The sequence below is a fragment of the Kitasatospora sp. NPDC001132 genome (genome assembly GCF_053598415.1).
The window spans coordinates 169,144-226,814 of the sequence record NZ_JBSFKF010000011.1; the positions used below are offsets into that span (position 1 = coordinate 169,144).

Sequence of the window (57,671 nt, forward strand, 5' to 3'; positions counted from 1 at the left end):
CGCTGGAGGCCGCGCCGCACGGCATCCGCGTCAACGCCGTCGCTCCCGGCCTGGTCGAGACCCCGATGATCGCGGCCATGGACCCGGACACCGAGCCCATGAAGTCGATCGTCGCCGCGCACCCCATGGGCCGCATCGCCCGCGCCGAGGAGATCGCCGACGCCGTCCTCTGGCTCAGCTCCACGCGATCGAGCTTCGTCACCGGCGCGGTCGTCCCGGTCGACGGCGGCTACACCGTCCCGTAGCCGCACGCTCCCTCCCTCCCTCCCTCCCCAGCGGCGGGCGGACCCCGGCCCCAGCAGCCCGCTGCTCCCGCCCGCCGACCGGGCAACCGACCCCAGCACCCGCAGCGACCGAAGGAGAACGAGATGACCACCGCGACACGGGAACCCGCGACACAAGGGTCCGGGACCGTCACGATCGGCGGGGACCTCACCGTCCGTCGCATCGGCTACGGCGCGATGCGGCTGACCGGCCCGAGGGTCTGGGGCGACTACCCCGACCGCGCCCGCGCCGTGGGCGTCCTGCGCGCCGCCGTCGAGCGGGGCGTGAACCTCATCGACACCGCCGACGTCTACGGACCCCACACCAACGAGGAACTGATCCGGGAGGCCCTCCACCCCTACCCGGACGACCTGGTGATCGCCACCAAGGGCGGCTTCGTGCGCGGCGGACCCGACTACGCCGACCTGGGCGCGGTCGGCAACCGCAACTACCTGCGGCAGGCCGCCCACATGAGCGCACGGAGGCTCGGCCAGGACCACATCGACCTCTACTACCTCCACACGCCGGCCATGACCGACGTCCCCTTCGAGGACATCGTCGCTACCCTCGCGGACATGCGGCGCAGCGGCCTCATCCGCCACATCGGCCTGTCCAACGTCAGCGCCGGCCAACTCCGCACGGCCCTGGCCGTCACCGACATCGCGGCCGTCACCGTGCAGTACAACGTGGCGGTGCGGGAGAACGCGGCCGTACGGCGGTCGGCGGAAGAGGCCGGGATCGTGTTCTCGCCCTGGCACCCGGGCGGGCTTCCCGGGGAAGGCGAAGGCGACCTCTTCCACGCGGTGATCGCCCCGATCGCCGCCGCCCACCACGCCACCCCGCGCCAGATCGCCCTCGCCTGGCAACTGCACCGCGGACCCAGGACACTGCCCATCCCCGGCACCACCAGCATCCGGCACCTGCAGGAGAACACCGACGCCGGACACATCCAGCTTGACGCCGAAGAGGTCGAAGCCATCACGACGCTCGTCCCCGAAGAACACTGAGGAGCGGCAGCCCTGAGGACGCGCTTCAGAGCCGGCCAGGCGCCCCGGACCTCCTACGTCCACTTCCCGACGAAGAACGCGCTGGTGGAGGAGTACCGCCGGCAGTTCGAGTCGGAGCATCCGATCGCCGCCGAAACAGCCCTGGAGCGCGCTGACCTGACTTCGGCTCAGCGGATGCCGGCGATCTTCGGCGCTCCTGAGGGGGAGCCGTCCGCGCCCGCGCGGGCGCGGCTTCCGAACGGGCCAGATCGGCTCGGCCTCCATGGTGTCGCTCGCCCCCGGCACCAACGACGCGCAGAAGACCACGGGCGTCAGCGTCATCATCCTCGCCCTGATCGCCAACGGCACCCTGCCGGGCCAGGGGCGAAGGCCCCCGACTGGGTGATCGTGCCTCCGTTCAGCCTGATCCCGCGAACAGTGAAGCGAAGATCGCCCACCTCGGCAGCGCATGCCTGACCCCGAACGGAAACCCGACGGGGCTCGAGGACACTGTTTGGCGCTGCCTCGGCCGTCGGCGGGCGTGGGCTCCTCATCAGGAGCGGACCGGTCGGTGGACGATCCGCAGGCGCGGTGAGGGCAGCAAGAAGGCGGCGCAGCCGATCTGGAACAGAATGCCGATCAGCGCCCACCCGCTGACGAGCAGCACGAACATCGGCGGTCCGCACCACAGGACGGTGACGACGGGCTGATGGAGTTCGCTCTCCCTCTTCGGCGCGGAGAGGAGGAGCAGCAGCAGCGACGGCACGCCGAACCACCCGAACAGGAACAGCCCCAGGTCGATGAAGCCGGTCAGGAACTCCGGTCCGGAGAGCTCACCGGTATGTGCCAGCCAGAGCGCGCAACCACCGGCCGCAGCACTCCATACACAGCCGAGGGCGAACAGATAGCGGACGGCGGCCCGCATGAACCACGCCAGGGCGCTCTCGGTTCTCAGCACGGCACCCATGGCCGCTCCACCCCTTCGGCAGCTCCAACAGGAGCATCATCCTCGCAGGATATTTGAACGCGTTCAATAGCTTCCCTGGGTGGCCTCTGTTCGAGCGACGGGGTTGGCTCATGAGCCACCCCAGCCATCTGAACCGGCATCAACCCGGACAGATCCTCTGAACGACGCCGCCCTGGGGGGCGCCTGCGGGCTGACCATGCCGTTTTCCCGTAGGTCGCGCCAGAATTCGGCCGGGATCTGCTCGTCGAGAGCGGCGAGGTCCTCCGCGACCCGGCTCGGTTTGGTGGCGCCGGGGATGGCAGCGGCAGAGACAGGGTGAGCGAGGGAGAACTGCAGGGCCGCTGCCTTGACGCCCACCCCGTGTCGCGCGCAGATACCGTGGGGCCGCGCGCAGGCCGTCTCGGGGTGCGGCCCGTCGAGCGCATGGAGGTGTGACGATGAGCGGAGCGAACCGGACCCCGTCGTCCGGGTCGGGAAGGCCCGCGGTCGCGGTACTCGGCACGGGCACCTCGGGAAGGCCATGGCAGCGGCCTCAACAGCACGTACGTCCAGAGCAAGGGCCCGAAGATGATCGACGACGACCTCGACACGAGGGTTGGGGTCTCGTGGGGGAGGGCTTCGATGTTGTCGGCCTCCAGGACGACCTGGATGGGGTCGTATCCGGAGGCGTCAGCTGTGACCTCGGCCGCGGCGACGGCGGCGGCGGTGGGGTCGACGGCGGAGAAGAGCTCGGCCGGACCGAACGGGTCCTGCTCCAGGAGGCGGTCTGCGGCGGCGACCTGGACGGGCGAGGCATCCACACGGTACAGGAGGACGGCCTGCTGGGCTCGCTCGGTCAGGTCGCCGAGTTCGGCGCTCTCCACGGCGGCGAGCTCGGTCGCGGTCTCGGCGAGGACGGCCTTGGTGAGGTCGGGGTCGTCGAGTTCGTGGAGGGCCCGGCCGACGCGGTTCGCGGACTCGATCAGGCGGCTGTAGGAGACGACCATCGTGCCGCCGCTGGGGAGGTTCGGCTCGGCGATCGCGCCCGCGACCTCGCCGAAGGCTTGGCGTTCTTGCTCGCGGCGCCAGCCCTCAGTGTTGGGCTCCAGGGAGCCGGCGGCGCTGGCCGGGTGGGTGTAGGTGCGCCACAAGGCGTCGGACAGCTGGGTGAGCGCTCGGGCCAGGCCCAGAAGCGCGGAGGTGCCGACCTCGGCGGGGAGGGCGGCGATGCGGGTGGCGAGGTCGCCTTCGCCCGTTCCCCAGGTGCCGATCAGCTCGTGTCGTGCGGGGTCGATGCTGTAGCGGGTCATGGAACCGTACCTTCACTCTCTACCGCGGCACTGCCTGGCTGAGCGTCATTTTGGCGCAGGTATGAGCGGGGTGATCGCGTTGGCCGAAGGATGGGCCCGTCTCGGCGCTGGGTGGGTGCGGGCAGCGCCGTCCAGGGTTGTCCCCCCGCGCGCTCGTGGTCTGCAGGGCCTCCCGGTCGGGATGCCCGCCCAGTGGTTGCCTCCTCAGCATGAGGCCGTGACGGCTCCGCTGTGCCCGCAGGAACCGGCAATGGGTTTGTGCCGCGTTGCATGTCGTCGACACATGCACGGTGACGCCGTGACAGCCCTGTCTCGTCGCCCGCCGCCGAGGTCGGTTCATGGACGAGGAACATCCGGCGGGGATCGTCCCTCCTGTGGCCCTTGTCGGCGGATGGCTCGCCGTACCTGGCGGCCCGGGCCACGAAGCCGTCCCCGAGGCCGGTCGGAGTAATTCCACGTGTGTCGCAGACCAAATGCTCTGCACTCGAACAAATGTCAATAAGGTGGCCCCCAGGGCGCTGCCGGTGTGGCCGAAAGCGCTGTCGAACCCCAAGGGAAAGGGTGACGGGAAATGTCAGAAGACATCAAGATCGGGAACTGGCTTCTCAGTCAGGACGCGGACGGAAACCTCGTGATCAGAAACGGGTCGGCGGTATTCTCCTTCACCAAGGATGGAAGGATCGCTGGAAAGCACGGGGACTTCGTCGAGGAGGACACGATCATCTACCTCAAGAATGAAGTCCGGGGGAACGGCTACCTCAACGCCACGAGTCACGGCGACGGTGACCACCCCTCGGGCTTCAACGGGTGGGCGTTCTGGATGAGCGGCCCCGACGACGAGAGCAAGCTGCGCATCCTGAAGAAGCCGCAGTAGCCGAGGCGCCGGTGAGGTGCGGCGCGGGAGCTCCCGAACGCACACGGGTGTCCCCGCGCTGCGCCCCGGACATTGGTGCGGGCGGCGTCTGGGAGGTGAGGCTCTCGTTGGGGGGCGCGATTCTGGGGTTTTGAGTCAATTGGCCGGACCGGCTCGTACGGGTGGGGGCGGCCTCGTCATCCCGTTGTCGAATGGTGCTGTTGGTGGGTCGGCGCCGCGGCGGCGAAATGCTATTGACCCGAAACGCTCCGGGTTCAGGCCTTGCAGCACGTCGCCGCAGGTCATCGGCCCGACAAGCGGAAGCCTTTGAGTTTCGGATCAATAATCACGCTCGGCCGTGATAAGTGTCGCTAGGGAGTCTATGGCATGAATATTCTTTCTCCGCCTCTCACGCAGGCTGCCAATTTCACCAGCGCGGTCTCCGGTGGCGTCGATCCCCGGACGGGCCTATTCAATATTCAGATCGCTCTGGGTAATATCGTCGGAAACCGCAACCTCGGCCCGTCGCTGCCGTTGAGCCTGAGCTACTCGCCGTTGACCCGGACCGACGTGGGGTTCGGGCGGGGCGTCTCGCTGGGGCTGACCGCCTACGACAGCTCCGAGCGACTGCTGACCTTGTCGACGGGTGAGCAGTACAAGGTGGACGACCCTGAGACCGGCACGGACGTCTTCCTGCGGCAGAAGAAGCTCGATACGCTCCGCGTCACCAAGGACAAGGACAAGGGCTGGTACCGGATCGTTCACAAGTCCCGTGACGTGGAGATTTTGACGGGGCCTGGGATCGGACCCGACCTCAAGGTGCCGACCGCTCTCCTGACGCCGGCCGGCCACCGCCTGGACCTGACGTGGGACCTGAGCGTCCCGCAACCGCGCCTGCAGAAGATCGAGGACGAGTACCACGACACATTGCTGACCGTGGAGTACACCGACTCCGTGACCACGCTGACATTCCTGCCCGATGATCCGGCCGAGGGTTACAAGGTCGAGCTGGAGTTCATGAACGGCCTACTCGACAGCGTGCATCACTTCGGGACGGGCCAGGACGAAGCACTGGTGTGGACGTTCGAGACCGAGCCCATGGGGCAGCAGGGGGAGTGGGGATCGTGGATCACCAAGGTGACCTGCCCCGGCGGGATGACCGAGACCGCCACCTACCGCAACGACGGAACCGGCCACCAGTTCCCGGAGTCCGCCCACCTGCCGGCGCTGCCGTACGTGACGCAGCTCGTTCAGGATCCGAAGGGCGGGCAGCCGCAGATCACGGTGAAGTACGACTACACCGACAAGAACTTCGTCGGCGGGAACTCCCAAGTGAGCTGGGATCCGGATCGGGACAACCTCTTCGACGACTTCCTGAGCGACTACACGTACGGGTCGACGGAGTCCCGCAGTTGCGACAACCAGGTCACGACGATCACCCGTACCTACACTCAATACCACCTGCTGACCGAGGAGAAGACGGAACGGAACGGTTTCTCCCATCGGGTGGTGACCGAGTACTACGCGCAAACAGGCCAGAAATTCGACAAGCAGCCGGCCCAGTTCCAGCTTCCGAGGAAGCGGACGGTCACCTGGACCGGCCCTGGGGGAACCCGGCCCCCCGAGGTCACGACGACCGAGTTCGACGACTGGGCCAACCCGACATCGCGCACCGAGCCCGACCGCGCTGTCACCGACTGGGCGTACGAGCCGCAGGGCGGAGACGGATTCTTCCGCCTGCTCACGACCGTCACCCGCCGGCCGGCGCCGGACACCGGGTTCGAAGCGCCCACCTTGACCACGGCGTATGAGTACAAGGCGTACTCGCCCACGGCGGATCCGCGGGTGGGCACCGCGATGCTGAAGACGCAGGAGACACAGGCCGCCGATGGCAAGCTCCTCAAGCGGGAGACCTACAACTACGACACCGCCATTGCGGAGTTCGGTCGGCTCGTCAAGCAGGTCGTCACCGAGAACCCGGGTGACAGCAATGGTGGCTCGCCGTCCACCCACACCTTCGCGTTCTCGGTCGATTCCTCAGGGGCCCTGGTCCAGAAGCACACGCTGACGTCCCACGACAACCTCTCAGTGACCCGAACACAACGGCGCTCCCGGTTCACCGGACGCCTGTGGTCGTCCACCGACGCCCAGGACACGACCGTGACCATGGCCTACGACAAGCTGGGCCGCGTGGTGAGCCGCACCGCGAACCCGGGCACCGAATACGAGGCGACAGACTCCTGGGAGTACACGGCCGGCAGTGGTGACGTCCCGTTCACCGTGACGTCCACCGACGCGATGCGCAATCAGGTCCGCGAGACCCTCGACGGTGCCGGGCGGCCGATCAAGCGCGAACGCAAGGACGCGGACGGCGACGGAGTCTGGCACATGGTCCAGGAGACCGCCTATGACGAGCAGGGGCGCACCTCGAAGGTCTCGGTCCTGGACCAGGCGAAAAGCGGCCCGATCGAGCTGACCCGGACCCTCTCCTACGACGACTGGGGCCAGCTGGAGAAGACCTCCTACAACAGCGGCGCGATCGAGGTGACCCGGGCCGACCCGGTCCGACTGACGACCACAACCCAGTTGCTGGGAGGCAGCACCCCGGTGACAGGAACCGAAGTGACCACCCACAACCTCCGGGGCGAGGCCGTGCGCGTGGAGCGCTTCGACCTGCAAGGCAACTCCGCCGGCCGTCGCACACTCGAACGCGATGGCTGGGGGAGGCTGCGCAAGGAGACCGATGAGCTCGGGCGCGCGACGAGCTACGAATATGACGCACGGGGACGGCTGACCCTCACCACATTGCCGGACCCGGACCACACGCAAATCTCGCGTACCTACGAGCCGTCCTCGCCCGACATGCTGATCACACAGATCGGCGTCGAGAAGGTCGTCTACGGCACACAGTCCTTCGACGGCCTGGGACGGCTTACCACCGCCACCTCCGGCGGACGCACCTGGTCGTACGGCTACAACAGACCCGGGGACCCCCACCCGTCCTCGGCCACGGGCCCCGACGGGCAGGATCTCGGCTACCAGTACGTTCCCGAGCTCGGCAACGCTCTCACGGAGGTCAAGGCTCACGGCCCGGCGGGCGAAGCCACCCAGCAGTTCACCCGACACAAGACCACGGGCTGGCTGACGGGTGCCCAAGAGGGGGCCGCCGCCATCGCCCGCAGCTACTCCTCCGTGGGACGGCTGACCAGCGACACCGGCCAGACCTCGGGGCAGGACAAGGTCACGATGCAGTGGACCTACACCGTCGGCGGCCTGGAGCAGAGCTACACCTGGGTCGACCCGAAGGCCACCCAGACGATCGAGCGCGACACGTGGGGCCGTATCAAGACGGTCACCGATCCGGCCATGAGGGTCGCGGTCGACTACGACGGTGCCGGCCGCATTGCCGGTTGGACGGCGGACGATGGCCAGGGGCACACTCTGGTCACGACGCTGGCTCTGGACGACTTCGGCCGGGAGGTCCGGCGTACCGTCACCGACAGTCGGAAGGTGGTCTGGACGCTCACCCAGGCCTGGCTCGGCAACGGCCTCCTCAAGCAGCGGACCCTCGCCCGGGACGGCACGAAACTGCGCGAGGAGACGTTCGCGTACACCAGCCGCAACCAGCTCGCCGAGTACACCTGTGACGGCATCGCGTTGCCGCGGGACGAGCACGGCAACGCGATCACCCAGCAGGTGTTCACCTACGACTTGTACGGCAACGTCACCACCTGCCGGAGCACCTTGCTCGCCGGCTCCAGCGTCACCGCGAACTACCGCTTCGCCAAGGACGACCCATGCCAACTCACCGGCATCGACTACCAGGACTCGGTCTATCCCGCCCGAACACTCCAGTACGACGCGTCCGGCAGGCTCGTCGTCGATGCGGCCGGAAGCAAACTCGGTTATGACGCGCTGGGCCGCCTGACCGCCGCCGAGCCGGGCAGCGGCTACGGGTACGACCCGCTGGACCGGCTACTTACTCAGCAAGCCGAAGGGACCACCCGGCGGCTGACCTACCGGAAGCAGACACTCGCCTCCGTCACCGAGGGCGGACAACGCACCCGCCTCCTCGGGCTGGGCCAGACTTGTGTAGCCCAGCACCGCGAAGGGGGCACGCCTGAGACCCGTTTGCTCGTGGTCGACGGCAAGCAGACCGTGCTGGCGGCGGCCACGGCCCAGCAGCACGAGGAGTACGCCTACACTGCCTACGGTTACCGCCCGGTAGGCGCAGCGAGCAGTGTCCTCGGCTATGACGGGCAGTGGGCCGATCCGGCGTTGGGCTGGCTGCACCTGGGCGACGGCTACCGGGCGTACGACCCCGCGCTGATGCGCTTCACCACGCCCGACAGCGCGAGCCCCTTCGGCGCAGGCGGCGTCAACCCCTACGCGTACTGCCTGGGCGACCCGATCAACCGCACCGATCCGACCGGACACCTGAGCTGGCAGGCCTGGCTGGGCATCGGCCTCGGCGTCGCGGCGCTGGCGCTGACGGTCGTGACGGCCGGCGCGTCGATCGCGGCAGCCGGCAGTGTCATGGCGGCGGTCAGTGCGACATCGACCACGGCATTGGTCGTCGGTGCCGCTGGCGTCGTCTCCGATGTGACCGCGATCACCAGTGGTGCTCTCGAAGAAGCCTCGCCGAAGGCATCCTCGATCCTGGGATGGGTCTCGCTCGGCACCGGCCTCGGGGAAGCGGGCGCGGGCGCGGCCCGGGCCGTCTCCCGACTGGCCAGGCGCACCCCCGAGATCGCCGAGGCTGGTGTACGAGGCACGGTCTCCTCGGTGGAAGCCGCACGTGGCACGGCCTCGTCAGTGGACACCGGGCGTGGTGTGGTTGCCTCGGAGGGCCCCATGCGGGGCTCGGGGATGTCGCGAGAGGCCAACGCCCCCGACGCCGCACCGTCCCGCTTCGAAGCCACGCGTTACGGCAACGGGCGCACAGTGTGGTCCAGCCCCGACCCGGTGGGGCCCGTGGGTGTGAGGAACGTTGTCGGAACAGCGGTGGAAGAACGCAAGAACGTCGTCGTCCTGTCCGGCACCCATGGCAGTCCGGATGGGATCAGAACGGCCGAGCACTTTGACCGAGACATTTTCGAACAGGACGAGTTCGTGAAGACGCACTATCAGGGGCCGTCTCTTCGCGTAAAGGTCTACGACCTCGGCAGCGCCGAAATGACGGATCACAAACTGAGGCGGATCCTGACTCGTCCCAACACCGCGTTCGTTTGGGCGTTCTGCCACAGCAGCCACGACAGGCAGCTCCTGGCATTCGCCAAAATGTCGCGCCCGCCCAAGATCTACCACGTGTGAATCCCGCGACCAAGGAGACAGCTATGACGTGGACGTCCGTATCGAAGCTCACGATCGTGACTTGCAGCGGCAAGTCGGAGGGGGAGATCGAAGTGGGTCACCCGATCGGAGTGGTGGTGTCGGTCCAGGCCCGCGACGGAAACAACAAGGAGATCACGGTTGATTCCGCTGTGTTGATCGAGCGTACGAAGCTCATTGACTACGTCACCGAGTCGGAGCTCCACCGGGACGGGGAAAGTGGATGGTGCTACTGGGCTGACCCCGGTATTTGCGAACGCTCCGGATTGGGTCGATCCGCAGGCTTCCAGGCTGCGGAAGGCGCCGGAGCCCAAGTGGTCGAGTTCGGGGTGACCTGCGGTACCTATCCTCCAGAGCCACCCACCAAGTCGATCGGTATCGAGATCAGGACCGACTCCGGGGCGGTCATCAAGAGCTCGCTCAATTCGCACATCAACAGCAAGGTCGAGATCACCGCGAAGTAGTGCTCTGCGGTACCTTCCCTGCCCTCTGGGCCGGGGTGGTTCCCGATGTCCGGTGAGTCCGCAACGCGCGCGTGAACTTGCGACTGACCGCGTCAATCGAACTAGTCGCATGCCACACCTTCGGATGACCTGGCCTCTGTCACCGTTTCGACGGCGTCTCCTGTGGGGGAGGGCGGACTGCAGCTGACCAGCAGGCATGTGGCGGGCCCGGAAGCTTGCCATCCCAAAACGATGGATCAGTTTCCCGGGTTCGACGGGTCGGCCGTGCAGGGCGTACTCGAGGGCGGTGAGGACCAGGTCTGCGTCGGCGCGTTCGGAGGTGTGCCAGCCCGCGATCCGGCGGGAGAAGGCGTCGCGGATCGTGGCCAGCCACCACGGTCCCTCGCCGGTGGGGATCAGTGAGATGTCGGCGACCCACAGCCGGTTCGGCGCGATGGCGGTGAAGTCGGGCCGGAGCAGGTCCGGGGCGAGATCCGCCGCCGGGTCACGGCGGGTGAAGGAGCGGGGCCGTCGCGGGCTGACGCCCTGCAGGCCGGCCTGGCGCATCAGGCGTTCGACCCGCTTGCGGCCGACCCGGGTGCCCTCGCGCCGCAGGACGGCGTGGACGCGCGGGGAGCCGTAGGTCTCGCCGGAGTCCGCGTGGATGCGGCGGATGTGCTCGGTGAGTTCGGCGTCGTGGCGCTTGCGCGTACACGGTGCGTGGACGTCGCGGCGCCAGCGGTAGTAGGTGGAGGCGGGGATGTGCAGTTCCCGGAGGACGGGCTCGGCCCCGAAGTGGTCCTGGTGCTCGTCGATGAGCTTCAGTACCGTCGCCGGGTCGGGTCGAGCTCCTGGGCGAAAAAAGCCGATGCGGCCTTGAGGATCTCGCAGGATCGGCGGAGTTCGGCATTCTCCTTGCGCAGAGCGGCCAGCTCCTCCTTCTCCGTGGTGGTCGGCCGGTCGTCGCGCTCACCGCGGTCCGCCTCGTCCTGGCGGATCCAGTTCCGCAGGGCCTCGTGGTGGACCCCGAGGTCGCGGGCCATCTGGCGGATCACCGGCTTCGGGTCGGCGGTGCGGTACATCTCCACCGCACGCCGCCGCAACTCGGGCGGGTAATTCATCTGAGCAGCCATCACAATGGCTCCCTTCTCATGGCCTATCAGGCCATATCCCGCAACCTTCCGCACCTCGGGGGAACCTCAGATCGCCATCGGCCCCGCTTGCCCGACCGCCGCCAACCACTACTCAGGACGCACCTTCACCGCCACGGGCAGCTGGAGCATGTACTACCCGGCAGCGGACACCACCGTGCCGGCCAAGCCCCCGCTCGGCCCGATCACCGTGTACGTGCCGGCCACCCCGTTCGCCGTCTAGGCTTCGCTGCGCACCATCGACCCGGTGCTGCGGCTGGGCGTGCCGGTCGCCGCGCTGCTGGTCGCGCTGGCGGCCTGGCTGGCGACCAGCCGGGCGCTGCGCCCGGTGGAGGCGATCCGCGCCGATCTGGGCGAGATCGGCGAGCACCGGCTGGACCGCCGGGTCCCGGTGCCGCACTCCCGCGACGAGATCTCCGGGATGGCCCGGAGCACCAACGCCACCCTGGACCGGCTGGAGCGCTCGGCCATCCGGCAGCAGCGCTTCGTCGCGGACGCCTCGCACGAGCTGCGCAGCCCGATCGCGGCGCTGCGCACCAACCTGGAGGTCTCGCTGGCCCACCCCGAGCGCACCGACTCGCCGGCCGCCACCCGGGAGGCACTCACCTCGGTCGAGCGGCTCCAAGGCACCGACCTGCCTGACGCTGTGCCCGGCCCTCCGGCGATTCGAGCATGCATGTTTCACGGCTGGGTGGCAGCGTGGAGGGGTCATGATCCGGATGCGCGGGGACGGCCTGGATGCACGGAGTGGACAGCCACGCCCATGGGGGCACGACACCGGGCGGACCGGGGGAACACCGGTCCGCCCGTGGGCGGCTGCGCTCGCGGCTGTGGGTGCGCAGTGTCGCCGGGCAGGTGTTCCTGTGGATGCTGGTCATGGTGGTGCTGCTGGTCGGCGCCGCGCTGACGGCCCTCATCCTGCAGGCCCGAAGCTATGCCACGAGTGATGCTGCGAGCCGCACACGCGCCGCGGCGATCACCTTGGCGCAGGCCCCCACGGTGGCGGCTGCTCTCGACAGTGCTGATCCGACCGCGGTGCTGCAGCCGCTGGCCGTGAACGTGCAGAAGAGCGGCGGCTTCGACTACATCGTGATTTTCGGCACCAATGGGATCCGCTATGCCTCCACGGACCATCCCGAGCTGATCGGACAGCACGTCTACGGCTCCTACCAGGGGGCCCTGAAGGGGCCGGTCACCACGACCGAAACCACACCGCTAGGACATGACATGGACACCGTCGCGCCGGTTTCCAGGCCGGATGGCTCGGTCGCCGGCCTGGTCTCGGTGGGCCACTCCGTCAAGAACGCAACCAGCGCGGCGGCCCGACAGCTGCCGGTCCTGTTCGGCGGCGCGGTCGCCGCGGTCGCCGTGGGTACGGGCGGGGCGGTGCTGGTGCGGCGGCGGTTGCGCCGTCAGACGCACGGTCTGGGCCCGGCCGAGATGACGCGGATGTACGAGCACCACGACGCGGTGCTGCACGCGGTCCGCGAGGGCGTGCTGATCGTCGGCGGGGACGGGCGGGCGCTGCTGGCGAACGACGAGGCCCGGCGGCTGCTGGAGCTGCCGCCCGAGGTGGAGGGGCGGCCGGTCACCGAGCTCGGGCTCGATCCCGGGCTGGCCGAGCTGCTGGCGTCCGGGCGGGCCGCCACCGACGAGGTCCACCCGGCCGAGGACCGGCTGCTCGCCGTCAACAACCGCCCCACCGCGCCGTACGGCGGCGGGCCCGGCAGCGTCGCGACCATCCGGGACACCACCGAGCTGCGGGCGCTGGCCGGGCAGGCCGAGGCGGCCCGGGCCCGGCTGAAGCTGCTCTACGACGCGGGTGTACGGGTCGGCACCACTCTGGACGTGGTGCGCACCGCGCAGGAGCTGGCGGATGCGGTGATTCCCCGGTTCGCGGACTTCGCCACGGTCGAGCTGGCCGAGGCGGTGCTGCGCGGTGACGAGCCGCTGCCGGGCACGGGCTTGGCGGGAGGTCCGCGGATTCGCCGCGTGGCTGCCGGCGGCATCCGGGAGGACTGGCCGTTCTACCCGGTGGGCTCGCAGATCAGCCCGCTGCCGGGCACCTCGCAGGCCACCGCCCTGGAGAGCGGGCACGCTACGCTGGTGGCCGACCTGCACCAGGCGCAGGCCTGGCGGGCGCGTGACCCGCAGACCGCCGACCGGATCCTCGCGTACGGGGTCCACTCGCTGATCTCCGTGCCGCTGCAGGCGCGCGGCCTGGCCCTGGGCACGGTCACCTTCTGGCGCGCGGACCGGTCCGAGCCGTTCGGGCAGGAGGACGTCGCCTTCGCCGAGGAACTGGTCGCCCGCGCGGCGATGTGCATCGACAACGCCCGCCGCTACACCCGTGAGTACCGGATGGCCGAGACGCTGCAGCGCAGCCTGCTGCCCCGGGGACTGCCTGAGCAGAGCGCCCTGGAGGCGGCCTACCGCTACCGGCCGGCGCAGCGGGGGGTCGGCGGGGACTGGTTCGATGTCATCCCGCTGCCCGGCTTCCGCGTGGCGCTGGTGGTCGGCGACGTCGTCGGCCACGGCCTGCACGCCGCCGCCACCATGGGCCGACTGCGCACGGCCGTGCTCAACTTCTCCGCCCTCGACCTGCCCCCGGACGAGCTGATCGCCCGCCTCGACGAACTGGTCACTCACCTCGACCAGGGTGAGGCGCGCGATCGGGGCGAGGTGGCTGTGGGAGAGGGTGACATCGAGGGCCAAGGCGAGGGCGAGCGGGCGGTCACGGGCGCGACCTGCCTGTACGCGGTCTACGACCCGGTCTCCGGGCGCTGCACGATGGCACGGGCGGGTCACCCGCCGCCCGTGCTGGTACACACCGACGGAAGGGTGGAGTTCGTCGACCTGCCCGCCGGCCCGCCGCTCGGCGTGGGCGGCCTGCCCTTCGAAGCCACCGAACTCCAGCTGGCACCGGGTACCGCACTGGTCCTCTACACCGACGGCCTCGTCACCAGCCGCGAGCGCGACCTGGACAGCGGGCTCACCGCGCTGCGTGCCTGCCTGGCCAGCGCCCAGACCCACGGATCCCTGGACTCCGCCTGCCAGGCCGTGTTCGACGCACTGGTCCCGACACGCCCGGGCGACGACATCGCCCTCCTCATCGCACGCACACGCCTCTTCGAGCCCGACCAGGTGGCGACCTGGGACGTACCCGACGACTTCGCCGCCGTCTCCCGCATCCGCAACGAGTGCGCCGACCAGCTGAGCGCCTGGGGCCTGGAGGACCTGACCTTCACCACCGAACTGATCCTCAGCGAGCTGATCACCAACGCCATCCGCTACGGCGTCCAGCCGGTCCGCGTTCGCATGCTGCGCGACACCAGCCTGGTCTGCGAGGTCTCCGACGCCGGCAGCACCGCCCCGCACCTGCGCTACGCCGCCACGACGGACGAGGGCGGGCGGGGGCTGTTCCTGGTGGCACAGATGGCCGAGCGGTGGGGGACCCGGTACACGGCCCGGGGCAAGGTCATCTGGTCGGAGCAACCGCTGACCGCACCCGAGTTTCAGTTCGAGGCGATGCTGTAGCCCGGCCCCATGGACAGAGCGTGTCAAGGGACGGTAGGAGAGCTCCCCGCTGGCGGAAAGTTGATCGGCTCTGATCAACATTTCGGGGTCGCGCAGCGTGACTGAACGTCAGATCGATCTTTGAACCTGTGTACTCTGTGATCAGACGTTGAAGCTGCTTCTCCCGCATATGGCTGCCCTGGTGGTCGAGGATGTTCGCGAGATCGGGGGTGAAGATCACCGCCCGAATAGCTTCTGACCATGCCCTGGTCCCACTCGGCGTCGGTGAGCTTCGCCGAACAGCGGGTACAGGCCGGGCCGCTCGCCCCCGGCCTGCTCGCAGGCGCGGCGGCCGCGGCCTCGGACAGTACGGACGGGAAGTACGGCGAGTGGGTCAGTTGAGGGTTTTGTAGAAGAAGGTGCTGGAGGCGAGGGTGCCGTCGGGGTCCGCGGCATAGCCGGGGACGAGCCCGTACGGGGTCCAGCCGGCCGAGTGGTAGAGCTGTTCGGCGGGGCTGTCGGTGCGGGTGTCGAGCAGCAGAAGGGTGGCGGAGGCTGCTGCGGCGGCGTGTTCGGCGGTGTGGAGGAGGCGGCGGGCGAGGCCCTGGCCGCGGGCGTCGCGGTGGATCATCAGTTTGACGATCTCGGCGCGGTGGCGGCCGTTGTCCTTGTCGCCGAGGACCAGGCTGACGGTGCCGACGATCCGGCCGCCGGGGTCGCGGGCGATCCAGCTCAGGCGGTGTCCGGCGGCCAGCACGTCCTGGTACTGGAGCCACCAGCGGGTGGCCTCGGTGCGGTCGAGGCCGTCGAGGAAGCCGATCGACGCGCCGTCGGCGACGGCGTCGAGCAGCAGGTCGGCGAGCCCGTCCTGGTCGGCCGTCAGGTCGGCGGCAGTGAGGCGGACGATCTCGGTCATGGCGGGTACCCCCTGGGGTGCGGCGGTCGAGGTGGTCGTGGTGGTCACGGCGGTCCGGGCGGTCCCGGGGATCGAGGCGGTCACGGCCGTCACGGCAGGACGACGGCGAGGGCGTAGCGGACCGGGCGCGGGTCCGGGCAGTGGAAGCGGGACGGGCCCCAGAGCCGAAAGCGCAGGCAGTCGCCGGTGGCCAGCTGGTGGGTCTCGCCGCGGACGGTGAGTTCCAGGGTGCCGTCCAGGATCCACAGGTGCTGTTCGATACCGGGGACGGGCGGCGCGTCATAGTCGATGGCGTCGCCGGGGTGCAGGGTGCCTTCGATCAGTTCGCCGCGCAGTCCTGCATGCGGCGGGGAGACGGAGCGGCGCACGAAGCCGGATGCGGGGTCGCGCCAGACCGGCTGGTCGGCGGCGCGGAGCAGCTGGGGCGGTTCGGCCTCGACCTCGGCGAGCAGGCGGGACATGGTGCGGCCGTATGTGGAGCAGAGCCGGCCGAGCTGGGCGGCGGTGGGGCTGATCTCGGCGCGTTCCAGGCGGGAGAGGGTGGAGCGGCTGACGCCGCTGCGGCTGGCGAGGTCGTCGAGGGACCAGCCGTGTTCGGCGCGGAGCGCGGCCAGGCGGGTGGCGAGTCGCAGGTCCTCGGGGGACAGTTCCGAATCTCTCACATCCGGGAGAATATCCCAGATCCAGGATGCGAGGGCCGGTGGGGTCGCAGCGGTGCGGGCCGCGCTGTGCGAGGGTCGGGACGGTTGGCCTCTCCCCGGGGCCAGGTCATGGATAGGGAGAGGCCACCCGGGCCGCCTTCGTACGTGGGGGCCGGAGGCAGTGCGATGCCGTCATCGAGCCAGGCCCTTCCCGCCCGCCCATGAAGACAGCAACCGCACCACGAACGCCGGAGACCGCGTTCCACTGACGCAACAAAGGACCCTCTGGCACAAGCCGGACACTCATCGGCGCTTAGGAAACCGCACGATGCCGACCAGCGGAAGCGTCACCAGCATGACACCGGAAACCGCACCAGGATGACGCCAGGCCGCCCCCTACCGCCTCTGACCAGGCATCGGCCCACAGAACGACGCGACAAACCGTTGCAACTCACCACGACAACGAAATGCAACTTCGCACCGCGCCTCGGGGAGGGGGAGGGAGGAGTGCCGCTCACCGGTCCCGGCGGTTCGCGGAGAAGACCACCAGCGCCACGGCGACCAGCATCCACACCGCGAGGACGAGGCAGGCGCCCCCCGCCTTCCATGGCCACTCCACAGCGGCGGGCTGGCCGTGCCCGGGTGCGGCGCCTGGGGACCGCGGGCATCCGGATGCCGGCTCAGAATGCACCGGTTCGTCCGAAAACCGGTTGGGTTGGTCCCCGAACCACCCCTAGAGTGGCGCGATGGCGACTCAAGTGATCATACTCAACGGCGGTTCCAGTTCGGGGAAGACCGGTCTGGCCCGCTGCCTCCAAGCCGTCCTGCCGGACCCGTGGCTGACGTTCGGGGTCGACACGCTGATACAGGGCATGCCCCCGTCCGTCCTGGCTTCGGAGGCGGGGATCGACATCGGCGCGGACGGCTCGGTGTCGGTGGGGGACGGTTTCCGGGAGCTGGAGGACGCCTGGATGGCGGGGATCGCGGCCATGGTCCGCGCCGGGGCGCGGGTGATCGTGGACGAGGTCTTCCTCGGCGGCCCTGCCTCCCAGCAGCGGTGGCAGCGGGCCCTGACGGGCATCGAGGTGCTCTGGGTCGGGGTGCGGTGCGAGGCGGAGGTCGCGGCGTGGCGCGAGGTCACCCGAGGCGATCGGGTCACGGGGATGGCCGAGGCCCAGGCCGAGGCCGTCCACCAGGGGGTGCGCTACGACCTGGAGGTGAACACGGCCGGCACCGAGTCCGTGGAGTGTGCGCGGTCGATCGCAGCGCGGCTCGGCTGACCCGCACGGTCCGCGAGGTAGCTCGATTGCTCGCCGTGTTCGAACGAGCACGGTCGACGAGCGTAGACGCTGCGGGAAGGGCGACGGTTGCGGGGCGGTCCGGGCGGCCGGGCCCCGCTGAGGAGCCCGCCGTACCGCGTGGTGCCCCTCCTCACGTGGTGCGCGTCGGCGGGGCCGGAGCGCCCGGGGCGGGGCGGGTGCCGCCACCGGTACGGGACGGCGCTACCGCGCGCCGATTCGGTGGGCGCGCAGGGTGGCGGCGCCGGTTTCGGCGAGCCCGTCGGCAAGGGTGCGCAGTCCGGGGTGGATGACGCGCAGCGCCTCGATGTCGGCGTGCCAGCGGTGTCCGGCGGCCCACTGTCGGCGGACCTCGGCGAACTCCGGGTTCAGCGCGGCCGCCTCCTCGTGGGTGACCCACTCGTAGCGCACCGGGGTGCCGGTCGCGGCACTGATCGCGGCGGCGGCCTCGACCGGGGTGAGGTCGTCGCCGGCCAGCTCCAGGTCCGCCGCCGTCTTGGCCGGTGTCCGGACGCTCGGGTAGTCCAGACTCTCCCCCAAAAGCACCAGCGTCGACCGCAGCCGGGACGACTCCGCCCCGTCCCCGGCCGCGGCGCGCAGCGCCTCAAGGACTTCCCGCAGGGCCCTCAGGACCCAGGCGGGGAGGACGTAGAGGACGACGGGGGCGCGGAGTCCTGCGCGGCAGTGGTGAGGTCAGCGGCGATCTCGCCGATGGCCTCGCCCGCCGTCTCCAGGGTCAGGGCCGGAAGCGGGTACTCGTGCGGGTGCAGTTCCAGGCCTGCCGGGCTCTTTGTCGTCACGGGGCGAATATCACGTTTCCATGGTGTCCGGCGGGGGTTTCCGGCGAAAGCCGCGTCCCCGTCGGGACTCTGCGGTATCCGGCGGGGGCGGGTGCGTTCAGCGCCACTGGTAGGAACCGCGCCCTGGCAGCCACGCTGCGTCGCCTCGCCGTACCGGTGTCACCCTTCACCCCCGGCGCCAGCCGGGGACTGCCACACGGCACCGAGGTACGGTGCCGGGCAGTCGGCTGCCATCATGCGCTTCAGGAATCGGGCGTCCGGCTCGGTCCACCCTGAACCGTGCCGAACTGTCTTGCTCCGGTGCTACGTTCAAGATGTCCGTCCCGCGTCCGCAGGAGCCTCCGGGGGCCGTCCATGACCGATCCCGACCGCGACGGCGAGCAGTCCACCAGGGCCCTGCTTGCCGAATACGCCTCCGGAACGCGCGAGTTCGACGGCCGGACGTTCACTGGGCTGCGGCTCGCCCAGGAGAACCTCAGCGAGGCTGTCTTCGTCAACTGCGCGTTCGACGACTGCATCCTTGCCATGGGTACCTTCGACCGCTGCGAGTTCCGGGGCTGCCGCCTGAGTCAGCCATCAATGCCAGCTTTATCCAAGCTCGGTTCTTGCACTGCGACGTCGACCATGTGGCCTTCGGCACCGCCGACTTCTTCCATGCCACCTTCCGCGGCGGGACGTTCGGCGGAAACTTCCGCGAGGCGTTTTTTCACCAGGGCGGATGAGGTTCTCGACAAGGGCACGGTCTTCGGCTCACCAGGTCACCGGCAAGGTGTGCAGGCCCACGAGGTTCTCGTTGTCCTTGAACGACAGCTCCGTCGTCGGCACCGCGAGCCGCAGCGCGGGGATTCGGCGGAAGAGGGTGCCGAGGGCCACCTGCAGTTCGACGTGGGCCAGTGCGCTGCCCAGGCAGTGGTGCGGCCCATGGCCGAGCGCCAGGTTCGGCGACGGCGGCCGGCCGAGGTCGAGCCGGTCCGGGTCCGGGAAGACCGACGGGTCCCGGTTGGCGGCGTCCAGTTGGATCAACACCCCTTCACCCGCCCGGACCGGGGTGGCGCCGATGACGATGTCCTCGGTCGCGACGCGAGCCATGCCGTTGTGAGCGACCGTCGTGTAGCGCAGCAGTTCCACCACGGCCTCGACGACGTCGTCCGTGGAACGGAAGGCGGCCAGTTGCTCAGGATGCGCGAACAGCGCCGCCACAGCGGTGGCGATCGTGTACGCGGACGTGCCGTGGCCCGCGTGGAACAGCAACTGCGTGGTCGCCACGGCGTCCTGGTGGCTCAGCTCCCCGGACCGAATCCGCTCGACCATCACCCGGCCCACCACGCCCCCTGCCGGAGAGCGCAGTTGTGCCTCCACCAAGCGGTGGAAATAGCCCTCCAGTGCGTCCAGCGCCCGGGATGCCTCGTCCGGCTGCGCGGTGCGCGACGCCACGGTGCGGCACAGTGCGTGCAGTAGTTGGCGGTCCTCCTCGGCGTCCACCCCGAGGACCTCGCAGATGACGCCGATCGCGACCGGCGTCGCGAAGGCGGCCACCAGGTCGGCCGGACGAGGGCCCGCGAGCATGGCGTCGATGGCGTCATCGACGATGCCCTGCACCCGGGGGCGCAGCGCCTCCATCTTCCTGGGGGTGAACTCCCTCATCAGCATCGCCCGCTGGGCCCGGTGCACCTCGTCCTCCCGGAGCGGGTACGGCAGCACGCGCTCCAGTTTGGCCGCGGAGGACGCCGAGGTGTGCGGAAACCCGGGGAGCCGGGCGTCCCCGCTGAGCCGGGTGTCGCCGAGCGCCTGCACGGCATCCTCGTACCGGGTCACCAGCCAGGGCATGCTGCCGTCCCGGATACCGATCCGTGGCAGGACGGCGGACCGCTGCGCGTGCAGATAGGCAGCGGGCGGGTCCAGCGGACACCGTCGGTCGCGGGAGACCGGGTAGCCGGGGAGCTCGCCGGGTTCGGTCATCGGGGCCTCACCTCGTTCGGTTGAGAGGAGAACCGGGCGGATATCGCCGCGGGTATCGGTGCCGCGTACAGCTCGCGCAGGGTGATCGGGATGCCCAGCTCCTCGCGCAACCTGCGGAGGACTCCCAGCAGTTGCAGCGAGTGGCCGCCCAGCGTGAAGAAGTCCTGGTCGGGCCCGGGCTCGGCCGTGCCCAGGGCCGCGCCGAAGATTCGCGCGACGGACCGTTCCACGGCACTGCCCGTGGGGACGGCCTGGGGCGGCGGGTCGGATCGGCGTTTGTGTGACCGGCTCCGGGGTGCGGCGCCGGGGAGCAGCACGGAGAGAGCAGCACGCGGGTCGGCGGTCACCGAGCGGAGCACCTGCCGATAGGCCGCCAACACGTCCTGGACGTCCTGCTCGCGCAGGGCCCCGCAGCTGTACTCGCCCCACATCTCCAGGCCGCCGTCCGCGCTCTCCACGACTCTGACGGTCAGCTCGAACTTGCCCGGCTCGCGGTCGGCAGGAAGCTCCCGTACCGCACAGCCGGGCAGTTCCAGGGTGCCGAGCGAACCTGCTGGGTGGTGGGCGAAGTTCACCTGCACGACCGGGGACCGGTCCGGGCTCCTGGGTGGGGCCAGCGCCGCGACCACCTCGTCGAACGGCAGATCGCAATGGCTGTGGGCAGTGGCGACCGTGGCGGCCACCCGCGTCAGCAGGCGGTCGAACCCGGGATCGTCGTTGAGGTCGAGATGCAGCGCGACCGGGTTAACGAAGAATCCCAGAACCTGCTGGACCTGCGGCTGGTCGCGGTTGGCGACGGCCAGGCCGACCACCGGCCGCGGTTGGTCCGCGCGGTGCGCCAGCGCCACGGCGAAGGCCGACAGCAGCACGGTGAACACGGTCTGCCGCTGAGCTCTGGCCAGGGCCCGGACCGCCGCGCCGAGCTCGGGGCCCAGTACCTGCCGGATCCGACCGCCATTGAGCGACGGAGGCGGCGTCCCCGGCGCGGGGTGCGCGTCCTCGGCCCGCAGATCGAGGACCGGGGGTGCGCCTGCCAGTTCGGTGCGCCACCAGTCCCGCAGCTCGGCCCGCCGCACGGAGGTCAGCTGCTCGCGCTGCCAGGCACCCCAGTCGGCGTACTGGACCGACAGTGGCGCCAGGTGGCCCCGGCCGGAGGAACCGGCCAGGACTGCCCGGTACAGCGCGCCCAGCTCCGTCAGCAGGACGTGGTGGGACCAGCCGTCGGCGGCGAGCAGGTGCGCGGAGAGCACCAGCAGGTGGTCGCCGGGCTCCAGCGGCAGTACCGCGATCCGCAGCAGTGGTCCTTCGGCGAGGTCGAACGGTCGGCGCAGGAACTCGGCGGCGCACCGCCGGGCCGTGGCCTCGTCGCGCGCCCCGGCGCGGTAGAGGGTCCGGACGGTGATCCGTCCGGCGGGGCGCACGCACTGCAGCGGGCCGTGCGCCGTGTCCGGGAACACGGTGCGCAGCGCCTCGTGCCGGGCCACCAGGGCGTCCACGGCCCGCTGCAGTGCGCCGACGTCCAGGGCACCGGTCACCCGGAACCACCGCTCGGTGCTGTGTGCACGGCCGGTGGGGTCGAGTGCGTGCAGGAACTGCAGACCCCGCTGGGCGAAGGACAGGGCGAAGAGGTCACCGTCGACGTCGGCCATCGACTACCTCTCACCCGCCGCGCGCCTGGGCAGCCGGCCGATCTGCGGTGCCGGGGCCGGCAGCTGCGGGACGGCCGCCGCCAGGGCGGCGGCGGTGCGCCGGGCGAGGACGGTGCCGAGCGTGATCTGCCGGCCCAGCTCCGCGCTCGCCTCGGTCGCGAAGCGCATCGCCTGGAGCGAGTGCATGCCCAGCTCCAGCAGATCGTCGTGCACCCCGACCTGTTCCACCCCCAACGTCTTGGCGGCAAGTCGGGCCAGCACGCGCTCCGTCTCGTTGCCGGGCCGGGCCGCGGCGGCCGTCCGGGCGAGGACGGCCATCCGGGAAAGAGCAGGCTGCGGCAGCCGTGCCCGGTCGACCTTGCCCGCGTGGGTGAGTGGCCAGGCGTCGAGCACCTCGACGGCGGCGGGCACCAAGTGGGCCGGCAGCCGTTCGGCGAGCGCCCGGCGCAGCCCGGTGCCGGTGGGGGAGCCGCCGGCGCGGGCGACCGCGTAGCCGAGCAGCCGTCGGCCACCGAGCTCGTCCCGGTCGCCCAGCACCAGCGCGTCCGAGACGTCGGGCAGGGCCCGCAGGACGGCTCGGACCTCTTCGGGTTCCACTCGGAAGCCCCGGATCTTCAGCTGGTCGTCGCGTCGCCCGCAGAACTCCACCACTCCGTCGGGCAACAGCCGGCCCAGGTCCCCGCTGCGGTAGAGCCGCCCACCGGGCGTCGGGGCGAACGGGTCCGGCACGAACCGCTCGGCGGTCAGAGCGGGATCGCCGAGATAGCCTCGGGCGACGCCCGCGCCACCGATGCAGATCTCGCCCACCACGCCCAGCGGAAGCGGGCGCAATGCCTCGTCGACGATCACCACGTGGGTGCCGGGAAGGACGCTTCCGATCGGGACGTGCGAAGCGGCCGGGTCGGCCCACTCGGCGGCCGACTGGGCGGTGGCGATGACGGTGGTCTCGGTGGGCCCGTAGACGTTGATCACCGTGGCACCGGGTATTCGTCGGGCCGCCCGGATCGCCTCGGCCGAGATCACGTCACCGCCCACCAGGACTCGCTCCGGGCCGGCCAGGGCCTCGGGCCGTTGGCGCACCAGTTCGTGGAAGACCGCCGTGGGCAGGATGGCGTGGGTCACCGTCCCGTCGGCCAGGCACTCCGCCAGCTCGGGAACGGTCCAGCCCGGCGGCAGGAAGCGGACGGCAGCTCCGTTGAGCAGCGCCCCCCAGATCTCCAGCACCGACATGTCGAAGGCAGGGGAGGCGGCTGCCAGCATCCGGGCACCCGGCCGCAGGCCGGTGATCTCCGCCCGGTACAGCCGCGCGGCGACCGAACGGTGCTCCACCTGAACGCCCTTGGGCTCCCCGGTGGAGCCGGAGGTGTAGAGGACGTAGGCCAGGTCGTCCGGGTGCCCTTCGGACAGCGCCGTGGTCGGAAGGTCCGGCCACGGGCTGGCGGCCGGGTCGGCGAACAGCACCGGTAGGCCTGCCGGCACCGGCACCCGGTCCGCCAGGTCAGCCGTGGTGACCAGCGCCCGGGCCCGGCCGTGCCGTACCAGCGCGGCCAGCCGGGGCGACGGGTGGGCAGGGTCCAGCGGGAGGTAGGCGGCGCGCGCCGTCAGGACGGCGAGCTGGGCGATCACCACCTCCGCGGAGTGCGGGGCGCAGACGGCCACCGTGTCGCCCGGCTCGACACCGGCCGACAGGAGGGCGCGGGCCAGCGCGTCGGCGGCGCTCTTGAGCTCCCGGTAGGTGAGGGACCGCTGACCCGAGAGCACGGCGGGCGCCTCGGGGGTGTCTGCGGCCCAGCGCGCCACCATCGCGGGGAGCGGGCCGTCGGCGGTCGCGCGCTCCGGCCCGCGGCCGATGGCCCGCACGTCGGCGCGGGCAGCCGGGTCCAGCAGCTGAAGAGCGCTCAGCGGGCTGTCCGGCCGTTCGGCGACGGCCTCCAGCAGATGCCGGTACGAGGCGAGCATCCCGTCGATCAGCACCGGTTCCACCAGCCCCGCGTCGAACTCCCAGGCGAGCGTGACGCCGTCCAGCAGGGCGCGCGGAGCGGGCCCCACCTGTCCGGCGGACGCCGGCACGTGCAGCGCCCCGCCGGGCAGCCGCGAGACCTGACCGAGGGCGCGGTAGCGGGGCACCGCGATGACCGAAACGGCGAACTTGGCCGAGCCGTTGCTGAGCCCCTCGATCAGCGTGACGTCCAGCGGGTTGCCGGTAACCGTCCCCAACGTCGAGTCGTGGCATGAGAATTGTGCCTGGATGAGCGGGTTGGCGCCGGTGCTGTGCCGCCTCGCCCCCGACTCCTGGAGGATCAGCTCGAAGGGGAGCTCCTGGTTGTCGTACGCCTGGTGGACCATCCGCCGCACCCGGCCGAGGAACGCCTCGAAGGTGGGATCTCCGTGCATCCGGCCGCGGAACACCAGCGTGTTGACGCACATGCCGAGCAACCGCTCCGACTCCTGCCAACGGCGGTTGGCCACCGCGGATCCGACCAGCACGTCCTGGGAGCCGCTGTAGCCGCCGAGCAGCAGGAAGTAGACCGCGAGCAGCACGGTGAACAGGGAGGTGCCGTTGCGTTCGGCCAGCGCCTCCAGCCGGCGGGCGAGGTCGCGGGGGATCTCGACGCGCGGTGCCGGCCCGCGGAAGGACCGCGATGCCCCCGCGCCGCCGCACGGGAGGCGCAGGACCGTCTCGGCCCCGGCCAGCGACCGGCGCCAGAACCCGCGTTGCTCGGCAGCCTCCTCGCTGTCCAACCACTCCTGCTGCCACTGGGCGAGGTCGTAGTAGCTCACGCCTGGCAGGGCACGCTCCGCCGCGGTTCCCGCGACATGGTCCGCGTAACTCTGCAGCAGTTCGCCGACGAAGACGTTGAAGGACCAGCCGTCGTGCACGATGTGGTGCTCCACCACCACGAAGACGTGCTCGATGGGCGAGAGCCGCACCAGCAGCCAACGGAACGGCGGGTCGTTCGCCAGATCGAAGGGCTCGGCCACGGCGTCGTGCACCGCCGCGCCGAGCAGTTCGGCATGCCGGGCCGAGTCCCGGTCCGCGAGGTCCAGCACCTCCACCGAGACCTTCCAAGGCTCCACCACCTCGCAGCGCAGCCGACCGTGCGGCGCGGGGAAGCGGCTGCGCAGCACCTCGTGCCGGCGCACCAGATCGGTGAGGGCCGCGTCGAACGCGGCACCGTCCAGCGGTCCGGCGAGCCTGATCGCCGCCTGGGAATGGTAGGCCTGCGCCGACGGGGCGAACTGGTGCATGAGCCAGACCCGCTGCTGGGCGAGAGACGGCTCCGGACCGGCCGAGGCGGCACCCGGCTGCGGACCGCGCCGAGCGGTGCCGGCCCGGGCCTTCGCCAGTGCGGCGATCTGCGCCACGGTGCCTCCGTTCAGCACCTTGCCGATCGGCACCTCCGCCCCCAGGGTGGCGCGGATCCGGGCCACCAGCTGGGCGGCGAGCAGCGAGTGGGCTCCGGCGGCGAAGAGGTTGTCATGAATCCCGATCCGCTCCAGGCCCAGCAGTTCGGCCGCTGCCTCGGCAACGATCTCCTCGGTCCGGTCACGCGGTGCGGACCACTCCTCCGGTCCCGGCCCGCTCGGGCGGGGCAGCCGGGAGCGGTCCACCTTCCCGCTGGTCAGCAGCGGCAAGGCGGACAGGACTTCGATCCGGTCGGGCACCAGACGACCCGGCAGCTCCGCGGCCAGCGCGGCGCGCAGTGCCGGGCCCGACACGGTGACTCCGGGCGCGGCCACCACGTATCCGAGCAGGTGCCGTTCCGTCAGGCCGTCGACCACTGCGACCGCGTCCCGCACCCCGGGCAGTGCGGCCAGCGCCTTCTCCACCTGACCCAGTTCGATCCGCGCTCCGCGCACCTTGACCTGGTCGTCGACCCGGCCGACGAACTCAAGCTCGCCGTCGGGCAGCCGCCGGCCGAGATCACCGGAGCGGTACATCCGCGCGCCCGGTCGGAGTCCGAAGGGGTCGGGCAAGAAGTGCCGCTCGGTCAGCTCGGGTTGATTCAGGTATCCGCGTCCCACCCCGTCGCCCGCGATGCAGATCTCGCCGACCTCGCCGTCCGCGACCTCATGCAGGGCGTCGTCGAGGAGGTGCACGCGGTATCCGGCGATGGGGCGGCCGATGGGCACTACGGTCGGTCCTGCGGTGTCCGGCCATCCGTCGGCCGGCACGGTGTGCATGGTGGTGCACACCGTGGTCTCGGTCGGTCCGTAGCCGTTGATGAACCGGTGCCCGGCCGACCACTGCCGAGCCGTCTCCGGCAGGCACATGTCACCGATGCTCGCCACCGTGGCGAGGTCCGGGAACCGGCCGGGCTCAAGGGTTCGCAGCACCGGAGCGGGCAGCACGGCGATGGTGACCCGCCGCTCCCGCAGCAGGTCGGCGAGCGGTTGCCCGCCCGAGGTGTGGCGGGAGTCGGCGATCTCCAGCCGGGCGCCGTTGGCGAGGGCGAGCAGGATGTCGAACAGGGCGGCGTCGTAGGCCGGGTGGAAGAACTGCAACACCCTGGCATCCGGGCCGAGGTCTCCACCGAGGTAGGCCTGTTGGGCGTGGATGAGGTTGGTCACCCCCCGCTGCTCGATCATGACCAGCTTGGGTTCGCCGGTGGAGCCCGAGGTGCAGATGACGTACGCCAGGTCGTCCGGGCCGTGGACCGTGCGGGCCACGGGTGGGTCCGAAGGGAAGTGGGCGGGTGCGGGATCGTCCAGGTCGATGAAGGGGATGCCCGGGACGGCGGCGCTCGCGCCCTGACCGGCCACCAGGACGGCCCCGGCGGCGCGCACCGCCCCGGCCCGCCACGCGGCGGGGTCCTCCGGGTTGAGCGGCAGATAGGCGGCCCCCGACCGCCAGATCGCCAGGACGGTCTCCACGAACCGTGGCCCCCGGCCCGCGACGACGGCGACCAGGTCGCCGGGCTGGATGCCGAGGGCACGCAGCGCGGCCTCCCGGGCTGCGACACGGTGGCGCAGCTCGGCGTAGGTGAGCTCGGTCCCCGCGTGCGCGATGGCGACGCGGGAGCCGCACGCGCGCGCCCGGCGGTCGATCAGCTCCCAGGCGCCGGCCCAGGGGGCGGGCGTCGGCGAGCCGGGTGCGGGCGTCGCAGGAGCACTCTCCGGTTCCGGCTGCGTCGGGAGGATCGCCCAGGGCGCCTCCAGACGCAGCCCCGCGAGCAACCGCTCGTAGCCGGTCCCCGGGGGTAGGTCGAAGGGTGACGTACGGCCGTCGGACATGGAGCTCCCTCCATCGGATCTCGCGGAATCTCGCGCTGGGGGCAGGGCTCCGTGTGAACCCTGCACCGCTTCGAACATGTCCACCGAATCAGGTCGGCCAACATAGTTGTCTCGCCCGGCGCCGGTTCTCCCGCCGTGCACCCGTCATTGACCGCCTGCGCACGGTCGGCCCGGTCAGGGCGCTGGGACCGTGGCGGAGCGGATGGGCCAGCTCAGCCCGGACAGCGGTCGGAGGCACCTCACCACGGTTTGCCCCGGCTTCGCACCGGGGTGTCACGGCCGTGCACGAGAGCGCCCGCTGCTCATCGCGGTTCGGCGATGAGCGCGGGCCGCGTGGGCGGATGGTCGCGGAGGTGGCGGTCTCCTGGAGAGGAGTGGCCGTGGCCGGGCTGAGCCGCAGGCGGGCGAGGACGGCTGCGGTCACGACGAGCACCTCGGTCCAGGCGAAGGACTCGCCGACGCACTTGGGCGGCCGGCGCCGAAGGGGATGAATAGGGCTGGGTGGGCGCGGTTCCCAGGGCGGCTCCAGCGTTCGGGGTCGAATCGCATGGGTCGGGGTGGAACCGCGGGGAGCGGTGCAGGGCGGTCGGGCTGAAGAGGATCTCCGCCCCCGGGGGCAGGAGTGTGCCGCCGTAGTGCAGCGGCGCCACCGCCCGGCGCATCAGGATCCAGTTGGGGGTGTGCGGCCGGAGGGTCTCGCTGATCGCGTGCCCCGTGCGTTCCAGGCGCGGCAGGTCCTCCGGGGTCACGGAGCCGTCGGCGGCGACGGCGCGCACCGCCCCGCTCAGCTCGTCCTGCAGGTCCTGGCGCTGCGCGAGTTCGTGGCGCGCCAGCCAGGCCAGGCTCTGCTGGTCGGCCAGGTCGGCGTGGGGGTTCGTCAGGGAGGGGAAGGGACACCACAACTCGTTCGGCGTGCTGGGCGGTTGCTCGTCGCGGAGATCGGTCATCACTGTGTCGGCCTTGGTCTGGTTGCGGGCACGGCCGGCTTTCCCGGAACCGCGACGCTCATGGCGTTACCGGGCCGGCCTGCGCGAGGAGGCCGAAGCTAGTCCGAGCCGGGCGGGATCGGTGGACTGTGCGCGCATCCGTGGTTGTCTCCCAGCGCACCGCCGGTCGCCCCTCGCCCCGCCGTCGCCGCAGGGCCGACCGACGCGGCCGCCGGCCGCAGGACGAGAGGCGAGGCGGCCACAGCCACCGGTGCGAGTAAGCGGGCGAGCGAAGACCTGATGATCAGCATCGCGCCGGAAGCAACGGCCCAGGCCCGGCTCCCCCGCCGCGAGACCACCCGAACGCTCGCGCAACGGGCTTGGCTACGCGACGGCCGGGTCGCCGGACTGCACCGTCCTGCTGGGGACCGCCAAGGGTCGCAGGTTCGGATCCTGTCGTCCCGGCAGTGATGTCGGAAGGCCGTTGGCCGGGTTGACGCCCAGGTCAACGGGCTTTTGTGTGATGTGGCGTCAGATACGGAAAGGTGCTCGTTCGCATGCGGTTGGGGACCAGGTGGGGACCAGGCGCACCCCGGTGCAGTTCGTGGATCCACGCGGGGGCGGGCGTGGCGCGTGGGTGGGTAGACCCGTTCCAGTTCGGCACTGACCAGCTCGGCCGGGCCGAGCTGCGGTCTTGTGCTCGCCGAGTCGGAGGTGGCAACTGCCGGTCCGGCCGAGGATCTCGTCCCAGTTTTCCCTTGTCGCTGCACTCGCCGTGTCCCACACAGGTCGTGTCTCACGGAGGACCATCGCCGTTGGCGCCGCGAGTTCCCTCTGGCCGCGCCAGCGTGTTGCGTGACGATGCGTCAAGGTCGCTACCGGAGTTGGCGAAGTCACAGGGCGGCTGGAGGTCACCGTCCGCGCCTCGATTCGACAGGGGGACGGTGCCCGACCCGACCACCCGTCGACAGCGAGGAGAGCCCACCAGCGGCCGGTAGGGTTTACCCCCCGTCCGGCCGGTGGGTTCACGCTGCCGACCCGGCGCCGCCCGGTGCGACATCGTGGGGCCATGACCGATCGACATTCGAAAGCCGCCGGCCGCCCCTGCCCGGTCGGCAGGATGAAACGCAATCGCCGTATCAGCGCTGTCGCGGCGCTGGCGCTCGCCGCCCTCGTCACCGGAACCGGCGCCGGGTTCGCCGCCACGACCACACCGTCGGGCACACCGGTGGCCACGCACGCGCTCGGCACCGAACCGGCCACGGCCACCGCGCCCACGCGGTCCTTCCACGGCACGCTCCCCGCGCCGACCGGCCCCTACGCCGCCGGCGAGGACGTCATCCACCTCACCGACGCGAGCCGTCCCGACCCCTGGGTGCCGTCATCCGGCCCCCGCCAACTGACCGTCACGATGATCTACCCGGCCGTCCCCGGGACCGGGACTCCGGCCCCTTACATGACCCTCGGAGAGGCAGCCGGAGTCCTCCAGCGCCAGAAGACGCCGGCGAGCTCCGGCATCACCCCGCAGAACCTCGCCGGCGTCACCACCCACGCCTTCGACGGCGCGCGGCCGCACAGCGGCAAGCATCCGCTGGTGGTCCTCTCACCCGCGTACGAGAACCCGCGCATGACGCTCACCTCGCTCGCGACCGACCTGGCCAGTCGCGGCTACGTCGTCGCGCTCGTCGGCCACACCTACGAGGACAGCGGCGAGACGCTGGCGAACGGCCAGACGCCGCCGTGCGCGATCTGCGACGGCCCGGCGGGGCTCGACTTCGACTCCGTCGCCGCCGGCCGCGCGCTGGACGTGTCCTTCGTGATCGACCAGTTGACGCACGGCAATACCTCGTGGCGCCTGGCACACCTCATCGACAAGCACGAGATCGGCATGGCCGGACACTCCCTCGGCGGAGCGGCGGCCGCCGCCACGATGATCGCCGACCCGCGAGTACGGGCCGCAGTGAACATGGACGGCACCTTCCACCCGGTCCCGATGCCCGGCCGGATCAACCGGCCGTTCCTCATGCTGGGTACGGCCGACAACCATCCGGTCGTTGGCGACAACTGGGGGCAGGCCTGGGCCGCCCTCGGCGGCTACAAGAAGTGGCTGACGGTCGCCGGCGCCGACCACTTCAGCTTCAGCGACCTGGACCTCCTCCTGGAGCAGGCCGGGTTCCCGACGCCGCCCCTCTCCCCGGAACGCGGGGTGGAGATCACCCGCGAGTACGTGACAGCGTTCTTCGGCCAGACGCTGAAGGGGATCCACAGTCCGCTACTGGACGGCCCCTCGCCGAACAATCCGGAAGTACTCTTCCAGCACTAGCCAGGCGCCGGCAGCGCGGCCTGCTCGAATCGGGCCCCCGGCGTTGTCGCGGCCACCCGCGGCCGCCCGGGGGCCTCATCGCTGACGGCCGTCCCTCTCGTCGTCCGGCCACTTGCGGGTGTCGCGGGGCTCGACATAGGGCTCCTCGGCCGACGACATGCCCCCCTGGATGGCGCGTTCGCGGGCCAGCTCGGCGTCAAACTCCAGGCCGAGCAGAATCGCCAGGTTCGACAGCCACAACCACACGAGGAAGATGATCACCCCGGCGAGGGTGCCGTAGGTCTTGTTGTAGGAGCCGAAGTTGGCCACGTACAGGGCGAAGCCGCCCGAGAGCAGCATCCACAGCAGCACGGCCAGCACACTGCCGGGCGAGATCCAGCGAAAGCCCCGCCCGCGCACGTTCGGCGCCGCCCAGTACAGCACGGCGATCATCAACACCACCAGGACGACCAGCACCGGCCACTTCGCGATCGCCCACACGGTGAGCGCCGTGTCGCCCAGGCCCAGGACGTCGCCGACCCGCTTCGCCAGCGGACCGGTGAACACCACGATCACGGCGCTTGCCGCCAGCAGCACCATCATCAACAGGGTCAGGCCCAATCTGAGCGGCGTGACCTTCCACGCGGGCCGGCCCTCACGGATGTCGTAGACGGCGTTCGCCGCACGCGTGAACGCCGCCACGTACCCGGAGGCGGACCACAGCGCGCCCGCCAGGCCCACCACGGCCAGAACGCCGCCGGTGCTACGGCTGCCCTGCAACTGAGTGACGGCCGAGTGCAGGATCTCCCGCGCGGACCCGGGGGTGAGCCTTTGCAGGTTGTCCAGGACCTGGTTGGTGGCCGAGCTGCCCACCAGACCCATGACCGACACCAGCACCAGCAGCGCAGGGAAGATCGCCAGCACACCGTAATAGGTGAGGGCGGCAGCACGGTCCGGCAGCTCATCGTCCAGGAACTCCCGCCCGGTGCGCCTCAGCACAGCGAACCAACCGCGCCCCGGAACGTCGGTCGGGCCCTTCGGAGCGGCCTTCTCGCCGCCCGGGCCGGGGGCCCGCGGCTCGTCGCCGGTCACGCCGTGCGTACGTCTGCGAAACAGTGCCATGACCGGCGTCTGTCCGAACAGCCGGCGACTATTCCCGCCCGATGCCACTCAGCCCGTCGGCCGGCCGGCCGACGGGCGGCCGCGGCCCCGGTGACGGCTCGGCCGGGGGCGGCGTCAGAGGGCCAGGACGCGGACGGCGTTCTCCTTGAGGATCAGGGGGCGGACCTCCGGCCTGATGTCGAGGGCGTCGAAGTCCGCCAGCCAGCGGTCGGGCGTGACGACGGGGAAGTCGGAGCCGAACAGCACCTTGTGCCGGAGGAAGGAGCCGGCCGCCTTCACGAGCTGCGGCGGGAAGTACTTCGGCGACCACCCCGACAGGTCGATGTAGACGTTGGCCTTGTGCGTGGCGACGGAGATCGCCTCGTCCTGCCAGGGCACCGACGGGTGCGCCAGGACGATCGTCAGGCCGGGGAAGTCGGCGGCGACGTCGTCCAGGAGCATCGGGTCGGACCAGCGCAGCTTGATGCCGCGCCCGCCGGGCAGGCCCGCGCCGATCCCGGTCTGCCCGGTGTGGAACAGGGCGGGGACACCGAGTTCCTGGATCGCCTCGTAGAGGGGGTAGTGCTCGCGGGCGTTCGGCGCGAACGCCTGGAGGCTCGGGTGGAACTTGAATCCGCGGACGCCGTGGTCGAGGACGAGCGAGCGGGCCCGGGCGACGGCGTCCGGCCGGTGCGGGTCGACCGAGCCGAACGGGATGAGGACGTCGCGGTGGGCGGCCGCCGCCTCGGCGATCTCCTCGCTGGACAGGGCGGGGTGGCCCAGGCCCGTGGTGGCGTCCACCGTGAAGATCACGGCGGCCATGCGGCGCTCACGGTAGTACGCGGCCAGGCGCTCCACGGTCGGGGTGCGGTCCTGGCCGGACTTGAAGTAGGCGGCCGAGGCGTCCATCAGCTCCGCGTCGAGCGCGAGATGGCCGTGGGCGTCCTGCTCCACGTGCACGTGGAAGTCGATGGCGATCGGATCGGTGGGGTTCATCGGAGTGCTCACAGGTGGTCGGTCCGGTTCTTGGCGTCGAGGAGGAGGGAGAGGAGGGCGTCGCGTTCCGCGACGAGGTCGGCCTCCGCGGTCCCGGCCAGCTCGTCGCTGACGCCTTCGGTGATCGCGCGGGTCAGCTCGGGGGTGAGGCGCGGTGTGCCGAGGTCGGCCCACCACTCCTCCATGGGCGGGCCGAGGTGTTCCAGGACGTGCGCGATGCCGCCCGCACCGCCCGAGAGGTGCTGGTTGAGGAAGGGGCCGAGCAGAGCCCAGCGCAGGCCGGGACCGTGGGCGATGGCCGCGTCGATGTCGGCGACGCTCGCCGCGCCCCGCTCGACGAGGGAGTACGCCTCCCGCCAGAGCGCGGCCTGGAGCCGGTTCGCGACATGGCCGGGCAGTTCCCGGCGCAGCCGGATCGGGTGGCGGCCCAGGCTGCGGTAGAAGCCCATGGCCTCGTCGACGGCGGCCTCGCCGGTCCGCTCGCCCGGCACGACCTCGACCAGCGGGATGAGGTGGGGCGGGTTGAACGGGTGCCCCACGAGGACCCGTTCGGGATGGGCCGCGCAGGCCCGCTGGATCCGCGACGGCGGCAGCCCGGAGGAACTGCTCGCCAGGATCGTCCCCGGTGGGGCCGCGGCGTCGAGGACGGCGAAGACCTCGTCCTTCAGCTCGGGACGCTCCGGGCCGTTCTCCTGGACGAAGTCGGCGTCCGCGACGGCCTCGGCGAGGTCAGGGGTGAACGACAGCCGGCGCTGGTCGGCGGCGACGGCCGCCCGGAGCCGCTCCTCCGCGCCGGGCGCGGGATCGCTGGCGACGACCTCGTGCCCGTGCAGCAGGAAGAGCGTGGTCCAGGAGGCCCCGATGACCCCGGTGCCGACGACGGCGACCTTCACGACGTGCTCCCGTGCCCGGTGCCGGCGGCCCGCCCGGCGGCGTACGTGACGAACGCGGTCAGCGAACGGGGGTCGGCGAGGACGTCGGCGCTGGCGACGGACTCGGGACGCGCGCCGAGGAGGATCCGCTTGACCGGCACCTCCAGCTTCTTGCCGGTGCGGTTGCGCGGGATGGCCGGTACCCGCTCGATGACGTCCGGGACGTGCCGCGGCGACAGCGCCGAGCGCAGCGCGCGGGCGATCCTCGTGCGCAGGGCGTCGTCCAGGTCCGCGGGGCCCGCGACGAAGAGCAGCAGCTCGCCGTTGCCGCCCTCGGGGTCCTCGATGTGGACGACGAGACTGTCCTCGATCTCCGGCAGGTCCTCGACGACGGCGTAGAACTCGGCGGTGCCGAGCCGGACCCCGCCCCGGTTGAGGGTGGCGTCGGAGCGTCCGGCGACGACGCAGTGGCCCTCGGGGGCGAACCGCACCCAGTCGCCGTGCCGCCACACGCCCGGGTACTCCTCGAAGTACGCCGCCCGGTAGCGGGAACCGTCGCTGTCGCCCCAGAAGCCGACGGGCATCGACGGCATCGGCTCGGTGATCACCAGCTCGCCCAGCTCGCCGACGACCCGCCGGCCCTCGCTGTCGTAGGCGTACGCGGCGACCCCGAGGCAGGGGCCGGAGATCTCTCCGGCGCGCACGCTCTGGAGCGGGCTGCCCTGGAGGATGCCGGTGCAGACGTCGGTGCCGCCGCAGCCGACGTTCAGGAGGACCTGGTCCCCGAACTGCTCGGCCACCCAGCGGAAGCCGTCGGCGGCGAGCGGGCTGCCCGCCGCGCCGAGCTGCCGCAGCCGCGACAGGTCGAACTCCTCGGCGGGCCGGATCCCGGCCTTGCGGCAGGCCATGAGGTAGCCGGGGCTCACACCCATCAGCGTCGCCCCGGTCTCCTCCGCTATCCGCCACTGCTCCCGCAGGTCGGGGTGGACCGGATTGCCGTCGATCATGACGATCGAGGCGCGCACGAGCAGCGCCGAGACCAGGGTGTTCCACAGCATCCAGGCGGTCGTGCTGAACCAGAGCATCCGGTCGCCCGGCTTCAGGTCCCAGCTCAGCGCGTTGTTCTTCAGGTGCTCCAGGAGGATCCCGCCGTGCCGGTGGACGATCGCCTTGGGGATGCCGGTGGTGCCGGAGGAGAAGAGCACGAACAGCGGATGGTCGAACGGCACGGGCTCGAAGGACAGTCCGGCGGACTCGGTCAGCAGCTCCGTCCAGCCCAGCGCGTCGGGGAGGGCGTTCGGTCCGTACGGGACGTGGACGACCCGCTCCACGGTGGGCAGCAGGGAGGCGATCTCCGCCACCTCGGTACGGCGGTCGATGTCGCGGTCCCCGTAGCGGTATCCGGCGACGGTCAGCAGCACCTTCGGTTCGAGCTGGGCGAACCGGTCGACCACGCTGCGCGGGCCGAACTCCGGTGCGCAGGCGGCCCAGACCGCGCCGATGCTCGCGGTGGCGAGGAAGGCCACCAGCGTCTCCGGGATGTTCGGCAGGTAGGCGACGACCCGGTCGCCCTTGCGGACGCCGAGGCGCAGCAGCCCGGCGCGTGCCCGGGCGACCTGGTCGCGGAGTTCGCCGAAGGTCAGCTCGACCGGCGCCCGGGTCTGGGAGCGGGCGACCAGCGCGACGGCGTCGAGGTCCTCCTCGCGGCCGAGCGCGTGCTCGGCGTAGTTGAGGGTCGCGCCGGGGAACCACTCGGTGTCCGGCATGGACCTGCGGCCCAGGGCGGCGGTGGGCGGGGTGTGCGGGCGGACGTCGAAGAACTCCCAGACCGACGACCAGAAGCCGTCCAGATCGGTGACGGACCACTGCCACAGGCTGTCGTAGTCCGCGAAGCCCAGCTGCCGCTCCGACTCCAGCCAGCGGAGGTAGCGGCCGATCTCCGAGTCGTCCCTGACCGTCGGGCCGGGGGTGCTGAGGACCTCGCTCATCGGGCGTCCTTCCCGTGGGAGCCCTGTCCGGCGGCGACCTTCGCGGCGCGGCCGTCCAGGAACGCCCGCATCCGCTCCTGGGCGTCGCGGCTGCCCGCGGCGACAGCCGACATGAGGGATTCGAGCAGCAGGCCGCCGGCGGGCGACGCCTCGGCGATCCGGGGGAGTGCCTGGAGGACGGCGAAGTTGGTCAGGGAGGCGTTGGCCGCGATCCGCTCCGCGAGTTCCAGGGCCCGGGCCCGCGCCCCGCCCTCCTCGGTCAGGTACTGCGAGAGGCCGGCGGCCTGGCCCTCGGCGGCGTCGAGGACGCGGCCGGTGAGCATCATGTCCGCCATCCGGTGGGCGCCGATCAGCCGGGGGATCCGGACGGAGCCGCCGCCGCCGACGAAGAGTCCGCGCTGTCCCTCGGGCAGCGCGTAGAAGGTGGACGGCTCGGCCACGCGGATGTGCGCGGAGGCCGCGAGTTCCAGGCCGCCGCCGATCACCGCGCCCTTGAGCGCGGCCACCACGGGGACGCGCCCGCCCTCGATGGTGTCGAACACGCGGTGCCACATGAGCGAGTGCTCCAGCGCCTCCTCGGTCGAGCGCTCGGTCAGCTCGCCGAGGTCGAGCCCGGCCGAGAAGTGGTCGCCTTCGGCGTCCAGGACGACGGCGCGGACGTCCGCGCCCGGCTTCCGGAAGAACTCCTCGACGCGCAGCACGGTGGCGTCGTCGAGGGCGTTGCGCTTGGCGGGGCGACGGAGCGTCAGCACCGCCACCCCGTCGCGGTGTTCGATGGAAATCGTGCTCAAGGGAAGGCTCCTCAATTCGCTGGCGGTCGGGCACCGCGGATGCACCTGCCCCGGTGCCGGGGCAGGTGGGGATGGTCCGGCCGGGGTGGACCTCGTCGTCCGCCGCCGCCCGGTGCGGGCGGCGGCGGGCACGTGACGCCGACCGTCGACGAGGTGCACGACCGCCGGCAGGCGCAGGCCGACCACCCCGGCCATCGAGCCCGGGCCGATCCCGGTGCTGCTGGTGGCGGCGGGGGTGGGGGAAGTGCGAGTCATGAAACCGGGGGCGACAGGAAACGTCAATGCCGTTGTCATAAGAAGACCGGGGTCGGCGGCCGGACGACCGTCAGCCGACCCCGGTCGCCGCCTCGGAGCGCCGCGTCAGCTCTGCTGCCCGAACGCCCGCATGCCCCTGGTGCGGGCGATCCCCGACGCCGCGTCGGAACCGAGGAGGTCGAGGACTTCGCGGGCGCGGTCCGGTCGGACGGAGGAGGCCGGCACGGCCCCGCCGAAGACCGATTCGATCTTGGTGTCGCCCGGCAGCGGGCCGACGACGACGACGCCTGGCAGGTCCATCAGCTCGCTGTGCTGCTGGAAGGCCAGATCGGCCCGGCCGGACGAGAGCAGGCTGCCGGCGGGCACCCCCGCCGGTGCCTGGACGAGCCGGTCCGACAGCGCTTCGGCGAGCCCCAGCCGGGTGATCAGTTCGACGAGAGCCGTCCCGCTGGGACCGGTGGAGTACGCGATCCTCTCCGCGGACAGGAGAGCGGCTCGCAGGTCGGACTCCGCGTCGAACGCCGGAACCGGCGTTCCGTCCGGGACGGCGGCGACGACCTGGGAGACCCACAGCGGGCGCGCCGTGTCCCCCAGGAGGTGCCCCTCCTCCTCCAGTTCGGTCAGTGCTCCCTCGGCGAGGACGAGCAGATCGGCCTCGGCGCCCTCGCGCACCCGCCGCGCGATCTCGACCCCGCCGGCGGAGTCGAAGCGCACGGCGATGCCGTGGGTGTGTCGGATGTGTTCGGAAAGGTCGGTCAGGATCGGCCGTGTCGCCATCGAGGACAGCCCGGAGATCTCCTGGTTCACATCGCCTCCTTGAGTTCGGCAGATGGTACGACGTGCGCTCAGGGGCTCGACGCCGGTCTGGGACACTGGCCGGATGAGCACAACCCGAAGTACGGCAGCCGGCAAGGTCCTTGAGGTCCTCTCGACCTTCGACCGTGAGCACCCGTCGCAGACACTGTCGGAGATCGCCCAGCGTACGGGCATGGCCTTGAGCACCACGCACCGAGTGATCACGGAGCTGGCGGGATGGGGAGCGCTCGAGCGCGCGGAGGACGGGTCGTGGCACGTCGGGCTGCGCCTGTGGGAGATCGCCTCGGGGTGTCCCCGGACCCAGATCCTGCGCGATTCGGCGCTGCCGTTCATGCAGGACCTCTACGAGGCGACCCACGAGAACGTCCAGCTCGCGGTGCGCGAGGGCACGGAGCTGGTCTTCGTGGAACGGATCGCGGGGCACCGGTCGGTGGAGGTGGTCACGATGGTCGGATCGCGGTTCCCCGTCGTCTCCACCGGGATGGGGCGGGTGCTGCTGGCGCACGCGCCCCGGGAGATCCAGGAGGAGGTGCTCGGATCGCCGCTCCGGGCCTGGACCCCGCACACCGTCACCGACCCGAAGGCGCTGCGGGCGCAGCTGGACCGGATCCGCCGCGAGCAGGCCTTCGTCAGTGACCGGCAGCTCTCGGAGCGCTCCGTCGCGGTGGCCGCGCCGGTGCGGATCGGCCGGTCCGGCCCGGTGAGCGCCGCCCTGGGGATCGTCGTCGCGGCGCAGGGCGCGAGCCGGGCGCGCGGGCTGCGCGAGCCGCTGCTGAGGGCGGTGCGGGGCATCTCCGAGGAACTCGGCAGGCGGGCCCGGACGGCGGTCTGAAACCCGGGGCGGCTTCCGCCTGACGGAAAGAGGGGCGACCGGTCGAGGGCCCGGATGCGAGCGTTCGGGGTGTTCGAAACCCCGCGCCACCGTTCAGGAGATGCCATGGCCGATGCCGTCGTCGACACCGTTGCCTCGGTCCCAGTCGCCGTCGTCGGGGCCGGCCCAGCCGGACTGATGCTGGCCCACCTGCTCGGGCGCGCCGGTGTCGAGACGATCGTGCTCGACACCCGCACCCGGCGCGAGATCGAGACGACGCACCGGGCCGGCATCCTCGAAGCCGACGCGGCCCGGGACCTCGTGGAGACCGGAGTCTCCGAGCGGATCCTGCTCGACGGTCACGAGCACGAGGGAGTCGAGCTCCGGTTCGGCGGCCGGCCGTACCGCGTCGACTTCAAGAAGCTGGTCGGCGCGTCGGTGTGGCTCTACCCGCAGTCCGACGTGTTCGTCGACCTGGCCGACGCCCGGGAGCGCGACGGCGGCACGGTCCACTTCGGTGTCAGGGAGACCGAGGTCCTCGACGTGACGACCGACGCTCCCCGGATCCGCTGGACCGCGCCCGACGGGACCCGCCACGAAGCCCGGGCGCGGTACGTGGTCGGCGCGGACGGGTCGCGCAGCATGTGCCGCGACCTGGTGCCGGAGGACCGGCGGGTGCGCTACGGCAAGGAGTACCCCTTCGCGTGGTTCGGCATCATGGCCGAGGCGCCGATGAGCGCACCCGAGCTGGTCTACGCCCACTCCGAGCACGGGTTCGCGCTGATCAGCCAGCGCACCGAGACCGTGCAGCGAATGTACTTCCAGTGCGCCCCCGACGAGCCCGTGGAGGCCTGGTCGGACGACCGCATCTGGGAGACGCTCCAGGCCCGGGTGGCCGGCGAGGACGGGTTCCGGCTCAAGGAGGGGCCGATCCTGGAGAAGACGGTGCTGCGGTTCCGCTCGTTCGTTCAGGAGCCGATGCGCTGGGGCTCGATGGCGCTGGCGGGCGACGCCGCGCACACCGTACCGCCGACCGGCGCCCGCGGGCTGAACCTGGCGCTGCACGACGTGAAGGTGCTCGCCGGCGTCCTGCTGCGGGCGCTCGGCAGCGAGGGCGCGACCGCGCTGGACGACTACCAGCCGCGCGCCCTCCAACGGGTCTGGCGGGCACAGAACTTCTCGTACTGGATGACCCGGCTGCTGCACACCGCGCCCGGCGCCACGCCGTTCGACCTGCGGCGTCAGCTCGGCGAGCTCGACAACGCGGTGGGCACCCGGGCCGGCCGCACCTTCCTCGCCGAGCAGTACACCGGCTGGCCCACCGCCGCCCAGGACTGACCCGGACGCCCTTCAGGAGAGCACACATGATCATCGACTGTCACGGTCACTTCACCACCGCACCGCCGCAGTTGGCGCAGTGGCGGGACCGGCAGGTGGCGGCGGCCGGCTCCGCCGACGACGCGCCCGACCCCGACGACCTGGTCATCACCGACGACGACCTGCGCCGGGCGATCGAGGGCAACCAGCTGCGGCTCATGGACGAGCGCGGCAGCGACCTGACGATCTTCTCCCCGCGGGCCAGCTTCATGGCCCATCACATCGGCGACTTCGCGGTCTCCTCGGTGTGGGCACGGATCTGCAACGACCTGGTCCACCGCGTCAGCACGCTCTACCCCGACCGCTTCGCGATGGGCGCGATGCTCCCGCAGTCGCCCGGCGCCGACCCCGCCACCTGCCTGCCCGAGCTGCGCCGCGCCGTCGAGGAACTCGGCGCGGTGACGGTCAACCTCAACCCCGACCCGTCGGGCGGCCGGTGGAGCGCACCGCCGTTGACCGACCGCAGCTGGTACCCGGTCTACGAGGCGATGGCCGAGTACGACATCCCCGCCATGATCCACGTCAGCACCTCGTGCAACCCGGCCTTCCACACCACCGGTGCCCACTACCTCAACGCCGACACCACGGCGTTCATGCAGCTGCTCCAGGGCGACCTGTTCGCCGCCTTCCCGACGCTGCGGTTCGTGATCCCGCACGGCGGCGGCGCGGTGCCCTACCACTGGGGGCGGTTCCGCGGCCTGGCGATGGCGCTCGGCAAGCCGGATCCGGAGACGCTGCTGGACAACGTCCTCTTCGACACCTGCGTCTACCACCAGCCCGGCGTCGACCTGCTGACCCGGGTGATCCCCAGCCGGTCGGTCCTCTTCGCCAGCGAGATGATCGGCGCGGTCCGCGACATCGACCCGCGCACCGGCCACCACTTCGACGACACGAAGCGGTACGTCGACGCGACGCCGAACCTCTCGGACGAGGAGCGGGCGGCCGTCTACGCCGGCAACGCCCTGCGCGTCTACCCCCGCCTCGCCGCGCGCCTCGCCGCCGGCCGCTGACCCGAGGAGAAGAAGGCATGGAACACACCGAGATCGGTGTCGTCCACACGGCGATCACCCGCGCCGACCCCGAGACCGTCGCCGCGCTGTCGGAGTTCGGCGTGGCGACGATCCACGAGGCGATGGGCCGGGTCGGACTGATGCGCCCCTACCTGCGTCCGGTCTACCCGACGGCGCGCACCTGCGGCACGGCCGTGACCGTGTTGCTGCAGCCCGGCGACAACTGGATGCTCCACGTCGCCGCGGAGCAGATCCGCGAGGGCGACGTCGTCGTCGCCGCCTGCACGACCGAGAGCGAGGACGGTTTCTTCGGAGACCTGCTCGCCACCTCCTTCCGCGCCCGGGGATGCCGGGGCCTGGTCATCGACGGCGGCGTGCGCGACGTGGCCGAGCTCGAGGAGATGGACTTCCCGGTCTTCGCGCGGTCGATCAACGCCAAGGGCACGGTCAAGGCCACCCTCGGCTCGGTCAACGTGCCGGTGGTCTGCGCCAACGCCCTGGTCCGGCCCGGCGACGTCGTCGTCGCGGGCGGCGACGGCGTCGTCGTCGTGCCGCGCGAGCGGGCTGCCGAGGTCGCCGAGGCGGCGGCCAGGCGCGACGCGGGCGAGGCGGGCAAGCGCGCGAGGTTCCGCGCGGGCGAACTCGGCCTGGACATCTACGACATGCGCGGCCCGCTGGCCGCGCTCGGGCTGCGGTACGAGGACTGAGGATGACGACGGCCTTCGAGAAGACGCCCGGCTGGCTGGACTGGTACGCCGGTCCGAGCCGCCCGGAGTTCCGGCTGCCCGCGGGCGCCGTCGACGCGCACTGTCACGTCTTCGGGCCGGGCGCGGAGTTCCCGTTCGCCCCCGAACGCAAGTACACCCCGTGCGACGCGTCCAGGGACCAGCTCTTCGAGCTGCGCGACCACCTGGGCTTCGCCCGCAACATCGTGGTCCAGGCGACCTGCCACGGCGCCGACAACAGTGCCATGGTCGACGCCCTGCGGGCATCGGGGGGCCTGGCCCGCGGGGTGGCGACGGTGCGCCCCGGGATCCCCGACGCGCAGGTGCGGGAACTGCACGAGGCCGGTGTGCGCGGCGTGCGGTTCAACTTCGTCAAGCGGCTCGTCGACGCCGCGCCGCAGCAGGACCTGTGGGACGTCGTCGAGCGGATCCGACCGTACGGCTGGCACGTCGTCGTCTACTTCGAGGCGGCCGACCTCCCCGACCTGCGCGAGTTCCTCCTCTCGATCCCGGTGCCGCTGGTCGTCGACCACATGGGCCGGCCCGACGTCACCAAGGACCCGCACGGCCCGGAGTTCGAGTCCTTCCTGGACTTCATGCGGGCCCGGCCCGACATCTGGTGCAAGGTCACCTGCCCGGAGCGGCTGTCGGTGAGCGGCCCGCCGGCCCTCGACGGGGAGCGGACGGCCTACCGCGACGTCGTCCCGTTCGCCCGGCGCGTGGTCGAGGAGTTCCCCGACCGGGTGCTGTGGGGCACCGACTGGCCGCACCCGAACCTCACCGACCACATGCCCGACGACGGCCTGCTCGTCGACTTCGTGCCGCACATCGCGCCGACGCCGGAGCTGCGGCACAGGCTCCTCGTCGACAACCCGATGCGCCTGTACTGGCCCGAACCGGCCTGAGCCGTCCCACGAACGGAGGACCCACCCATGTCGCTGGACAAGAGCTACAAGCTGGTCCCGGGGACGACCGTCTTCGACGCCGAGCAGTCCGCCAAGGGCTACCACCTGAACCAGTTCTGCATGTCCTTGATGACGGCCGAGAACCGGGACCGCTACCTCGCCGACGAGCGCGCCTACCTGGACGCGTGGCCACTGCGGGAGGAACAGAAGCAGGCGCTGCTCGACCGCGACCTCAACGCCGCGATACGCGAGGGCGGCAACATCTACTTCCTCGCCAAGTGGGGTGCGACGCTGGGGCTGTCGTTCCAGCAGATGGCAGGCTCGATGACCGGCATGACCGAGCAGGACTACCGCGACATGATGGTCGCCGGCGGCCGCTCCATCGCCGGCAACCGGATCGACCACGCCGTCCTCGAAGCGGCGCACACCGACCGGCGGTCGCCGCGGGGACGGGCCGTCATCACCGGCGCGGTGTTCACCTCGCACGTACCGGCGATCGGCGCGGCGATGGACCACCACAAGACCGACGAGCCCTACTGGCGGCCGGTCTTCGAGGGCTACGAGTTCTCCAAGCAGTGGGAACGGGACAACGTCCCCGACGTGGTCTTCCTGGTCTACAACGACCACGCCTCCACCTTCGACCTGTCGATGATCCCGACCTTCGTGCTCGGCACCGGCGCGGCCTACCCCACCGCCGACGAGGGCTACGGACCCAGGCCGGTCCCCGGGATCGAGGGCGACCCGGAGCTGGCCGCGCACATCGCGCACTCACTGATCCGCGACGACTTCGACCTCACCCTCGCCAACGAGATGACCGTCGACCACGGCCTGACCGTGCCGCTGTCGTTGATGTTCGGCGACGTCGAGCGGTGGCCGTGCAAGGTGATCCCGTTCCACGTCAACGTGGTGCAGTACCCGGTGCCTTCGGGCGCGCGGTGCTTCCGACTCGGCCAGGCGCTGCGCAGGGCCATCGAGTCCTACGACAGGCCGCTGAACGTCCAGGTGTGGGGCACCGGTGGCATGAGCCACCAGCTCCAGGGGCCGCGTGCCGGCCTGATCAACCGGGAGTGGGACAACGCCTTCCTGGACCGGCTGATCTCGGACCCGGAGGGCCTGGCCCGGGTGCCGCACCTGGAGTACGTCGAGGAGGCCGGCTCCGAGGGGATCGAGCTGGTCATGTGGCTGATCGCCCGCGGAGCGATGAGCGATGTCGACGGCTCGGGCCGTACAGAGGTCAAGCACCGCTTCTACCACGTGCCGGCGTCCAACACCGCCGTCGGCCACCTGATCCTTGAGAACCACCCGGTGGGCGAGAGGCCCGCCGAGAAGGAGTGACGACATGACCGACGAGCAGACCGTCCGGATCGCCCTGGTCGGGGGCGGCGCCTTCGGCGCCAAGCACGCGGCCGCGCTGCGCCGGATCAAGGGCGTCGAGGTGACCGCCGTGGTCAGCAGCAGCCTGGAGAAGGCGCGGCGGTTCGCCGAGGAGCAGGCCGTGGGCCGCGCCGTCGCCACGCTGGAGGAAGTGCTGGCGATGGACGACGTCGACGCGGTGATCCTCGCGACGCCCACCCAGATGCATGCCGGGCAGACCCTTGCCTGTCTGGAGGCGGGCAAGCACGTCCAGGTCGAGATCCCGCTGGCCGACTCGCTGGCCGACGCCGAGGCCTGCGACGCGGCGCAGCGACGTACCGGGCTGGTCGCCATGGTGGGACACACCCGGCGCTTCAACCCCAGCCACCAGTGGGTGCGGCAGCGGATCCAGGCCGGGGACTACCGGATCCAGCAGATGGACGTGCAGACCTACTTCTTCCGCCGCGAGAACCTCAACGCACTGGGCCAGGCACGTTCCTGGACGGACCACCTGCTGTGGCACCACGCCGCGCACACCGTCGACCTGTTCGCGTACCAGGCCGGGGCCCCGATCGTGCAGGCCAACGCGATCCAGGGACCGATCCACCCCGAACTCGGCATTGCGATGGACATGTCCATCCAGCTGCGTGCGGAGAACGGGGCCATCTGCACGTTGTCGCTGTCCTTCAACAACGACGGTCCGCTGGGCACCTTCTTCCGCTACATCGGCGACACCGGCACCTACCTCGCACGTTACGACGACCTGTTCACCGGCAACGACGTGCCGATCGACGTGAGCGGGATCGACGTCTCGATGGACGGCATCGAGCTGCAGGACCGCGAGTTCGTCGCCGCCATCCGCGAGGGCCGCGAGCCGAATGCGTCCATCGCCCGGGTGCTGAACTGCTACCGGACGCTGGCTGCCCTCGAGGAGCAGCTCGCGGCCGCCGCCTCGTGACCGCGGCGAAGACCTCGGCTCCGGGCCGCCGCGTGTCGCGGCGGCCCGGGCCGTTCGAGGTCCCGGCGGTCGGCCCGACGAGGCTCTCGACGCGGCAGGACGGGTGCTGAACGCCTCGACCGTGCACGGGGCCCGCTACAACGAGGCGACCCCCGTCGGGATCGACATCGAGCGCTGCGGGCGGGCAGGCTGAAAGCCGGGCCGGGGGGCGGGACCGACGTGTCGTCGGTTCCGCCCCCGGCCCGGCTCTTCGGCTCCCGCGTGACGGGCGGTCCCGTGAACCGACGTCACGCGGCGCACGCGCGGCTCGACGGTCCGGTCAGGAATCGAAGCCGAGGCCGAAGCGGTCGAGGGTGCGCAGCCAGAGGTTGCGGTGGCCGGCGTTGGCGTCGGCGCGGGTGAGGGCCCACTGGGTGATGCCGATGCCGATCGAGCGGGCGGGTTCGGGCGGGAAGGGCAGGGGCTTGCGGCGGACCATCTCCAGGGCGGTGCGTTCGGTGCGGGCGCCGGCCAGGAGGTCGAGCATCACCTCGGCCCCGAAGCGGGTGGCGCCGACGCCGAGGCCGGTGTAGCCGGCGGCGTAGGCGACCCGGCCGTCGTGGGAGAGGTCGAAGAAGGCGCTGAACCGGGTGCAGGTGTCGATGGCGCCGCCCCAGGCGTGGGTGAAGCGCAGGCCCTCCAGCTGGGGGAAGGTCCGGAAGAAGTGCTGGGCGAGGGTGGCGAAGGTCTCCGGCCGCTGGTCGCGTTCGGCGCGTACCCGGCCGCGGTACTGGTGGATCACGTCGTAGCCGCCGAACAGGATGCGGTTGTCGGCGGAGAGCCGGACGTAGTGGAAGTGGTTGGCGCTGTCCGAGAAGCCCTGGCGGCCCCGCCAGCCCACCGAGGCGAGCTGCGCCTCGGTCAGCGGTTCGGTCATCAGCGCGTAGTCGTAGACCGGCACGGTGTACGGGCGGTGGCGGCGCAGCAGCGAGGGGAAGGCGTTGGTGGCGAGTGCGACGTGGCGGGCGCCGACGCGGCCGTACGGGGTGCGGACGGTGATCCCGCGCGGGGAGTCGGTGAGGCCGGTCGCGGGGGTGTGTTCGAAGATCCGCACGCCCTGGTCGAGGCAGGCCTGCCTGAGGCCCCAGGCGAGGCGGGCGGGGTTGAGCATGGCGACGCCCTCGCGGTCCCACAGGGCGCCGAGGAAGGTGGGGGAGTCGATCTCGGCGCGGACGGCCGCGCGGTCCAGGAAGTCGAGCGGGCTGCCGTAGCGGGCGGCGAGTTCCGCGAACTCGTGCAGCCCGCCGACCTGGTAGGGCTCGGTGGCGATGACGAGGGAGCCGGTGCGCTCCCAGTCGCAGTCGATGCCGTGGCGCTTGACGGTGTCCTCCATGGCCTGGAGGTTTGCGGCGCCGAGCCGCTCCAGGACGTCGAGTTCGCCGGGCCAGCGCTGGTGGCCGTTGGCGAGGCCGTGGGTGAGGCTGGCCTCGCAGAAGCCGCCGTTGCGGCCGGAGGCGGCCCAGCCGGTCTCCTGGGCTTCGACCACGACGACGTCGAGCGAGGGGTCGCGCTCCTTGGCGATGAGCGCGGTCCACAGGCCGCTGTAGCCGCCGCCCACCACGAGCAGGTCGCAGCGCACGTCGCCGACCAGGGTGGGGGCGGGCGCGGGCCGGTCGGGGTGGTCGAGCCAGAACGGTACGGGCTGGGCGTCCCGGAGGGCGTGGACGGGGTCGGCCATGGCGGTGGCTCCTTCGGTGCATGGCTGCGGTGCGCGGAGGCCCCGGGCCTCCGTGTGCCGCCATCAGACCGTCGCGCCGGACTCAACGTCAATGGCGTTGACATAAGCGCCGCCGCTCGGCGGACGTGGGCTCGATCCGGTCCGGGATCCGGGGGCGATGGCCTCGGCGCCCGGCTGGTGGTGGTGCGATCAGGACCCGGCGGGATGCGGCGGCAGGCCCGATCCCGCGGTGGACAGCCCCCGGTACAGCCGGTCCAGGTACCGGCGCAACTGCTCGGTCATGTCCACCGACTCCGGGTCGAGCACCCACTGCAGCTGCAGCCCGTCCATGACCGCCAGCAGCTGCCGCGCCTCGGCCGCGCAGTCGGTGTCGGCGTGCAGCTCGCCGCTGTCCACCCCCCGGCGCAGTGACTGCGCGGCGTCGGTGACCAGGGTGCGGTAGCGGCGGGCGAAGAAGGCGTGCGCCGGGTGGTCCGGGTCCCCGGACTCGCCGACCAGGGCGTTGAACATCCGGGTGCGGCCGGGCCGGCGGCTGTTGTGGGCGGTCAGGGCGAGCAGCCGGTGGAACCACTCGGCGACGGTCGCGCACTCCTGCGCGAAGAACCGCTCGGTGTCGTGCTCGTCGCTCGCCTCCAGCACCGACACCAGCAGGGCTTCCTTGGTGCGGAAGTGGTGCAGCAGACCGCCCTGGGTGATGCCGACGTCCTTGGCGATCCGGGCGAGCGAGGTGGCGTGGAAGCCCCACTGCGCGAAGTGCTCGACGGCGGCGTCCAGGATGCGCGAGCGCCGCTCGTCGCCCACCGCGTACGTGCCGCGTGCCGAGCCCCTGCCCGTGCCGCGGGTCGCCGACCCGTCCCTGACATCCATGACTGTCACCTTAGCCACTGGATCGCACGCCCAGGCCGGGTGTGACCTGGGCCACATGTCGAAAACCTACTGCCTACTCGGTTTTCGTGGTTCGCTGTGAGCGCACCCGGGCCGGCGCCCTGAGCCGCCCGGTCGGCCCCCACCCGCCCGCCGACCGGAGCCGAGCCTCGCCGTCCCCCGGGCCCCTCCCCGACTTCCCGACGCACGGGACCTGTGGCCACCCAGGAGGCCGGTCATGACCACCACCGACACCGCCGACGGCGCCCGGAGAGACGGGGCCGAGAAGCCACCCCCGATCGCCGGCGGCCGTCGGCTGCTGCCGATGCTCACCCTCGGCAACGCCGCCATGTATCTGGTCTACCTGGGCATCGGACAGGTCCTGCTGCCCGCCCAGATCGAACTCCTCGACCCCGACGGCAAAGTGAGCAGCCTCGGCCTGGTCTCCGGCGTCGCCGCGGTCTTCGCGACCCTCTTCAACCCGCTGGCCGGCCTGCTCTCCGACCGCTCCCGCCGCCGCAACCCGTGGATCCTCGGCGGCGGCCTCGCCGCCTTCGCCACCCTCGCCCTGCTCGGGCAGGTGCGCACGATCCTGCTGGTCACCATCGCCTGGTGCCTGGTCCAGGCCGCGATGAACGTCTACCAGTCCGCACTCACCGCGGTCGTCCCCGACCGCGTTCCGGCCGGACGCCGGGGGCTCGCCTCCGCGATGGTCGGCATCGGCACCCCGATCGGCTCGGTCGTCGGGGTCACCCTGGCCACCCGCTACGTCCCCGACTCCGTCGGCACCGGCTACCTGGTGACCGGCGCGGTGATCGCCCTGACCGCCGTGCTGTTCACCGTGCTGGTCCGGGAGGAGAAGCTGCCGCCGGTGGAAGCCGTGCCGCTGCGCCGTCAACTCGTCGCCTTTACCACGACGCTGCGGGCCGCGGACTTCCGCTGGGCGTTCATCGGCCGCTTCCTGATGATGCTCGGCTTCTTCGCGGTCTCGCTGTTCCAGTTCTACGTCCTGCAGGACCACATCGAGCTGCCCGACGGCATGGACGCGGCCGGCGCCCAGGCCGTGCTGGCACCCGTCGACGCCGTCTCCACCCTGGCCGCCACCGCCCTCGGCGGCTGGCTCTGCGACCGGCTCGGGCGGCGCAAGCCGTTGATCGCGGTCTCCTGCGTGCTGGCCGCCGCCACCATGACCGTCCCGGTGCTGCTCCCGGACTGGACCGGCATCCTGCTGTACACCGTGCTCGCCGGGATCGCCTTCGGCTGCTTCATGGCCGTGGACACCGCGCTGGTCACCCTGGTGCTGCCGAGCGCCGACGACGCCGCCCGCGACCTCGGCGTGCTGAACATCGCCAACGCCGGGCCGCAGATCATCGCGCCCTTCGTGGCCTCACTCGTGGTCGGCGCGGCCGGCTACGACGCGCTGTACCTGGTCGCCGCGCTGATCATCCTCGTCGGGGCGCTCGCGGTGGCTCCGATCAAGACCGTCCGCTGAACCCCCCGTCCGTCTCGAACCTCCCTGGGAGACCCCGCACGTGCGCACCACCACCGCCGCCGTCCACCCGTACCAGGACCCGTCCCGGCCCGTCGACGAGCGGGTCACCGACCTGCTGGCCCGGATGACCCTGGAGGAGAAGGCCGGCCTGCTCTTCCACACCATGATCCCGATGCACCAGGACGGCCGCCCGGTCGAAGCGACGGACGGGGACGACACCGAATTCCCGGCCGACACCACCGGACTGATCCGCGATCAGGGGCTGAACCACTTCAACCTGGTCGGCACCGCGGGCCCCCGGCAGCTCGCCGAGTGGCACAACGCCGTGCAGGAGATCGCCGCCGGCACCCGGCTCGGCATCCCCGTCACCGTCTCCACCGACCCCCGGCACTCCTTCACCCTCAACATCGGCGCCTCCATCCACGCCGGCGCGTTCTCCGCCTGGCCCGAGGCGATCGGCCTGGCCGCGGTCCGCGACCCCGAACTGGTCCACCGCTTCGCCGACATCGCCCGCCGGGAGTACCTGGCCGTCGGCCTGCGGGTCGCCCTGCACCCGCAGATCGACCTCGCCACCGAGCCGCGCTGGTCCCGCCAGACGGGCACCTTCGGCGCCGACGCCGCGCTCACCTCGGAACTCGTCCAGGCCTACATCCGCGGCTTCCAGGGCGAGCGCCTCGGCAAGGACAGCGTCGCCACCATGGTCAAGCACTTCCCCGGCGGCGGCCCCCAGAAGGACGGCGAGGACCCGCACTTCCCGCACGGCAAGGAGCAGGTCTACCCCGGCGGGATGCGCGAACTGCACCTCGCGCCGTTCCGCGCCGCCATCGCGGCCGGCGCCGCGCAGATGATGCCGTACTACGGCCAGCCGATCGGCACCGACTGGGAGGAGGTCGGCTTCGGCTTCAACCGGGGCGTGGTCACCGGCCTGCTCCGCGAGCAGCTCGGCTTCGACGGCATCGTCTGCACCGACTGGGGGCTGCTCACCGACGACGAGATCTTCGGCGAGCCGCACCAGGCAAGGGCATGGGGCGTAGAACACCTCACCGTCGCCGAGCGCGCGGCCAAGGCGCTGGACGCGGGCGTCGACCAGTTCGGCGGCGAGGAGTGCCCCGAGGTGATCGTCGACCTGGTCCGCTCCGGCCGGATCGCCCAGGACCGGATCGACCACTCGGTGCGGCGCCTGCTGCGCGAGAAGTTCGTCCTCGGCCTCTTCGACGACCGGCGCTACGTCGACCCGGACGCCGCCGGGGAGATCGTCGGCAGGGCCGAGTTCCGGGCCGCGGGGGCCGCCGCCCAGCGCCGCTCGCTCACCGTCCTGACCAACCGCGACCGCACCCTGCCCGTCAAGCGCACCGCCCCCCGCCTCTACACCGAGGGCCTGGACCGCGCGACCGTCTCCCGCTACGGTCGCCTCGCCGCCACCCCGGCCGAGGCCGACCTCGCCGTCCTGCGGCTGTTCACCCCGTACGAGTACCGGGCGAACCGCTTCGAGTCGATGTTCCACTCGGGCCACCTCGACTTCCCCGAGGCCGAGTCGGCCGCGATCCTGCGGGTGCTCGACGCCGTTCCCACCGTCGTGCTGATCAACCTCGAACGGCCCGCCGTCATCCCGGAGATCGCCGAACGGGCCGCCGCCGTGATCGCCGACTACGGCGCGAGCGACGAGGCGATGCTCGACGTCGTCTTCGGCCGCGCCCGCGCCGAAGGACGGCTGCCCTTCGAACTGCCGCGCTCGATGGCCGCCGTCGAGGCCTCCCGCCCGGACGTCCCCCACGACACCGTCGACCCGGTCTTCCCGTACGGAGCCGGGCTCGACCTGACCCAGCCCGCCCCGGAAGGACACGATGGATGAGAGCCGTCGCCCGAAGACTCATCGCCGTCACCGCCGCCTCGGCCGTACTGGCCGGCGGAGTCACCGCCTCGGCGGCCGAGCCGGCCCCTTCGACGGCCCGACCGCTGGCCGGCCTGCGCGTGCTGCTCACCAACGACGACTCCATGCGGGCCGCCAAGGCCTCGAACTCCGACGGCCTCGGCCTCTACGAACTCCGCCGCGCCCTCTGCGCGGCCGGGGCGGACGTCGTGGTGATGGCACCCTGGCAGGTGCAGTCCGGCAAGGGCACCGCCGTCACCAACGGCGGCACCCTCACCCTGAGCCACCGCACCGACCTCCCGGCCGGCTACCGGAACGACTGCGGGGGAGCACCCTCCGGTGCCCCGGTCTACGGCGTCTGCCTCGCCGCCGGCCCCTGCGCCCCGGACAGCCCGAGCGCCACCCCCGCCGACACCGTCAAACTCGCCCTGCGAGCCGGCCTCGCGGCCAAGGCGGGCTGGACGGACGGCCCCGACCTGGTGGTCACCGGCATCAACTCCGGCCCCAACGTGAGCGCCCAGGTCAACGACTCCGGCACGGTCGGTGCCGCCCTGGCCGCCATTGAGGAGGACGTGCCGGACGTCGCCCTCTCCTCGGTGGGCGACGACAGCGGCGCCTTCTTCCCGCTCGCCGACTACCGGGCGACCGCCGACTTCGCCGCCCGCCTGCTGGCCGGGCTGCGCACCCGGGGCCTGTTCAGCACCCACTTCGCGCTCAAGGTCGACTACCCGGACGTCACCGGCGGCCGCCCCGCCGGGCCCGCCCGCTGGACCACCGTCGGCCACGGCCGCGAGATCTGGCAGGCCTACGAGCCCGCCGGCGCCGACAGCTTCGCCATCACCCTCGGGCTCTGCGAGCACGGACCCGGCGACGCCTGCACCGAGACCGTCCCCGACGCCGACGCGCTCGCCCTGCTGCGCGACGGCCGGATCTCCGTCACCCCCGTCACCCCCGACCGGACCTACGGTGTCCGCACGGCCGACCCCCAGGAGCTGAACCGGCTCCGGCACTACATCGACCACGAGGCGCCGCGCCCGTGACCCCCACCGGAGGACCCGCATGACCGCCCCGACCCCGCAGCACCCCGTCGTCCCCACCCGCCGGGGCCCGGTGCACGGCGAGCGCCGCGCCGACGGCAGCGTCCGCTTCCTGGGCATCCCGTACGCCCAACCGCCGGTCGGCGAGCTGCGGTTCGCCGCCCCCGTGCCGGCCCGGCCGTGGACCGAGGCGCTGGACGCCACCGCCTACGGGCCGACCGCGCAGCGCCGCCCGTTCGGTGAGGTCACCACCATCCCCGAACCGACCATCCCGGGCGCCGGGATCCTCAACCTCAACGTGTTCACCCCGGATCTCGCCCCGGCGGCCGGCCTGCCGGTACTCGTCTGGATCCACGGCGGCGGCTTCGTCGCCGGCTGCTCGGCGAGCCCCTGGTACGACGGCGCGGCCTTCAACCGGGACGGCGTGGTCGTGGTCTCGATCGGCTACCGGCTCGGCATCGAGGGCTTCCTCCACCTTCCCGACGCCCCCGACAACCGCGGCGTACGGGACTGGATCGCGGCGCTGGAATGGGTACGGGACAACATCGCCTCCTTCGGCGGCGATCCCGCGAAGGTCACCGTCGCCGGACAGTCGGCCGGCGGCGGCGCCGTTCAGACGCTGCTCGCCACGCCCGCCGCCCGGGGCCTGTTCCGCGCCGCGATCTCGGCCTCCGGCGCGGTGATGCGCCCGCAGGACCGGGCCACCGCCGAGGCCGTCAGCCGGGCGTTCGCCGAGCGCACCGGCGTGCCCGCCACCGCGGCCGTCCTCCGGGACGCCACCGACGCCGAGCTGCTCGCCCTCCAGGACGCGCTCGACGCCCCAGGCCCGGCCCGCGACGAACTGCCCGCGCTGCTCCTCGCACCCTTCACCGACGGCGAGTTGGTGCCCCGCCCGGTGCCGGAGGCGCTCGCCGACGCGGACGTCCCGCTGCTGCTCGGCTTCACCGCGCACGAGTTCGCCGCCCCGGCCGATGCGGCCGCGCCGGCCGCTGAGGGTGAACTCTGCGGCCTGCTGGTCGACTTGGGTCTGGACGACAGCCGCGCCGCACGGTTCCTCGCCGAGCACCCGGACGCGGCCGCCGGCGACGCGATCACCGACTGGCTGTTCCGCGGCCCCGCCCTGGCCGTCGCCGAGGCCCGCACTGAACGCCAACGGCCCACCTGGCTCTACCAGTTCGACTGGTCCGGCAGTGCCCCCGGCCGGACCGGCCAGGCCTACCACTGCAGTGACCTGCCCTTCGCCTTCGACCTCCTGCACGCCGAGGGCGTCGAGGCCGCCCTCGGAGCCCACCCGCCGCAGGCACTGGCCGACGCCGTCCACGCCGCCTGGGTCGCCTTCGTCCGCGACCTCGATCCCGGAACCGCCTGGCCCCCGTACGGGGACGGCCGCTCCACCATGCGCTGGCACGCCGAACCGCGACCGGAACGCGACCCGCTGCGCACCGTCCGGGAGGTCTGGCTCACCTGACCCGGAGACGGCCGGAGGCGCTCGGACCGTCCCGCCCCGGGGACGGACGCCCTCCGAAGTGCTGCCGTCATGTTCCCGCCAGTGCGGGATTCCGACCTGACGGACGGCTTCTCCGGAGGGCGCACTTCGACACCGTGTTCTTCGCCTGTGCCCCGGACGGGACGAACCGGCGGGCGCCGAACGGGACCCGGGGTGCCGTCCGGTGAGCGAGCCGCACACCGGCGGAGCCCCGCCCCCTGACCTGCGGCGCGGTGGCTCAGCGGCCGAGTGCCGCCATCACCTCGCGCAGCTGCGCGAGGGGCTCCGGGCCGCAGATCCGCAACACCACCGTCTGCGCGCCCGCCGCCCCGAGCGCGTGGAGCGCCACCACGGCCTCGGCCCCCGTGCCACCGGCCGCGAACGTCGCCGAGGCGTCGCGCCCCAACCACTGCGCGTGTCCGGCGACGGCGTCCCGCAGGGCCGGTGCTGCCGCGTCTCCCACGCCGAGGAAGGTGAACACGGTGATCGTGTGGTCCGGGCCCGCGCCGCCGCGCTCCGCGGCGGCGCGGACCGCGCGCAGGTCCTCCGGGCCGTGGCCCTCGGCCACGAGTGTGCCCTGCGCGGCACGGCCGGCCAGCTCCAGGGACTTGGGCGAGACGACCCCCGCGATCACCGGCGGCACCGAGTCCTTCGCGGGCGGGTGGACCAACTCCACCCCCTCCATGTGCAGTTCACGCCCGTCCACGGTGACGCGCTCGCCGCGCAGCAGACCGCGTACCGCGGTCAGGGTCTCCTCCAGCAGCGCCAGCGGTGACCTCGGGGCCACACCGACCTGGCGCATCCACTCCCGCACCCCGTGACCGATCCCGGCCACCAGCCGACCGGGGAACACCCTGGCCAGGGTCGCCACCTCCATCGCCAGCAGCGCGGGGCTGCGCAAGGGTGCCGGCGCGATCCCGATGCCGACCCGCAGTCGCTCGGTCGCCCCGAGCGCCACCGCCGCCGCCGAGACCCCGCCGTTCCACCCGAGGTCCTCGACGACCCACAGATCGTCCACCCCCAGCGCCTCGACCTCCCGGGCGAAGGCGGGCAGCCCGGCCGGATCCCAGGAGCGGTCGTACATCACACCGATACGAAAAGCCGTCATGGACCGCCAAGCTACCGCCAGGCACCACCGAACGCAGTACCCCGGCCCGAGGTCGATCCGATGCGACCGAACCCGAGCCGCGGGATGTCGGCCGGTCGTGGTGACGTCATGGTCCGAGACTGCAGGTTCCGGCCTTTCGCTCCCCGACGGGCCGTCCCGACTACAGGGCCAGGTCCGCCAGCGCCCGCGAGTCCTCCGGCCGGCCCGGCGGGTGCAAGAGGAAGGACAGCGCCAGCACGGCCGACGCTCCGCCGACGAGTTCGGGCACCTGCCGATCGAGCCGGGCGGCCCCGACTGCGCCTGCGGCAACCGGGGCTGTGTGGAGGCGCCGGCCTCCTCCGATGCGGTGCCGCACACGTTCCAGAAGGCCGGCGGCCGACGCGACACGCGGGGTTTCTCGGGTTACCTCGCTACCTCGAAGTGACCAGACCAGGGTATCTAATGACGTTTTGTCATGATTTTCAGTCGGGTGTCCTGTGGTGCTGATGTCTTGTCGTTCGGGCGGTGCGGGGCGCTTCGTTGTGAGGAGAGGTGAAACTGCGGATGGGTGCTCGTACGCGTGGACAGGGCGATCTGCCGTGGTACCGGGTCGGCCGTCAGCGGCCCGTGGCCGTGTTCGACAGGGACCTGGTCGGTGGGACGATCCCGGTTGGTGCCGTCGTCGCGTCCGATCCGGCCTGCTCGGGTGGACGGCGTGGGGAGCGTGGTGTGGGAGTGGCGTCGGTGGGGGGTGCGCTGCTGTCCGGTATGGCGCTGCTGGCGGCCGCGGCTCCACCGGCGGCCGCCGCGCCGGTGGGGGCCGTGCAGGTGCAGGCACAGGGGGCTGATCCGTCGCAGACCTTCACCTTCACCGGCGCTTCGCAGACCTTTACGGTTCCGGCGGCGGCGGTGGTGACGATCATCGCGGACGGCGCGGGTGGCGCCGACAACACCGGCACCTCCTGTTCCGTCACGGGGGCCGGTGGGACGGGGGCGCGGGTGGTGACCACGCTGCCGCAAACCACCGCGCCGACGACTTTCACCGTCAACGTCGGCGGCACCGGTGGCAAGGGCTGCAACGGCACCGGGATCCCTGGGGCCGGCGGGTTCAACGGCGGCGCCCCGGGGGGGAGTTTTCCGCTCGCTGGTTTCCAGTTCGAAGGCCCGGGTGGGGGAGGGGCCTCCAGCGTCAGCACGGGTGGCTCCCTGCTGGTGGTCGCCGGCGGCGGCGGTGCCTCCGGCGGCACCGGAGCGGGCTCCACGGGAGGGAACGGAGGAAGCGGCGGGACAACGCCGGACGCCACCGGCGGTACCGCGGGAACCGCCACCGGCCCCGGGGCTGCGCCGGGGCAGGGCGGGGGCGGTGGCAGCACCAGCACCAGTACCGGGGGAGCCGGCGGGATCTCCGGCACCGTTCCACTGTGTGCGGTCACGAACGGCGCTCCGGGGAGCGGGTTCTCCGGTGCCACGGTCGGTACCGGCGGCGCCGGGGGCAGGTTCGACGGCGGCTGCGCCGCCACTGCCATCGCTGGCGGCGGCGGCGGTGGGGGCGGGTACTTCGGCGGCGGGGGCGGCGGCAGCGGCGCCGTCAACGGCACGGGCACCTCGGCGGGTGGGGGCGGCGGTGGTGGGGGCAGCAGCTTCGCCACCCCTACGGGTAACGGCACGAGCTATGCGCTGTCGACGATCGGGACGGCGAACCACAACGGCCAGGTGACCATCACCTACACGCTCCCGTCCTTGACCATCACCAAGACCCACACCGGGCACTTCACCCAGGGGCGGGACGGGACCTACACCATCACCGTGGGCAACGCCGCCGGGGCCGCCCCGACCGACGGCACCACGGTCACCATGCAAGACACCCTCCCCGCGGGGCTCAAGGCGGACAGCATCAGCGGTGCGGGCTGGACCTGTGACCAGGGCACACTGACCTGCACCCGTAGCGACGTCCTTCCCGCCGGGAGCAGTTACCCGCCCATCACGCTGCAGGTCGACGTCTCCTGCAGGGCCGACGACGAGGTCACCAACGTCGCGGTTGTCACCGGGGGCGGCGACACCACCCCTCACACCGCCACCGACCCCACCAGGATCAAGCACCACAAGCACGACGCGCACGACAAGTACGACATGCGCTGTGACCGCAACGAGCACTGGTAGACCGACCAACCCCGGGTTCGCCTCCACCGGCCCGCGACCACCGCGCCGCCGTCCGGGCGGCCGCGACGACCGGGTGACCGCGACGACCCGTGAGACCATCGCCAACGCGATCGTCGGGCGCCGGTAGGCGACCTTTCGAAGCACGACCCGCGCCAGCGGGCCCGCCGTACCTGGCTGACGGCAGAACACCGAAGGCGCCGGCCACCCAAGGTGGTCGGCGTCTTCGGCATGTCGCGTGGTGGGTCAGAGCTGCTTCACAGTGGTCTTGGTGGTGGCCGGGACGAAGGCGTCGACGTCGACCCTGCCTGTGGCGTCCGGAGCCGGACTGGAACCGCTTCTACCGCCGCCTGCTCGCCTACCTCGCCGCTGGCGGCACCCTCGAGGGCCCGGCGAACCGCACAGGCGGAAGTGCCGACCCGGCCTTCAGCCCCGGCACCTGGCTGCGAAAGCAGGACAAGGCCCGCACTGAAGGGAAGCTGATCGACCAGCAGACCGCACTCCGCCCGCGTCCGCGTGACCGTCCCGGCCGGCTCCCTCGGCGTCATCCCCCCCGGGCCCGGCGCGACGACCGGCGCAGCCCCAGGACCACCCGCGGGGTCACCGGACATCCCGACCCGCGGTGAACACCCCGCCCCATCGGGTGCGGAGCGTGCCGGGACCGGGAACGAACAGGTGGGCTCTCGGCCGGATGGTGACCCCCGGCCGGGCGGACGACCCACCCGACGCCCCGCGCGTCGTCATCCCCCTCACTTCTCGACGAAGACGATGTCGTCGATCCGGGGGCGCAGCTTGATCGTGTCGCCGATGACGTCGATGATGCGGTGCAGGCCCTTGGTCGAGTCCCTTTGGTCGGAGAGGAAGTACTCGTCGTCCCCGCCGGCGAGGAAGGCGGGGAGGTGCTCGAGGGACGGTCCGAAGAGCCGCAGGTAGTCGGCCAGGCGTCGGAACAGCTTCGGCATGACGACCAGGTGGTCGGTGAGGGAGCTCAGGTCCTCGATCGTGGCGCCGCTGTGGGTGACGTCGTTGGCCCAGATGCTTTCGGGGGCCTTCTCGGCCCGCGCCTTCTGGGCGGTGGCGGCCATGTCGAGGCGCAGTTCCTTCGGCAGGTTCTTGTAGAACGTCGGGTAGACCAGGCCGCGGGAGAGCAGTTCGTGGTTGGCGGTCTGGTGCAGCATCGGCACGTCGACCCTGAGGACGGCCCCGCTCTCGGCGTCCGGGATCGGCGTACCCTTGCCGATCAGGGCGACGCAGCGCCCGTAGGTGTCGGCGCCGCCGGTGAGGATGAATCCGGCGACGGTCTCCGGGGAGGCGGAGGTGACCTTCTCGTCCGCCCCCTGCTCGACGTCGGTGAAGCCCAGCCAGGTCAGCAGGGCGTCCCGGGCGGCGTGCGCGCCCAGGTCGAGCGGCTGGTGCACGAAGTCGGGACCGACGCCCAGGTAGTGGGTCTCCAACGCGTCGATCCCGTCCAGCCGCA

General features: G+C 71.7%; 45 protein-coding genes and 2 pseudogenes (2 of these 47 only partly in view). 25 read left to right on the forward strand and 22 right to left on the reverse strand.

Going from position 1 to position 57,671, the window contains the following annotated elements; all coding sequences use genetic code 11:
* The 3 genes from ACWDBE_RS17870 to ACWDBE_RS17880 all read left to right on the forward strand — a co-directional run.
* Window positions 1-245, forward strand: partial view of an SDR family NAD(P)-dependent oxidoreductase gene (locus ACWDBE_RS17870; protein ID WP_449790960.1) — the final stretch only. 514 nt of this gene lie to the left of the window's left edge; 245 of the gene's 759 nt are visible here — the last part of the coding sequence; the start codon falls outside the window, past its left edge; the stop codon is at window positions 243-245.
* A gap of 123 nt (window positions 246-368) precedes the next feature.
* Window positions 369-1,271 carry an aldo/keto reductase gene (locus tag ACWDBE_RS17875; protein ID WP_449808498.1) on the forward strand — a complete coding sequence of 301 codons (903 nt, stop codon included), beginning with the start codon at window positions 369-371 and terminating at the stop codon, window positions 1,269-1,271.
* Window positions 1,272-1,533: 262 nt separating this feature from the next.
* Window positions 1,534-1,656, forward strand: a complete 123-nt coding sequence (locus ACWDBE_RS17880; protein WP_449790962.1) for a hypothetical protein — start codon at window positions 1,534-1,536, stop codon at window positions 1,654-1,656.
* Between the two features lie 147 nt (window positions 1,657-1,803).
* Here ACWDBE_RS17880 and ACWDBE_RS17885 read toward each other — a convergent pair whose 3' ends face one another.
* Together ACWDBE_RS17885 and ACWDBE_RS17890 are read right to left on the reverse strand one after the other, a co-directional pair.
* A complete protein-coding gene (locus ACWDBE_RS17885) occupies window positions 1,804-2,217 on the reverse strand; it encodes a hypothetical protein (RefSeq protein WP_449790963.1) in 414 nt (137 codons plus the stop codon).
* Window positions 2,218-2,325: 108 nt separating this feature from the next.
* Window positions 2,326-2,586 (reverse strand): annotated as a pseudogene (locus tag ACWDBE_RS17890) (aldo/keto reductase); the annotation flags it as partial.
* A 236-nt stretch (window positions 2,587-2,822) separates the two neighbouring features.
* On the opposite strand from ACWDBE_RS17890, the gene ACWDBE_RS17895 reads away from it, so the two are divergent.
* The 4 genes from ACWDBE_RS17895 to ACWDBE_RS17910 all read left to right on the forward strand — a co-directional run bounded on the left by ACWDBE_RS17895 (window position 2,823) and on the right by ACWDBE_RS17910 (window position 10,154).
* Window positions 2,823-3,548 carry a hypothetical protein gene (locus ACWDBE_RS17895; RefSeq protein WP_449808499.1) on the forward strand — a complete coding sequence of 242 codons (726 nt, stop codon included), beginning with the start codon at window positions 2,823-2,825 and terminating at the stop codon, window positions 3,546-3,548.
* Window positions 3,549-4,077: 529 nt separating this feature from the next.
* Window positions 4,078-4,380: a hypothetical protein gene (locus ACWDBE_RS17900; RefSeq protein ID WP_449790965.1), complete on the forward strand. Its 303-nt coding sequence runs from the start codon at window positions 4,078-4,080 to the stop codon at window positions 4,378-4,380.
* Between the two features lie 366 nt (window positions 4,381-4,746).
* Window positions 4,747-9,672 carry an RHS repeat-associated core domain-containing protein gene (locus tag ACWDBE_RS17905; protein WP_449808500.1) on the forward strand — a complete coding sequence of 1,642 codons (4,926 nt, stop codon included), beginning with the start codon at window positions 4,747-4,749 and terminating at the stop codon, window positions 9,670-9,672.
* A 23-nt stretch (window positions 9,673-9,695) separates the two neighbouring features.
* Window positions 9,696-10,154, forward strand: coding sequence for a hypothetical protein (locus tag ACWDBE_RS17910; protein WP_449808501.1), 459 nt, complete (start codon window positions 9,696-9,698; stop codon window positions 10,152-10,154).
* Between the two features lie 270 nt (window positions 10,155-10,424).
* Here the strand turns inward: ACWDBE_RS17910 and ACWDBE_RS17915 are convergent.
* Together ACWDBE_RS17915 and ACWDBE_RS17920 are read right to left on the reverse strand one after the other, a co-directional pair.
* Window positions 10,425-11,027, reverse strand: a pseudogene (locus tag ACWDBE_RS17915) (IS3 family transposase); the annotation flags it as partial.
* Entirely contained in the window at window positions 10,955-11,266 is a 312-nt protein-coding gene (locus ACWDBE_RS17920; protein WP_449792289.1) for a transposase, read from the reverse strand. The pseudogene ACWDBE_RS17915 and the gene ACWDBE_RS17920, both read right to left, overlap by 73 nt.
* A gap of 265 nt (window positions 11,267-11,531) precedes the next feature.
* Here ACWDBE_RS17920 and ACWDBE_RS17925 point away from each other — a divergent pair, with 265 nt between their 5' ends.
* From ACWDBE_RS17925 to ACWDBE_RS17935, 3 genes are all read left to right on the forward strand, one after another.
* Window positions 11,532-12,191, forward strand: a complete 660-nt coding sequence (locus ACWDBE_RS17925; RefSeq protein WP_449808502.1) for a histidine kinase dimerization/phospho-acceptor domain-containing protein — start codon at window positions 11,532-11,534, stop codon at window positions 12,189-12,191.
* On the forward strand, window positions 12,152-14,821 hold the full coding sequence (locus tag ACWDBE_RS17930) for a SpoIIE family protein phosphatase (protein WP_449808529.1): 2,670 nt from the start codon (window positions 12,152-12,154) through the stop codon (window positions 14,819-14,821). The genes ACWDBE_RS17925 and ACWDBE_RS17930 overlap by 40 nt, the downstream gene beginning before the upstream one ends.
* A 240-nt stretch (window positions 14,822-15,061) precedes the next feature.
* The gene (locus ACWDBE_RS17935; protein WP_449808503.1) at window positions 15,062-15,202 is read left to right on the forward strand and encodes a hypothetical protein; all 141 of its coding nucleotides are present in this window, start codon (window positions 15,062-15,064) and stop codon (window positions 15,200-15,202) included.
* Here the strand turns inward: ACWDBE_RS17935 and ACWDBE_RS17940 are convergent.
* Window positions 15,195-15,800, reverse strand: a complete 606-nt coding sequence (locus tag ACWDBE_RS17940; protein WP_449808504.1) for a GNAT family N-acetyltransferase — start codon at window positions 15,798-15,800, stop codon at window positions 15,195-15,197. The genes ACWDBE_RS17935 and ACWDBE_RS17940 overlap by 8 nt on opposite strands.
* 5 nt (window positions 15,801-15,805) lie before the next feature.
* Complete coding sequence (locus tag ACWDBE_RS17945) at window positions 15,806-16,378, reverse strand: helix-turn-helix domain-containing protein (RefSeq protein ID WP_449792284.1); 573 nt, start codon at window positions 16,376-16,378, stop codon at window positions 15,806-15,808.
* A gap of 725 nt (window positions 16,379-17,103) precedes the next feature.
* Between ACWDBE_RS17945 and cpt the strand changes: the two genes are divergently transcribed.
* On the forward strand, window positions 17,104-17,637 hold the full coding sequence (gene cpt, locus ACWDBE_RS17950; RefSeq protein ID WP_449808505.1) for a chloramphenicol phosphotransferase CPT: 534 nt from the start codon (window positions 17,104-17,106) through the stop codon (window positions 17,635-17,637).
* 222 nt (window positions 17,638-17,859) lie between these two features.
* Here cpt and ACWDBE_RS17955 read toward each other — a convergent pair whose 3' ends face one another.
* The 6 genes from ACWDBE_RS17955 to ACWDBE_RS17980 all read right to left on the reverse strand — a co-directional run bounded on the left by ACWDBE_RS17955 (window position 17,860) and on the right by ACWDBE_RS17980 (window position 28,245).
* Complete coding sequence (locus ACWDBE_RS17955) at window positions 17,860-18,195, reverse strand: hypothetical protein (protein ID WP_449808506.1); 336 nt, start codon at window positions 18,193-18,195, stop codon at window positions 17,860-17,862.
* 86 nt (window positions 18,196-18,281) lie between these two features.
* Window positions 18,282-18,455, reverse strand: a complete 174-nt coding sequence (locus ACWDBE_RS17960) for a hypothetical protein (protein ID WP_449792281.1) — start codon at window positions 18,453-18,455, stop codon at window positions 18,282-18,284.
* A gap of 750 nt (window positions 18,456-19,205) precedes the next feature.
* Window positions 19,206-20,414, reverse strand: a complete 1,209-nt coding sequence (locus ACWDBE_RS17965) for a cytochrome P450 (RefSeq protein WP_449792280.1) — start codon at window positions 20,412-20,414, stop codon at window positions 19,206-19,208.
* Window positions 20,411-22,063: a condensation domain-containing protein gene (locus ACWDBE_RS17970; protein WP_449808507.1), complete on the reverse strand. Its 1,653-nt coding sequence runs from the start codon at window positions 22,061-22,063 to the stop codon at window positions 20,411-20,413. Before ACWDBE_RS17970 ends, ACWDBE_RS17965 begins: the two co-directional genes overlap by 4 nt.
* Before the next feature lie 3 nt (window positions 22,064-22,066).
* Window positions 22,067-27,298 (reverse strand): amino acid adenylation domain-containing protein, encoded by a 5,232-nt coding sequence (locus ACWDBE_RS17975; RefSeq protein WP_449808508.1) that lies wholly within the window; start codon window positions 27,296-27,298, stop codon window positions 22,067-22,069.
* Between the two features lie 302 nt (window positions 27,299-27,600).
* Window positions 27,601-28,245, reverse strand: a complete 645-nt coding sequence (locus ACWDBE_RS17980; RefSeq protein ID WP_449808509.1) for a cytochrome P450 — start codon at window positions 28,243-28,245, stop codon at window positions 27,601-27,603.
* Between the two features lie 1,099 nt (window positions 28,246-29,344).
* Between ACWDBE_RS17980 and ACWDBE_RS17985 the strand changes: the two genes are divergently transcribed.
* Window positions 29,345-30,547 (forward strand): alpha/beta hydrolase, encoded by a 1,203-nt coding sequence (locus tag ACWDBE_RS17985; protein ID WP_449808510.1) that lies wholly within the window; start codon window positions 29,345-29,347, stop codon window positions 30,545-30,547.
* A 75-nt stretch (window positions 30,548-30,622) separates the two neighbouring features.
* Here the strand turns inward: ACWDBE_RS17985 and ACWDBE_RS17990 are convergent, their stop codons facing one another.
* The 6 genes from ACWDBE_RS17990 to ACWDBE_RS18015 all read right to left on the reverse strand — a co-directional run bounded on the left by ACWDBE_RS17990 (window position 30,623) and on the right by ACWDBE_RS18015 (window position 37,336).
* Window positions 30,623-31,618 (reverse strand): YihY/virulence factor BrkB family protein, encoded by a 996-nt coding sequence (locus tag ACWDBE_RS17990; protein WP_449792275.1) that lies wholly within the window; start codon window positions 31,616-31,618, stop codon window positions 30,623-30,625.
* A gap of 144 nt (window positions 31,619-31,762) precedes the next feature.
* The gene (locus ACWDBE_RS17995; RefSeq protein WP_449792274.1) at window positions 31,763-32,623 is read right to left on the reverse strand and encodes an amidohydrolase family protein; all 861 of its coding nucleotides are present in this window, start codon (window positions 32,621-32,623) and stop codon (window positions 31,763-31,765) included.
* A gap of 8 nt (window positions 32,624-32,631) precedes the next feature.
* Entirely contained in the window at window positions 32,632-33,516 is an 885-nt protein-coding gene (locus tag ACWDBE_RS18000; RefSeq protein ID WP_449808511.1) for a 3-hydroxyacyl-CoA dehydrogenase NAD-binding domain-containing protein, read from the reverse strand.
* A complete protein-coding gene (locus ACWDBE_RS18005) occupies window positions 33,513-35,483 on the reverse strand; it encodes an acetoacetate--CoA ligase (protein WP_449792272.1) in 1,971 nt (656 codons plus the stop codon). The genes ACWDBE_RS18000 and ACWDBE_RS18005 overlap by 4 nt, the downstream gene beginning before the upstream one ends.
* Entirely contained in the window at window positions 35,480-36,274 is a 795-nt protein-coding gene (locus ACWDBE_RS18010; protein WP_449808512.1) for a crotonase/enoyl-CoA hydratase family protein, read from the reverse strand. Before ACWDBE_RS18010 ends, ACWDBE_RS18005 begins: the two co-directional genes overlap by 4 nt.
* 360 nt (window positions 36,275-36,634) lie before the next feature.
* A complete protein-coding gene (locus tag ACWDBE_RS18015) occupies window positions 36,635-37,336 on the reverse strand; it encodes a substrate-binding domain-containing protein (RefSeq protein WP_449808513.1) in 702 nt (233 codons plus the stop codon).
* A gap of 73 nt (window positions 37,337-37,409) precedes the next feature.
* On the opposite strand from ACWDBE_RS18015, the gene ACWDBE_RS18020 reads away from it, so the two are divergent.
* The 7 genes from ACWDBE_RS18020 (at window position 37,410) to ACWDBE_RS18050 (ending at window position 44,484) form a co-directional block, all read left to right on the forward strand.
* Window positions 37,410-38,177, forward strand: a complete 768-nt coding sequence (locus tag ACWDBE_RS18020) for an IclR family transcriptional regulator (protein WP_449792269.1) — start codon at window positions 37,410-37,412, stop codon at window positions 38,175-38,177.
* A gap of 105 nt (window positions 38,178-38,282) precedes the next feature.
* Entirely contained in the window at window positions 38,283-39,494 is a 1,212-nt protein-coding gene (locus ACWDBE_RS18025) for a 4-hydroxybenzoate 3-monooxygenase (RefSeq protein WP_449808514.1), read from the forward strand.
* 26 nt (window positions 39,495-39,520) lie between these two features.
* Window positions 39,521-40,543 carry an amidohydrolase family protein gene (locus ACWDBE_RS18030; RefSeq protein ID WP_449792267.1) on the forward strand — a complete coding sequence of 341 codons (1,023 nt, stop codon included), beginning with the start codon at window positions 39,521-39,523 and terminating at the stop codon, window positions 40,541-40,543.
* A 17-nt stretch (window positions 40,544-40,560) separates the two neighbouring features.
* On the forward strand, window positions 40,561-41,250 hold the full coding sequence (gene ligK, locus ACWDBE_RS18035) for a 4-carboxy-4-hydroxy-2-oxoadipate aldolase/oxaloacetate decarboxylase (protein WP_449792266.1): 690 nt from the start codon (window positions 40,561-40,563) through the stop codon (window positions 41,248-41,250).
* A gap of 2 nt (window positions 41,251-41,252) precedes the next feature.
* Complete coding sequence (locus tag ACWDBE_RS18040) at window positions 41,253-42,173, forward strand: amidohydrolase family protein (RefSeq protein WP_449792265.1); 921 nt, start codon at window positions 41,253-41,255, stop codon at window positions 42,171-42,173.
* Window positions 42,174-42,200: 27 nt separating this feature from the next.
* The gene (gene ligA / locus ACWDBE_RS18045) at window positions 42,201-43,508 is read left to right on the forward strand and encodes a protocatechuate 4,5-dioxygenase subunit alpha (RefSeq protein WP_449792264.1); all 1,308 of its coding nucleotides are present in this window, start codon (window positions 42,201-42,203) and stop codon (window positions 43,506-43,508) included.
* 4 nt (window positions 43,509-43,512) lie between these two features.
* Window positions 43,513-44,484 carry a Gfo/Idh/MocA family oxidoreductase gene (locus ACWDBE_RS18050; protein ID WP_449792263.1) on the forward strand — a complete coding sequence of 324 codons (972 nt, stop codon included), beginning with the start codon at window positions 43,513-43,515 and terminating at the stop codon, window positions 44,482-44,484.
* A gap of 319 nt (window positions 44,485-44,803) precedes the next feature.
* Here the strand turns inward: ACWDBE_RS18050 and ACWDBE_RS18055 are convergent, their stop codons facing one another.
* Together ACWDBE_RS18055 and ACWDBE_RS18060 are read right to left on the reverse strand one after the other, a co-directional pair.
* Window positions 44,804-46,201, reverse strand: a complete 1,398-nt coding sequence (locus ACWDBE_RS18055) for an NAD(P)/FAD-dependent oxidoreductase (protein WP_449808515.1) — start codon at window positions 46,199-46,201, stop codon at window positions 44,804-44,806.
* 189 nt (window positions 46,202-46,390) lie between these two features.
* Entirely contained in the window at window positions 46,391-47,068 is a 678-nt protein-coding gene (locus ACWDBE_RS18060) for a TetR/AcrR family transcriptional regulator (RefSeq protein ID WP_449808516.1), read from the reverse strand.
* Between the two features lie 235 nt (window positions 47,069-47,303).
* Here ACWDBE_RS18060 and ACWDBE_RS18065 point away from each other — a divergent pair, with 235 nt between their 5' ends.
* Genes ACWDBE_RS18065 through ACWDBE_RS18080 form a run of 4 tightly spaced genes read left to right on the forward strand, consistent with a single transcriptional unit; the run spans window position 47,304 to window position 52,932 of the window.
* On the forward strand, window positions 47,304-48,557 hold the full coding sequence (locus tag ACWDBE_RS18065; protein WP_449808517.1) for an MFS transporter: 1,254 nt from the start codon (window positions 47,304-47,306) through the stop codon (window positions 48,555-48,557).
* A 40-nt stretch (window positions 48,558-48,597) separates the two neighbouring features.
* Window positions 48,598-50,409 carry a glycoside hydrolase family 3 protein gene (locus ACWDBE_RS18070; protein ID WP_449808518.1) on the forward strand — a complete coding sequence of 604 codons (1,812 nt, stop codon included), beginning with the start codon at window positions 48,598-48,600 and terminating at the stop codon, window positions 50,407-50,409.
* Entirely contained in the window at window positions 50,406-51,467 is a 1,062-nt protein-coding gene (gene surE, locus ACWDBE_RS18075; RefSeq protein WP_449808519.1) for a 5'/3'-nucleotidase SurE, read from the forward strand. Before ACWDBE_RS18070 ends, surE begins: the two co-directional genes overlap by 4 nt.
* Before the next feature lie 19 nt (window positions 51,468-51,486).
* The gene (locus tag ACWDBE_RS18080) at window positions 51,487-52,932 is read left to right on the forward strand and encodes a carboxylesterase/lipase family protein (RefSeq protein ID WP_449792257.1); all 1,446 of its coding nucleotides are present in this window, start codon (window positions 51,487-51,489) and stop codon (window positions 52,930-52,932) included.
* Window positions 52,933-53,188: 256 nt separating this feature from the next.
* Here the strand turns inward: ACWDBE_RS18080 and ACWDBE_RS18085 are convergent, their stop codons facing one another.
* The gene (locus ACWDBE_RS18085) at window positions 53,189-54,058 is read right to left on the reverse strand and encodes an LLM class flavin-dependent oxidoreductase (RefSeq protein WP_449792256.1); all 870 of its coding nucleotides are present in this window, start codon (window positions 54,056-54,058) and stop codon (window positions 53,189-53,191) included.
* A 274-nt stretch (window positions 54,059-54,332) separates the two neighbouring features.
* On the opposite strand from ACWDBE_RS18085, the gene ACWDBE_RS18090 reads away from it, so the two are divergent.
* Both ACWDBE_RS18090 and ACWDBE_RS18095 read left to right on the forward strand, forming a co-directional pair.
* Complete coding sequence (locus ACWDBE_RS18090) at window positions 54,333-54,482, forward strand: ROK family protein (RefSeq protein ID WP_449808530.1); 150 nt, start codon at window positions 54,333-54,335, stop codon at window positions 54,480-54,482.
* Window positions 54,483-54,781: 299 nt separating this feature from the next.
* A complete protein-coding gene (locus tag ACWDBE_RS18095) occupies window positions 54,782-56,197 on the forward strand; it encodes a hypothetical protein (RefSeq protein ID WP_449808520.1) in 1,416 nt (471 codons plus the stop codon).
* 746 nt (window positions 56,198-56,943) lie between these two features.
* On the opposite strand, the gene ACWDBE_RS18100 is transcribed toward ACWDBE_RS18095, so the two are convergent.
* On the reverse strand, window positions 56,944-57,671 hold the 3' portion of the coding sequence (locus ACWDBE_RS18100) for a nuclease (RefSeq protein WP_449808521.1). It continues 151 nt past the right edge of the window; only the last 728 of its 879 coding nucleotides appear in the window; its start codon lies off the right edge, out of view; its stop codon occupies window positions 56,944-56,946.

Excerpts from the sequence above, each read along its gene's own strand:
- ACWDBE_RS17875 (WP_449808498.1), top strand. The coding sequence starts at position 369 with ATGACCACCGCGACACGGGAACCCGCGACACAAGGGTCCGGGACCGTC.
- ACWDBE_RS17880 (WP_449790962.1), top strand. The coding sequence starts at position 1,534 with ATGGTGTCGCTCGCCCCCGGCACCAACGACGCGCAGAAGACCACGGGC.
- ACWDBE_RS17885 (WP_449790963.1), bottom strand. The coding sequence starts at position 2,217 with ATGGGTGCCGTGCTGAGAACCGAGAGCGCCCTGGCGTGGTTCATGCGG.
- ACWDBE_RS17900 (WP_449790965.1), top strand. The coding sequence starts at position 4,078 with ATGTCAGAAGACATCAAGATCGGGAACTGGCTTCTCAGTCAGGACGCG.
- ACWDBE_RS17905 (WP_449808500.1), top strand. The coding sequence starts at position 4,747 with ATGAATATTCTTTCTCCGCCTCTCACGCAGGCTGCCAATTTCACCAGC.
- ACWDBE_RS17910 (WP_449808501.1), top strand. The coding sequence starts at position 9,696 with ATGACGTGGACGTCCGTATCGAAGCTCACGATCGTGACTTGCAGCGGC.
- ACWDBE_RS17920 (WP_449792289.1), bottom strand. The coding sequence starts at position 11,266 with ATGGCTGCTCAGATGAATTACCCGCCCGAGTTGCGGCGGCGTGCGGTG.
- ACWDBE_RS17930 (WP_449808529.1), top strand. The coding sequence starts at position 12,152 with ATGCTGGTCATGGTGGTGCTGCTGGTCGGCGCCGCGCTGACGGCCCTC.
- ACWDBE_RS17935 (WP_449808503.1), top strand. The coding sequence starts at position 15,062 with ATGCCCTGGTCCCACTCGGCGTCGGTGAGCTTCGCCGAACAGCGGGTA.
- cpt (WP_449808505.1), top strand. The coding sequence starts at position 17,104 with ATGGCGACTCAAGTGATCATACTCAACGGCGGTTCCAGTTCGGGGAAG.
- ACWDBE_RS17965 (WP_449792280.1), bottom strand. The coding sequence starts at position 20,414 with ATGACCGAACCCGGCGAGCTCCCCGGCTACCCGGTCTCCCGCGACCGA.
- ACWDBE_RS17970 (WP_449808507.1), bottom strand. The coding sequence starts at position 22,063 with ATGGCCGACGTCGACGGTGACCTCTTCGCCCTGTCCTTCGCCCAGCGG.
- ACWDBE_RS17975 (WP_449808508.1), bottom strand. The coding sequence starts at position 27,298 with ATGTCCGACGGCCGTACGTCACCCTTCGACCTACCCCCGGGGACCGGC.
- ACWDBE_RS17980 (WP_449808509.1), bottom strand. The coding sequence starts at position 28,245 with ATGACCGATCTCCGCGACGAGCAACCGCCCAGCACGCCGAACGAGTTG.
- ACWDBE_RS17985 (WP_449808510.1), top strand. The coding sequence starts at position 29,345 with ATGAAACGCAATCGCCGTATCAGCGCTGTCGCGGCGCTGGCGCTCGCC.
- ACWDBE_RS17995 (WP_449792274.1), bottom strand. The coding sequence starts at position 32,623 with ATGAACCCCACCGATCCGATCGCCATCGACTTCCACGTGCACGTGGAG.
- ACWDBE_RS18005 (WP_449792272.1), bottom strand. The coding sequence starts at position 35,483 with ATGAGCGAGGTCCTCAGCACCCCCGGCCCGACGGTCAGGGACGACTCG.
- ACWDBE_RS18020 (WP_449792269.1), top strand. The coding sequence starts at position 37,410 with ATGAGCACAACCCGAAGTACGGCAGCCGGCAAGGTCCTTGAGGTCCTC.
- ACWDBE_RS18025 (WP_449808514.1), top strand. The coding sequence starts at position 38,283 with ATGGCCGATGCCGTCGTCGACACCGTTGCCTCGGTCCCAGTCGCCGTC.
- ACWDBE_RS18030 (WP_449792267.1), top strand. The coding sequence starts at position 39,521 with ATGATCATCGACTGTCACGGTCACTTCACCACCGCACCGCCGCAGTTG.
- ligK (WP_449792266.1), top strand. The coding sequence starts at position 40,561 with ATGGAACACACCGAGATCGGTGTCGTCCACACGGCGATCACCCGCGCC.
- ACWDBE_RS18040 (WP_449792265.1), top strand. The coding sequence starts at position 41,253 with ATGACGACGGCCTTCGAGAAGACGCCCGGCTGGCTGGACTGGTACGCC.
- ligA (WP_449792264.1), top strand. The coding sequence starts at position 42,201 with ATGTCGCTGGACAAGAGCTACAAGCTGGTCCCGGGGACGACCGTCTTC.
- ACWDBE_RS18050 (WP_449792263.1), top strand. The coding sequence starts at position 43,513 with ATGACCGACGAGCAGACCGTCCGGATCGCCCTGGTCGGGGGCGGCGCC.
- ACWDBE_RS18055 (WP_449808515.1), bottom strand. The coding sequence starts at position 46,201 with ATGGCCGACCCCGTCCACGCCCTCCGGGACGCCCAGCCCGTACCGTTC.
- ACWDBE_RS18060 (WP_449808516.1), bottom strand. The coding sequence starts at position 47,068 with ATGGATGTCAGGGACGGGTCGGCGACCCGCGGCACGGGCAGGGGCTCG.
- ACWDBE_RS18065 (WP_449808517.1), top strand. The coding sequence starts at position 47,304 with ATGACCACCACCGACACCGCCGACGGCGCCCGGAGAGACGGGGCCGAG.
- surE (WP_449808519.1), top strand. The coding sequence starts at position 50,406 with ATGAGAGCCGTCGCCCGAAGACTCATCGCCGTCACCGCCGCCTCGGCC.
- ACWDBE_RS18080 (WP_449792257.1), top strand. The coding sequence starts at position 51,487 with ATGACCGCCCCGACCCCGCAGCACCCCGTCGTCCCCACCCGCCGGGGC.
- ACWDBE_RS18085 (WP_449792256.1), bottom strand. The coding sequence starts at position 54,058 with ATGACGGCTTTTCGTATCGGTGTGATGTACGACCGCTCCTGGGATCCG.